Below are 52,320 nucleotides of genomic sequence, written 5' to 3'. Positions count from 1 at the left end.
AATATATTTTTTATTTTTTTATTGCTTTTTATTCGGCTACTTCTCTGGCTTTTTCTAAAAAGTATTTAGCATTACTCACATCGTTATCCTCAATATAAAGCAATGCCAGTTCTATATAGACCTTTAAAGCTTCTTTTCTATTACCCATATTTTGGAGAATGTTTGCCAGCTTTTTATATGTTTCTATGATAGCCTGTTTGTTTCCTAATTTCTTATATACCTCTACTAAAAGATAACTGCCTTTTACTATATATTCCATATCTTTGTTTCTGTAAGATATTTCAAGCCCTTCTTCCAATGAAGAAAGCGCTTCCTTATATAGACCCATTTTTATATAAAGATTTGCCTTTTCAATAAGAGTATGGGACAGTAAATTTTTATCTTCTTTGCGCCTGATCCTTTCAGCTTTATTGAAATATTCCAGTGATTTTTCAAAATCATTTTTTCCCATATAAATTTCTCCAATGTTCGTATAAAGAAACCCCAATAAAGGATTATCATCATCTTTTATTTCTTCGACTAGTCCTTTAAATATTTCTAAAGCCTTATCATATTCTTTCATGTCTCTATAGGAGTTTGCTTCTATTGATTTTGCATATACATAGTGCTCAAAATCTTTTTCTTTATCTAGTACAGATAAACATTTCTCAATATAATCAATTGAAAGCGCTGGTTTGCCAATACATCTGTAACACAAGGCGTTGTTATAACTTGCTTTGATTTTTATTTCAATATCATTCACCTCTTCTGCACATTCTAAAGCCCTTTGAAAATACATTATCGCTTCAGAATACTCTAATAAGGCTACTTTACAAGCTCCCAACATGTTGTAGACGTAGGGCAGTTGTTCCTTTATGTTGTTGAGTAATAATATATCCAGGGCCTGTGGTAATCGATAAAAGCATCCTGATAATGTTGATTTTTATACATCACATCTCCTATTTTTATGTAAGCTAAAGCAGTCACTCTTTTTAACTTGTATTCATCTGCAATTTCAAATATTTCTTTTAGTTTCTCCAAATTTTCTATAGTATTAATCCGACTTAATTTCTGAATACAGTAATACTCCGCCTCTTCTGCAGGGGTCATTAAAAGATAGTCACCATCTATGTTTAAGTCAACGCCAAGTTCTTGAGCTTTTTTATTAAATTTTTCTGCGATGATAGAAGCAGTTTCTCTGCTCATAGTAGTTCGATTGCCTTCAATCATGCTTATAAAACCTCTTGTGATATTTTCAGCCTGCAGCTCTCTTTGCTTCATTTTAAGCATTTTCCTTATTTTTTTGACTCTTTCTCCAGGCGTTAGAAATTCCATAAGCTTCAGTACCTCCTATTGTGAAATAAAAATATCATTTTTAAATTGCCTTTTATCTCATTATAATATCTTCTTCCCTTGATATCAAGGCAATATTCGGCTTTCAAAGACAAAATTAAGTCCCTGTTTCCTACCTTCAAAAACAGGGACTTACATATCCTTAGATAGCATATTAATAAAAAGCATATTCTCTTTTTTTCTTAACAACCAGCATGGCATACTGGAAGGTTACTATAGAAATTATGGCAATCAATACTGTATAGACTACTAGTCCTACAAAACTTCCAATAAAATTACCGCCATTAATTAGGCTCTCAAGTGCTTTTACTCCCCAAGTCATAGGCAATATATTAGAAAAAGCTCGTAGTGAAGCTGGCATGGTACTCCAGGGTATGACTATTCCTGAAAAGAATAAAATAAGATATTCTAGAATAGATGTCGTTGCTCCTACCCGTTTAAAAATCATCCCCAAAGATGCTATGAAAAATCCAAAGGCATAAAGAGTAAGGATTATCAACATACCGATAACTACTACCATCGCAGTTACTCTCCATGATGAGGACATATAGCTTAAGTCAGGCTTAAACACCACATAGAGTATGCCACCAACCACAAGAGTCTGAATCAGAGTAAACAGGCAATGCACAATATTGCGAGCAATCAAAATATGAATAAATGGGGTCTTGGTTATAGATATGCGTTCCAGCGTTCCCAAGTATCGTTCCTCTGCAAGATGACTTGTGGCATCAGATAACGCAGATGGGGTAAAAAGCCACAGCAGTAATCCAACAAAAGCTACTGCCTGCCCACTCTGCGTAAACAAGGAATTTACTGCCCAGTAGAGCCCACTCAAAAAAATAGCAGTTGAAATAAGTCCAACAATATAGTTGAATAAGTATCGCTTTAGGTCAAAGTAAAAGTTAAAAAACTCAGCTTTAATTGCTTTCACTACACTCACCATATAACCTCCTAAAAATCGCCTCAAAATCCGGACTTTTTTTCTCCAAGTTTAACACTTCAAAATCAGGGTCGGAAAAAACCGAATAAAACAATTCCTTTTGACCCAGCCGTAAGGTTGTTTTTAAAGTAACATCCGATAAAATTTCAAATTGAAGTTCGTATTTACGCAACTTTTCCCTTGCTTTTGCAGAATTCCGCAAATATAAAATATATTCTTCTTCTTTGCTCAAGTTTTTAAGGTCCTCAGTTTTACCCTCTAAAATCACTTTTCCCTCTTTGAGCCATAAAACTTTATTAGTAACCTTTTCTACAAAGTCCATTCTATGACTGGCAATTATGACAGTTTTCCCCATCTCTTTTACCCAGCTTTTTATAGATTCAGTGAGTTCGGCAGCAGCAAGCACATCAAGACCGGAAAGAGGTTCATCTAAAAATACCACTTCCGGATCATTTATAAGGCAGGTAGCAATTGCAAGTTTTTTTCTCATTCCTGCTGAATATGTGAATACATACTGGTCCTTAACTTCATACAGATCCAGTTTTTTTAAAAGTTCTTCGCATCTCCTCCTGGCAACAGAAGATGGAACCTGATTAAGATATGCAAAGTAGAGAATATTAGCTTCTCCGGTTAAGTAATGATATACATTTTGCGTGCCTTCCCAGAGAAAAGAAAATCGTCCTATTATTATCTCAGGCTTTTTTAGGAGGGATACTCCTTTGTACAGGATGTCTCCTTGGTCAGGAATTTGCAAAGTTGCAATCTGCTTTATCAAAGTGGTCTTGCCAGCCCCATTTGGCCCCAAAATCCCCAGTACGTCACCACGCTCAACAAAAAAGCTAATATTGTCATTTGCCTTAATCTGATGGCTACCTCTCTTATACACTTTTGTCAAATTTCGCACTTCCAACAGCATAACTTCACTTACTCCTTACTGTTATCTTTTAAACTAGAAACACTTAACTTCTCTATTACTCTTTCATAGATACTTGCTTTTGTCGGCAACCATTTGTAAGTTGCTTCAATGCTATATTTTGAATCCTTTCATACAGCTTCCTCTACTGCTTCTTTCTCATCAATCCCATAATTATACATATAATAGAAATATCCTCTCTTTTCTAATAGCTCATCCAATGTGCCTCTTTCAATGATTTCTCCATCTCTCATTACAAATATTTCATCATACCTTTTAAGTATCTCCGGGTGCAATTTATGGGTTACAGCAAGCACTGTCGCATCTAAATTTATAAGCGTCCTCTCTATATCACTTGCTGTAACTTTATCTAAAGCCGCCGTAGCTTCGTCTATCAGCAGTATTTCCGCTTTCTTGATTAGTGCTCTTGCAATTGCTATCCTCTGTCTCTCTCCTCCTGATAGCTCTACTTCCCCTTCTCCTATTTCTGTGTCAAGTCCTTTAGGGAGTTTTTCAACAACTTGGATCAAACCGGATTGTCTCAAGGCCTCGTTTATCTCCTCTTCACTACATTCACTATACAGACAAATGTTATTCTTTAATGTGTCGCTAAACATAAAGACATTCTGCTGTATAATACTAACTTTCCTGTAATAGGAAGCAGGGTCAAATTCTCTTATATCTATTCCATCAATGAGCACTTGCCCATCATAATCTGTAATGTGATTTAATAGCACTCTAAGTAGCGTGGTCTTTCCACATCCACTTTCTCCAACTAATGTATACTTTTTGCCTTTATCAAGCTTTATGTTTATGTTTGACAAAGCATTCCTCTTACCATCATAAGAAAAGGTTAGGTTCTTGATTTCTATGGAATTTCTAAATTCAAAAGGTTTATCTCCCTGTGAGACTTCCTCTTTGCTTACGTCTATTATTTCTTTTTGGATTTTATCTGCTATTTTTTCAACAGATTTTATCTTTGTAGCATATACAGATGCAGAAATTAAAGGATTCACTATGTAGTTCATAAGCTGTACAGCAGCAATCATAGAACCTACTGTGATGTAGCCTCTTAAAACCAAATATGTGGCTACTAGAATATTCACAAAAAACATTGCAAACCCTGACACAATAGATAAAGCTCCTTGAAATCCTTGAAATGCATCGGATTTATACCCTGCCATTTCTGCATCTTTGTTATCTTTTAATGCCATATTGAGAATTTTATTCTCAATGTTAAAAGCTTTTATTACTTCAAATCCCTGAGCCATCTCTTTTATCCTGGTGGTAAACCTTTCAAGCTTTTTAAGGTACTGCCCCTTTAGTTCCTGATTTATTTTTGTGAAAAACTGAGGCACAATCACTGGAACCCAGCCAAAAATGAAAATGACTATAGTGAGATAAACGTTTATTCGAAGTATCAAATATAAAGACACAACAAATAGTAAAATGTTTTCCATAATGCTAATCAGACTTGTTAAGTAATTATTCTCTATCATCCTCACATCATTGCTAAGTAAAGATATCAATTCTGAACTTGTGATTTTTCTTCTTCTAGAGTTTATGAAGCTTTCTATAATGGATTGTTTGTAGTCTATCAGCACTTTCTTGTTAAAAGCTGCCGAAGCTGCCTTTGACAAGGTTTCAGCTGTAAATACTGCTATTAAAAACCCTACTGAATACCATATTAAAGCAGAAATACTGTAATTTAAATTTCCAACTGATGTGTCAACAATTATTTTAAAAAGTATCGCCTGTAAGGCTTTAAGGGCTGATACAAAAATTATAAGTATAGCGTTTACCAGAATTAAAAACTTATACTTTAAGATGTATTTCTTTATCGTCTCCCTTTATATACCCTCCCTGGAATAAAGTTGCAATATCAAATTAAACTTTCCCTTTTAAATTAAGACAACTCGTTTTTTATACAAGCTGAAGTTGCGCCATATATGTCAGTATCCCAAACAAAAAAGTGAATATCATCAATAAAGCCACAACTTTTTCAATTTTATCCTAACATTCTTATCTCTCTCAGTAAAATAGCAAAAATGTCTATAAATTTTCCTGATATTTCATTTTGGTGAACTTATCCATACTTTCCTCCATTTTTCTCATTTCTTCATATATCGCCAGTGAAAAATTTTAATTTTGTAACTGTAAGTTACAATTTCAACTACAACCCAAATGTAAAAGCCATCTATACTTATATTGACATCTTCTTACACCAAACACTCCATCTCTTTAGAAATTCTATTTAAATCTATCACTTCATCCGCTATATTTAAAAACTCTTGATTATGAGTAACAATTAAAATTATTTTTTCCTTCTTGAGTGCTGTTAACATCGACTTTAATTTCTCAATACTAACAACATCTAAGGCAGACGTGGGCTCATCTAACACTATAATATCGGGATCTTTTAAAAATGCCCTGGCAATTGCTATCTTTAATTTTTCTCCTCCTGAAATATTGCTGGAGGCTTCATTTAGTTTCGTATTTAATCCTTCATGAAATTTATCTATATTTACATTTAAATCTTTTAGCAGTTTATCAATAGTTTTATAATCGTAAACCTCCACCCCATATATTAAGTTATTGATAATTGTGTCATTAACTAATTTTGGTTCCTGTTCTGTGACTCCAATAATTTTCCTTCTTATATAATACATGTCTAGTTCCTTAAAAATATTATCTTTGCTGTAAAATCGTAAATTACTTTGAAATCTTTATTTTGCAATAGAAGGTCAATATAATTACCTGTAATGTAAGGCACTATAATTGACATGAGCCATCCAATGATACTAAAAAACAGAAATACTATCAGGGAGCTTTTGTACTTAAATATGAATTTTTTAACAAAGTTAAATATTTTCATATTGATCAACTCTCTTGAATTTTTTAGAAATTACTTCTCTTTTTTAAAGATTTAATTAATTCAACTGTCTCTTGCTTCAATATTTCTGCTCTTACTTCTGGATAGCCAGCATTTGTATCTGGAACGTCTAATTCTATGTCCGGTTTTACACCTTCTATAAAAAATGAACCCCCGTCTCGGTTTAAAATTGTGCCGGTTTCAAATATCACAATCAATCCACTGTTGGGAAGTCTCATATATGAGGGAAGTGAACCATGGCCTAAAGTACTTCTTCCCACTAATGTAGCAAAACCTGTTTCTTTACAAAACATGGCAAATTCTGTGGCTGCAGAACCAGTCGCTCTGTCTATTATTAGAAATATCTTCCCTTTGAAATTTACATATTCATTTGATTTGAACAACTTTTCTATATACTTTTCATCTTGTTTAGATACATCTTCTTTAAATTCAAAGATTGTAAAATCTTCTTTCATCTCTCTGAAAGTTTATCGTATACAAGACTCTTTCTGAATTTATCTTCGTCATAAAATATTCCATATCTCCCGAAAATTTTTTTCGTATAATTCCCCTTTCGCGATAACAAATAAAAATATGTACTTTTATCATTAGAATTTTCTAAATATTCTAACCCCATTTCTCCTATCAGTGGAGCTACTATAGCATCTATCCAGTATTCTGAGGAACCTCCTACATTTCCACTAATGTCTATAATTAAATAAGGATAATCTTTGATAGTTTTTAAAAAGTTGTATATTTCTTTTTTCTCTTCCCGATAATTTTTACTGTTCTGATCTTTATCTATCAAAAAAGAATTAACTCTTAAATACGTTATTTTATCCTCTTCTAAAATTTCTGTTTTTATATTTTTCTGTCCTCTCCTTGTTTGAACAAAAAGGCTACTATTATAATTGTGATTTACACTTCCTAGCAATTTACTCCATTTTTCATAATTTTTCTTGGAATCTTTAAATATTTTTATAAAAGGCTTTATTTGAACAGAATCTCTTATCGCTTCATCTTCGATTAACTTTAAAAAATAATTAAAATAGCTAGGACTTGCTACATAAAGGTGCCCATCATGCAATTTCCCCAAAATTTTATTTAATTTATTATAAAACTCAATATTATTCCTTGTATTTCTTATCTCTTTTATAAATTCTTCCTTATGGGCTAGCCAGTCGTAGCCGTACATCTTTTTTACTTCATAAAAAATGTGCGTAATTGTCTTTTAAAAATGTTATACATATACTCAAAATCTTCTATCTTTTCTTTCTCTGTTAAATCTTTTAATTCCTTTGATGCAAATAGAGTGTTTGAAGTATATATAGCGGTAAAAAATCCTGTTGAAAATATCAGAATCAATAAAAATATCAAAGTAATCATAGAAATTGACAGTTTCTTACTCAACAGTATCACTCCTTTTTTCCTTATTTAATGCCTTTTTCCTCATTTTCTAATTCTAACGATTTAATTACTTGCAGTATTTTTTGTTTTAGCTCCTCATCTTTTTCAAATGGGTCTTTAGGAATCATTTTTATTTCTATATCTGGTATAGTCCCTGTTTCAAAATATGAAGTACCATCTTGATTTATAATCATTTCTCCGTCAAATCTCACAATTAGCCCGCTGTTAGGAAGGCGCATCATCTCTGGCATAAACCGACTTCCATCTCCCGTAGTTCTCTCACCTATTAATGTAGCAAGACCTGTTTTTTTACAAAATTTTGCAAAGTCATTTGCTGCTGAATAAGTCGCTCTGCTAATTACCAAAAATATCTTACCATTAAAACCAACAGGCTCTATATCTTTAAGATATTTTCAAAATCTTTTATCGTATGCTTCATAGTCAGATAATATCTAAAACTCTTTTTTACTTCCATCGGGAGCAAGTTATACATAGGAAGTTTATCTATTGTATTGTTTTTTAAATCCGGTACAAAATTTTCAAGGATTTCAACAACATAGTCACCGCCTCTTACAAGAAAAATTTCTTCTATCGATAAGTTTTCTACTCCTTTTAACTTATCTCTTAAGGGACCTATTATAGCTTCTAACCAATATTGACCATTACCTCCTTTATTATCGCTAATATCTATGAAAAGATATTGGTAATCTTTTATGCTTTTCAAAAAATCGTATATCATCTCTCTTTCTTTTCTGTATTCCTCTCCTTCTTTGTGATAATCAATTAAAAAAGAGTAGATTTTCAAATAAGCAACTTTTCCAGGTACTAAAATTTCTGTCACCACGTTTTCTGTTTTTCTTTTTCGAGAAAAGTAATCTTCTAGTTTACTCTCTTCATGTGCATTTTTAAAGATCTTCTCCCACATTTTATAGGAGCTTTCCGATTTTCTAAGTATATCTTCATAAGGTTTTAAATTCCCTGACTCCAACAGATATTTATAATGCCCTGGATCTAAAACATGTGTATGTCCATCATGTAATTTTAATAGAATATCATTCAATGCATAATAAAATTCCAAATTATTTTTCGTCTTCTTTATCTTTTCTTTAAATTCTTCCTTATGCTCTAGCCAGTCGTAACCATACATCTTTTTTACTTCATAAAAATGCGCATAATTGTCTTTTAGAATGTCGTACATATATTCAAAGTCTTCTATTTTCTGCTTTTCTGTAAGTTCCCTTGGCTGATACAAATTAGGCTGTGTATTCAAAAAAATATGTGTACCGAAGAATACGATTGCTAAAAATATCAAAGTAAGCATTAAAATAAGTAACCTTCTGCTCAAGAATATATCCTCCTTTCACTTATAATTTTTAAAAGTAGCGATGCATCTAAAACTTAAAAGTTCCAGATGCATCGCTATCAACACAACAATTTACTTTTTACTTTCTTACTTCATAATAGGGTTCCAATTTTACAGGACGGCATACCTGTCCCCAACAATATGGACCCCAGCACACACAGGGACCTACTCCTAATTCTTCACAACGTATTGTGAAACAAGAACAAGGTGCTATAGGAAAAATATCACTAGGGAACACATTGCCAATTTCTTTATTATACCCTTCTATCAAATATTCCATGTTCTTTTACCTCCCTTCTTTTCATCTTTTATATAGAATGTGCGCACATTCTAATCAAGATTAATCCCCTAAAACATCATGCTTTAAACCTTTTCCTGTTTTTTCTCTAATAGCTCTTTTGCTATATCCTTCAAATACTCTTCTAAAACATATTTATAATCTCCACATCTTTCTGGCATTCTTTCTATTCTCCTCCTTGGACACCCTCCCATACAAATTGGCAGTAGTTTGCAATCAATACACATTTCGTCCATCGTAGGATCATAAAGAAGATACTCCATATACTTATCAATGTTTAAAGAAACTAAGACTTGTCGTCCAATATATTCCCTACTTTATACTCTTCCATCCCTATATCAGACCAGCACTTATATATGTATCCTTCCGGGTCTATCACCATTGAATTTACCCTGTCTGCTCCACAAAAATTGTATCTTAAATAGGGGTACTTATGCATTAAATTATTTAAAAAACCTCTTTCTTTTAACACTTTTTCAAACATATAAGTAACCTTAGAATATTCATGCATAGATAGGCATTTATTTGGTACATAACAAGCATTTGTAGGTTCTACATATCCCAAATAAACGCTAAGTCTATTTTTTAATCCTCTTATTTCTAACTCATCTAATATCTCATTAACTCTGCTTACGTTTTCTTTGTCTACGTTTATCCTCAAAGAAACATTTGGCATTATATCAATATTTTCTTCTATGTTAGTTAGTATCTTTTCAAAAGTTCCCTGCCCACTTTTTAAAGGACGTCTCTTTTATCGTGTACATCCTGAGGACCGTCTAATGTTATTTGTATAAATGATAATCGCAGGTTCTTAAATTGTTCCACTTGCTCCTGTTCTTGAATTATAAGCTACTATTTTCTCCGGTTCTTCAGGAAAGTCAAAGAAAAAGTTATATCTAGACGGTTTCATTTTCTCTCTCCCCTTAAAGAATTTTTATGTAACTTTTTACATAAAAGTTTTAAAATGTGCCTTCAGCCTGCTTGAAATCTATTCTTGCTTTGCATCTTTTTACTTATCTACAACCAGACAATGCCAATCTATTATATCCTTTTCTCCCATTGGTCCTATACTTTCGACACTTCCCATCACACTAAAACACCATGAATGCAGTAAAAGAGTAACTATGGAAAAAATAATTAATAATTTTTTTCTTCATGTCTCTCTCTACTCCCTTTACTTTTCCTTTTCTTACCTATATAATATATGGTAAATTAAACAATTTCAACCCGAATTGATTCTGGGTGGTGTGTAAAAAATGGATGGATTCTATTATGATTTAGAGGCTTTTGGAAATGAATTAAAAAAATGGAAGTTAGAATTTTAATGAATATGGCTATTATACTAAGAGAAAAAGAATCATATGAAAAATGTATAGAAATGCTCCTTTTCTGCTTAGAAGCACTGGAGAAAGACAATGTAGAAGAAAGGGTTAGGGTATATTACAATCTCTCCTATACGTATCACCTGGCTTCCATATATGATAAGGCGCTTTACTACGCAGAAGAAGGTATTAAAACTTGTGCAGAAAACAAGACTTTAAATGGCTTGGCACTTTTATACTTTAGAAAAGGAATTGCCGAATTTAAGCTTAATAGAGAAAATTACATGGACTCTCTTTTAAAGGCTTTATATCTTTTAGAAATATGTGGTCATGAAAAATTAAAGAAAATGGTGATAGAAAGTTGCAGGAAAATTTATAATATAGAGCTGACCACATAATAGCAAATCTTAGCAAAAAACGTTCAGTGATGATTTTCTCATGTATAATAGGAACAGGCAAGGTTGTATGTCCTATGCTGACTACTAGCTCTGTTTGGTTCATCTTAGTGTGATATAATAAATAAAGATTAAAAATATTTATTAATAAGGTGAGGGTTAATAACAATGAGAGATTTGAGTAGTATTAGTAAAGAATTAGAAAAATTGAAATCATATTTGTCTGATAACCCCAATATAATTGCTTTCTACCTTTTTGGATCTTATGGCACAGAATATCAAAACCAAAACAGTGATATTGATTTTGCAGTTTTATACAACAAAAATGTCTTATTGGAGGAAGAACTTACATTAGAAGTTAAAATAAGTGAAATATTCAAAAGAGATGACATTGATATAATAAACTTAAATAAAGCTCCTTTAAACCTTCAACACCACGTCATTTATACTGGAGAATTATTATATTGCAGTAATTATGTAAAATTATCAGATTTTAAAGAAAAAGTTTTTAAATACTATGGAGATTATGGCATTACCCTCAAATTCTTTTATGATGATTATTTGGAAGGACTGGTTAAAAAATGACTATCGATAAAGATAAGATAATAAAAAAAATAAATGTGATCAAAAAAGCTTTAACAAATTTAAGCGAACTTGCCAAACTTACAGATAATGAATTTTCATCAGATTTTAAATATTATGACTCTGCAAAATACAATTTACAAATTGTAATAGAAGCAATGATCGACATTGGTAATCACATTATATCAAGACTAAATTATGAACCCCCAAAAACATATGCTGATACATTCGAAATTCTCACTAAACACAATATATTACCTTATGACTCGGCCAATACATATAAACTTATGGCAAAATTTCGCAATAGAATTGTTCATTTTTACGACGATATAAGTAATCTGGAAGTATATAACATCATACAAAATAATCTGCGTGACTTTGAAAATTTTTTGAAGTATATTTCTATTTTCTTGAAAAATTTTGAGTAACTCTTACCCTTTTATATTTTATTCCCTGCTGTCAGACACCACTGAAAGTATAGCTTTTGTAATTTTTTATAACCACAATAGGCGTTTGTTGTTCTGAGTTACCTGAAGGGTTGTCCAAAAAAAGCTTTTCTACGTATGTAGTTTTAGGCCCCAAAGACCCCGACAAAGTTTGCGACATGATAAAAGAAAAAACAGGAGTGGATGCTGTAATAATTGATGCAAATGATTTACATAAAGCTGACTGCGTTGGCGCCTCAAAAGGAGTAGATAAGAAGTAGACATAGAAGTATTAAAAGGAAGAAAAATAACAATAAATCCTGGTTTTAGTAAAAAAACTAAAAACCCTACAGGACTCTTAATGCACATTCCAATAATGGGCAAAAAAGTTAAATTTTCTGCTGAGTAATTGCTGAGCAGAAAGCAAAATAACCTGGGAAAAAGACCCTCAAGAGAAAAATTTAAAAGATTTGGATTGTAAAATTCTAATCAGCCTTTACACTGAAGTGTCTTCTAAAAAAGAAAGTGGATTTAAGGTATACTGCGAGGAACAAAAAGAAACTTCTCTAAAGCTTGCTAAACATATAAACAAAGCAATGGAAGAAAAATTGTAACTTCCAAGCTTGGGAATTTTTCAAAAAAAATTTGAGTACAAAAGAAGTATCATTCCTGTGGGTATTGTGCCAGCAATGGAAGATGTTGGGATAGACGATGCTCATTTGAGGGATGTAGATTACATAGAAAAAGTAGCTCAGGCCGTGTTTAATGGCTTAATAAGATTTTATTAAAAGCAGGTAAAAAACAGGGCTACAGCACTACCTGTACCCTGTTTTTTAGGTTGATAAAATTTTCTCCCACATTGCAAGTATAGGCATAAACTTCTACGCCTTTCATAACAGCTTCTCTTAAAAATTGTCCAAATTGAGGGTCCTGTTCGTCATTTGGAGTAAAGTATTTGATGTCATCCATTTGAATTAAAAAAACAACTGCCGCCCTCATTCCTTCTTCTTTGACTTTTATGAGCTCCTTTAAATGCTTTCTACCTCTTTCTGTGGGGGCATCAGGAAATTTTGCAATACCTTCTACTTCCAAAGTTACTCCTTTGACTTCAACATAACATATCTCTTTTCCTTTTGTAAGTTTTATATCAAATTTACTGTTGCCAAAAGTTTTCTCTTTTTCTACAATGTCATAACCTTTAAATTCATCGATAAGTCCCATTTTTATGCTTTCTAAAACTACTTTATTAGGCACTTGTGAATCAATAGATATAAGTCTTTTCCCCTTATAAGCAAAAGCCAACTCGTAGGGCGTTTTTCTGCCTTGCCTATCTCTTACTTCAAGGATAACCTCTGCTCCCGGAACAAATATCTCTTTACACCTTCCCGTATTAGGCACATGTACTAAAGTCTTTTCTCCGCTATTTAACTCTACATAAGCTTCAAATCTATTGATTCTCTTTATGAATTTCCCGTAAACAATTGGATTTGTAATCACCATTTTAAAAACCTCATACTAAATCTTTTTCAGTAATTTCTGCAAAACTTGTAGGGGTTTCCCATAATCTCAATTTATAAAGATGATAGTTATCTCCTTTAAACAGAGGCTCCAATTCTTTCCATATCCACAAAAGAATATTTTCACAAGTAGTGTTAAATCCTAAAACTTCATTTAAATACTTATGGTCAAGCTTTTTTACAACTTTCTCATTTACTATTTCTTTAAGCTTCACAAAATCTATTACCATTCCTTCTCCGTCAGGCTTCCCCTCAACTGTAACTTCCAGCTTATAGGTATGGCCGTGAAGCTCCTCACACTTCCCATTGTAATTTACAAGATTGTGGGCACTGTCAAAAGTAAAAATTTTTGTCACTTTCATTTTTTACACCCCATTGTACCAATTCTCTTTATAAAGCTTAACTCCTTCTTTATCAGGACACTTCTCAATTAAATCCTTGATATACACATCCCCTCTTTTTATAAAAGGGTTTATATCTGAAAGAGGAATCAAGACAAAAGCTCTCTCCCACATTCTCGGATGAGGAATAGTCAGCACTTCATCCTTCAATTCAATATCATCGTACAACAGTATGTCAATATCAATAGTCCTTGGACCCCACCTTATGAGTCTTTCTCTTTTTAACTTTTTTTCAATTTCATTTACAACTTTTAGTAAGTTATAAGGCTTAATGTTTGTCTCGACTTTAACTGCAATATTTAAAAACATATCCTGGTTTAAATATCCTACAGGTTTTGTTTCATAAATAGGAGAAAGCTTCTTTAAAATTATGCCTTCCCAGTGTTCTAACTCAAAAACGGCTCTTTTTAAATTTTCTTCCCTATCTCCTAAATTAGAACCTAAAGATAAATATACTTTACTCATCTTCTCACCATCGCATCAGTCATTTTAGCAACTCTTACCATCTGCTTTACATCGTGAACACGTACAATATCAACCCCTTTTACAATCCCAACAGCAACTGTTGCAGCAGTCCCTTCCAATCTATCCTCTACATCTAAGTTTAAAACTTTTCCAATCATTGATTTTCTTGAAGTGCCTAAAAGTACAGGAAGTCCTAAAACTTTTAATTCTTCCAATCGATTCATGACCTCAAGATTATGATCTAAAGTTTTTCCAAAACTATCCCTGGGTCTACTACCATTTGAGATTTATCAATTCCTGCTTTTTCTCCTATTTCTATGCTTTTTTGTAAAAATTTTACTATATCCTTAACAACATCTTCATATTCTGCTACATTGCTGTTATGCATCATTATTACGCCTGCATGGTATTTTGCAACTACTTCCGCCATTTGGGGGTCCCTTTGAAGTCCCCATACATCATTTACTATGTGAGCACCTGCTTCTAAAGCTCGAAGCGCCACATTCGATTTCATAGTATCCACAGATATAATAACATTTGAAATTTTTGAAAGCTTTTCAATGATAGGTATAACTCTTCTCATTTCTTCTTCTTCATCCACTGGAGTATATCCCGGCCTTGTAGACTCTCCACCTACATCTATTATGTCAGCTCCTTCTTCTATCATTTGAAGAGCTCTTTCTAAGCCTTTTTCGAAAGTATTATATTTTCCCCCATCTGAAAAAGAATCAGGAGTCATATTTAATATTCCCATTATGTAAGTTCTTTTTCCAATCTCCAAGCTTTTATCCCTACACCTAAATAGCATAGTTTACCTCCCTTATTTTTTAGAATTGATTAAAGACATGACTTCTGCTCGAGACTTTTGATCTGTTCTGAATATTCCTCTCAAAGCAGAAGTAACAGTCTTGGACCTGGTTTTTTGACACCTCTCATTGTCATGCACAGATGCTCCGCCTCAATGACAACAGCAACACCTAAAGGATTCACAGCCTCCATTATGGTATCTGCAATTTCACTTGTCAACCTCTCTTGAAGCTGTGGCCTTTTTGCCAAAATATCTACTATTCGAGCTAATTTGGAAAGGCCTAAAATTCTACCCTTTCTAGGCAAATACGCTACATGGGCAACTCCTATAAAAGGCAAGAGATGGTGTTCGCACATAGAATAAAGGGGAATATCTTTTACAAGTATTATTTCTTGATGTTCATCCTCTTGAAAAATCTTTATAACGTCTTTTACATTCGTATGAAGCCCAGCAAAAATTTCCTCATACATCCTTGCAACCCTATCAGGAGTCTCAAGGAGCCCCTCCCTATCCGGGTTTTCACCTATGGCTTCAAGTATGTCTCTTACCGCTTTTTTAATTTTTTCTTTATCTATCATATACGATACCCCTTTGTCTAGAAAATTGACAACTATATTATATTATTTTTATCTCCAAAAAGCCAGTCTTCACAAAAAAGTTAAAAAGCAGTCTTTCGACTGCTTTTTTAGTCATTTTTAGGCTTCATTGTAGGGAATAATATTACATCTCTTATAGAATAAGCATCTGTCATAAACATCACAAGTCTATCCACACCTATTCCCAATCCTCCAGTCGGTGGCATACCAACCTCAAGAGCATTTATAAAGTCCTCATCCATCATATGGCTTCTTCGTCACCGGCTTCCCTCTGCTTTAATTGTTCTAAAAATCTCTCTTTTTGGTCTATAGGGTCATTTAATTCAGAAAAAGCATTAGCCACTTCTCTTCCGTAAATAAAAGCTTCAAATCGAGAAGTAAACTCTGGATTGTCGTGTTTTCTCTTAGCTAAAGGAGAAATCTCTACAGGATAATCCATGACAAAAGTTGGCTGTATCAAATGCTGTTCTATTAGCTCATCAAAGACAAGTGCTATTACTTCTCCCTTTTTCATTCCTTCTTTTGTCTCAAGGTTTAATTTCTTCGCTATCTCTATTGCCTCTTCATCTGTCTTCACTTCATTAAAGTCTACCCCGACATATTCTTTTATGGCATCCACCATAGTAATTCTTTTCCAAGGAGGTGTCAAATCTATTTCTGTTCCTTGATAAACTATTTTCGTAGTACCGTTAACCTTTTGGGCCACATAGGCAAATAATTGTTCTGTCAGTTCCATCATACCGTAATAATCCGTATAGGCTTCATAAAGCTCTAAAAGAGTAAATTCCGGATTGTGCCTTATATCCATTCCTTCATTTCTAAAAACTCTGCCCATCTCATATACTTTTTCAAGGCCACCCACAATAAGCCTCTTTAAGTGAAGCTCTAAAGCAATTCGCAAGTACATATCAATATCTAAAGCATTGTGATGAGTAATAAAAGGTCGTGCTGCAGCCCCACCCGCAATAGTATGAAGAATAGGAGTCTCCACCTCTAAAAATCCTCTATCGTCAAGAAACTCTCTTATCGCCTTTATTATTTTTGTCCTCTTTAAAAATACCTCTTTTACTTCGGGATTTATTATTAAATCCGTATATCTCTGTCTATAACGCAAATCAGGGTCTTTTAAACCGTGCCATTTCTCTGGAAGTATTTGAAGAGATTTAGACAAAAGTTTAAAATCTGTCACACGAATAGTTATTTCTCCAGTTTTAGATTTAAATACCTCGCCTGTAAAACCTATTATATCTCCAATGTCTAAGATTTTAAAAATTTCATAATTCTTTTCTCCCACTGTATCATACTTGACATAAATCTGGATTCTTCCCTCTCTGTCTTGAATGTCTGCAAAAGAAGCCTTGCCATGGGTCCTTTTAGACATAATTCGCCCTGCAAGAGTTACTACTTTGCCTTCAAAATTCTCATAATCGTTTTTAATATCAGAAGATACATTTGTCCTTTCATATTTATCGATACCATAAGGTTCTATTCCCATACTTTTTAGAATATTTAATTTTTCTCTTCTTATTCGCAAAAGTTCATTGAGCTCTTCAGTGTTGTTCCAAATGTTTTCATTTGAATTAGACATATTATACCTCCATCACCCTTTATTTGCGTATTTCTAATATTTTTAAGTTGATGATTCCGGCAGGAACTTCAACAGAGACAACATCTCCTACTTTTTTGCCTAATAAGCCTTTCCTATGGGGGATTCGTCAGATATTTTGTTGTTCATTGGATCTGCTTCTGCTGAACCTACAATTGTATACTCCACTTCTTCATTATAGGATTCATCATACACTTTTACGGTACATCCAATGCTAACCTGGTCAAGCTTTATGTCTTCTTCGTCGATAACCTTTGCATTTTTAAGCATGGCTTCTAACGTTGCTATTCTTCCTTCTATAAACGCTTGTTCATTTTTTGCTTCGTCATATTCTGAGTTTTCACTTAAATCTCCAAATGCCCTCGCTTGTTTTATCTTTTCTGCTACTTCAGCTCTTTTGACTGTCTTTAAATATTCTAATTCTTCCTCTAACTTTTTGAGTCCTTCATAAGTTAAAATTACAGGCTTGCTCATAGACGATTCTCCTTTTTATAAAATATTGAAAATTGTATTTTATTCATATGTGGCAATAATAAAATTTATGTTAATATTAATACACAAGCACTGCAAAGCAGTGCTTGTGTAATTTTCCATGAGGATTATTATAAATCAGTTAACAAATAAAGTCAAGTCTAAATTATGCAAAATTCCATTCTTGTAATCTCTTTTTAGCGTTTTTTCTCACAGATTCTATCTTTTCCATTGTAACCTCTCGCTCAAAACTTCTAAATCCCGCTAATTTAAACCCATGCTTTTTAGCAAGTTTTGATATCTCATCCACTTGTTCTACAGTTAAATCACGTCCCAAAGAATAATTCTCAATTCGTCCTTCCATAGCAAGAATCATCGTCTCTGCCATACATGCATAACTTGTTTTGGGTGGAAAACCAAAGTTAAAGTGGAAGTCTACATCACCAGGCACCTCTACTACTCCCCCTTCTATAACTAAAACATCATCTCTTTTATCCGCAACCTCCTTTGACACATCTCTAGGCCTTGCAACATCGCAAACAACAGCCCCAGGTTTTAGATATTCAGGCTTTATCACCGTATCTACTGCACTTGTAACAGTAATTATTATATCTGCGTCTTCTAAGGCTTCTTTAACATCTGAAGTGATATGAGCAGACATGCCCGTTTTTGTTAATAGATAGTCTCTAAAATTTTGCAATTTTTCTTTATTTCGTGCTACAAGTGTCATGTACTTTGCATCTTTAGATAAAATCTCTGCACAGACTTTGCCTATTGAGCCTGTCGCTCCTATTACAACGACATGAGAATCTCTTACATCTTTACCCATCATCTCTGCTGCTTTTACCGCTCCTTCTATTGCTGTAGCGACTGTATAACTGTTGCCGGTAGTTACAGCAATGTTTGAATTTTTAGCAATTGTTATCCCTGCATCTCCTACAACAGAGGTCATAGCCCCCAAGCCTACAATTTCAGCTCCTAAATCTTCTGCAATTTTTACCGCTTTTATTATTTTATTTAAAACATAAGTCTCAGGCAATTTTAACATTTGTTCAGAGGTCAAAGGAACCGCTACAAACCAACCTTCTGTCTCAGCATATTTGCTTTTAACCCCTGTTATTTCGGAAACTTTCATAGGTGGAAGAAGTCTTGTAAAACCTTCCACAACTCTTCTAGGAAATTTCTCCATTATTTTAAACTTGCGGCTTACATCTTCGTACTCTATAGGATGTATTATAAAACCAAATTTATGCATATTTATTACCTCCCTATTTTTGTAAATATTCTATTCTTGGTTCAAAACCTATTTTATCCAAAAGTTGGTCGTAATCTTGTGGTGTCATTTCTTCTTGTTTTTTACCAGCTATTGCCACAAGAACTCCTTCCATCACATTTGTTCCAAAAGACCTACCATTTATGTTGGGGGTAGTAGTAATTAATAGTTCCACCCCCTCTCTCTCATCATTTCCACATCTTCCTGTGTAACTGTGTTAGTCACAATTATCTTCCTATCTAGTCTTTCAGGCATGTACTTTTTAATAAACAAGTAATCCCCAGCAATTATATCTGCTTCTTTGTAAAATTTTTCGTATTTTTTGCTATCTATGGTGAGTTGTTTTTCTCCAGTAGGTATATCATTTCAAACGGAAGTCTTGCCACAATTGGAACAATAACTAGAGAAAGGGCATATAAAAACCTTAAAGAGTGGAGAGGAATAGGAATACCTAAAGCAAATATCAAATCCCCTATAATAAGCTTTGCTCCCAATTCAGAAAAAGCTTGAGCCATTCCAAATCTATCCATAGCACTTACAATAAGCACTTTTTTGTCTTTCAAATCGACTATACCTTTTTCTTGTATGTATTTTATTACTTTTCTTTCAAGAGTATTTTTAAGTCCTGAGCCGTCTACAATCGGAGTAATTCTTGCGGCCTTCTTTAAAGGCAAAGCATCTTTTATTACATACCTTTTTTTACCTGCTGAAAGGTATAAATCTATCCCTCCCATTCCAAAAGCGTCAACTTTCCCGTCTAGCTCTTTAATAAGTTCAATAGCTTTTTTTAAATCCCCATCAGTTCCTATTCTTTCTATAACGAATTTTTCTCCTAAAATCTCTGCTTCTGCCGTTTTATTTCTTGTAGAAGAACCTATACTTATGCTTACCACCTTTTTCATATTTTCACCCTTTCAAAGAACTTAAGACTTCTTTCACTATTTGTGGGTCAACATATACATCTTCTGTCAAAGGAGAATGTCCAATATTTATAGTTATGATATCTCTGTCAAATATAGCCTCTACCAACTGGCTCCTTTTGTCTGAACCTAAAAAAATTATCACGTCGTGAGATTGAATTTTAGCAATTAAATCCATTACCATGTTAAAAAGCTCCACACCACTCATATTTTCAGCCAAGTTCAATCTCTCTTTTTCAGACAAAAGAAGTGTAAAATTAATTCCCCACTCTCTAAAAAGCATCTCCAACTCTTCTTTATTCTTTATAGGAAAACCTACTACAGCAATACTTCCTCCTTTTCTAACCTCACCTAAACTTTCTAGTCTAGAAACAAAACTTCTGTCAACTTTGAAACGTGAAGCAACCTCTTGCTGTGAAAACCCATTTTGTCTCATTTCAATCATTTTATCTATTATGCCGTGCAATTTCTCTAAATTTATAGTCTTATCACCAATTTTAATGAATTTCATTTATTTACAACCCCCAGTGTGCACATTTTGTGCTCACATTAATTACAATTTTAATACTTTTTTAAAAAAATTTCAATACCAAAAAGAAAAATAATCCAGATAAAATACTTTTCTGGATTTATTGTCCCCAAAATTTTTCAATTGGTTTTAATAAAGACTGAATTATTTTATTAGTAGGGGTAATTTGTATATTTAAAAGGTAGAGCAAATTTAATATGTAGCCGACAATCAAAAAGGCAAAAAACACAATAACTTCTTTAATCTTTTTTTGTCTTACAAGACCTGGTACTTCAGCCAATGACATAATCACAAAAATCAATGTTAGAACAAGTATTTTAATCATAAAATCACCTCGGATATATAGGTTTAGAAGTTAAACCTGTCCTTCTTACAATTGATTTCACTGTCACATTAAATTTCACCTCAGGATAAATTTTATCCCAGTCTTTTTCAACTTCTTTCCATAGTTTAGGATTCCTTTGGTGCAAAATATTGATAAATCCTACTACATCCGCATTATACTTCTTTTGAAGTACAAAAAGCGCGTGTTCTATCTCTTGTTTTATTTTTCCATTTATTAAAAGTTGAAGCTTTTCAAGATTTTTAGGCTCTGTCAAATCATATTTGCTGTCTTGCTCATTCATATGGGTTTCTATATTAACTTTTATATCAAAAGAAATGTCTTTGCCTTTTTTCACTTTAGGAATAATATCAGTATGGGCTTTAGTAACTACAAAAGAAATATGTGCTTTTTCTCTTTTTAATCCTTTGTCTAAAGTCAATGTACTTCTTTTCAATTTATTCTTTAATATCATTACAGCTTTTGTATCTTGCTCCTCTAAAAATCCCACTAACTTGTCTTTATTAAAGACTGCAGACCCTACCATCTTCAGTCCTGTCGCTTTGCCATCTTTCTTTACTATTTCCAGTCGCCCTGCTATAGGCGCTTTTTTGGGAATCTCCAACGTCTCAATAAACTCATTTAGATCACATACATACGAAGAAGAAGTATTTTGTTGGTTTTGTATCATTCCCAACACTTCTCTATAAGGATATCTTTCAAGCTGCTCACTACTTGGCAAATCAAAGAGTTCTTGTAAGTTTCCTCCAGTTACAACTAATATATAAGCTGTCCTCCTAAACTCAGGATTTCTTGTCATAAAATCTAAAGTTTTGTATATCCCCGAACGTGCAAAGTTTTCATCTAAAAATATTATTTCGTTATATTGCAGAAAAAGAAACCTTGGCAATTTATTATTCAAGTTAGCAAAAGCCTTTGCAAAATCTACACCACTGGCTTGAAAAACAGCATAGGGCTTACCAATAGCACTACCTCCTCCCAAGCCTCCTCCACCTCCACCACCTCCTGCTGCCATAAGACCCGGTTTTAAAATTTGCACAATGAGATGTATCATGTCATCTTTCCCTTTTTCAATACCTAAACCTTGTACAAAAGCTAATTGATTTATTTCTCTTTTATCCCAACATCCTGCAAGTAAAATGGCAACCACCAAAATTAATATTACAAATCTCTTCATCTTATCCTCTTTTATCCTCCTGCCTCACAATATTTTTCCTTTGGATAGTTTTGGGCCTTAATATCTTCGCCCACCAAGGTATTCTCATTAATACATCGCTTAATTCTTGTGTCCTACTTGGAGTCAAAGGTGAAAGGTATGGTACTCCAAAAGACTCCAATGAGGCCATGTGGACGAGTATCATCATCACCACCATTATTATCCCAAAAAAGCCTAAAGTTCCTGCTGCAATCATTATGATAAATCTCAAAAGTCTAAAAGTTATCGCAACGTTATAAGCAGGAATTGAAAAGGAAGCTATTCCTGTCATTGCAACTACAATCACCATTGCAGGAGACACGAGTCCTGCTTGAACAGCTGCTTGCCCAACTACCAAACCGCCTACTATACTTACTGCTTGTCCCACTTGCATAGGAAGTCTTATACCCGCCTCCCTTAAAATTTCAAAGGTTATTTCCATGAATAATGCCTCCAAAAGTGCTGGAAAAGGTACTCCTTCCCTTTGAGCAGCAATAGAAATAGCCAGTTGCGTCGGTATCATTTCTTGATGAAAAGTAGTTTCTGCAATGTATATAGAGGGAAACAAAAGAGCAATCACCATTGCAACAATTCTCAAAATTCTAAGAGCTGATGACAAGAAATACCTCTCATAATAATCTTCGGCAGCCTGAAAAAATTGTACAAATACTGCAGGAACAGTAAGTGCAAAAGGCGAACCATCAACTAATATTGCCACTTTCCCTTCTAAAATTTCTGCAGTCACCTTGTCTGGCTTTTCAGAATGAGCTATTTGTGGAAAAGGAGAAAAAGGATTATCTTCTATAAATTCTTCTAAATAGCCGCTATCAATAACCCCATCAATTTGAACTTTTTTAAGTCGTTTTTTAACTTCTTGTACCACTGTATCATCAGCAATGCTTTTTACATAGGCAATAGATACATCTGTTTTAGAATACTTTCCAATTTTTATGTTTTCAATTACAAAATCAGGGTGTTTTATTCTCCTTCTTAGCATAGAAGTATTTATTCTTAAAGTCTCCACAAAAGATTCTTTAGGACCTCTTACATAGGATTCTGTAGTAGACTCAGCTATATTTCTCCCTTCCCATCCTTTTGTAGAGATAATTAAGGCTTTTTCCACTCCATCAATTAAAAGTATTGTCTCTCCAGAAAGTAAGTCGTCTATTATATCTCCAATTTTATCTTTTACATTTACTTCTGAAATTGTTATAAAACATTCATTTATATAATTAAAGAGTTGGTCATTAGTATATATGATTTTATTCAGCTTTCTTGTCTCTATCATTATTGGCTCTAAAATATCTCGAGTAATTAACAACTTATCTACCATTCCATCTACATACACTAAAAAAGCTTTAACTTTTTTATCTCCTATGCTAATTTGCCTAAAAACTATGTCATTATTCCCTTTTAAAAACACTTGAAATATATATATATTTTCTTCTAATTCTTTGCTAAGAGTCATATATTGATAATTTTCTTTTACATACTGCGGATCAGGCAACTTATGGGGCATTTTAAACACCTCCAGATATTATTATTTCAAGTTTTTTTAGAATATTATGTTGGCTTTAGACAAATAATAAAAAAAAACACATTTAGGAGTCGGATATGTTTAAAGGAACAGGACAATATGAAAAGACTTCAGAGAAGAAAATTTCTACAAAACAACTGATATTTTTATTAGTTACAATCGTCCTATCAACGGCAGACGTCTTTTTGCCTTCTTTTGTAGCATTAGTCGCAAAACAAGACTCTTGGATATCTGTGGTGATATCTTTTTTCACCTCTAGCATTGTCTTTGTTTTTTATTATAAACTGGCAATGACCTTTAAAAAAGAAATGCTATTTTCCTACGTAGATAAAATAACAGGAAAATTTATAGGAAAAATAATAGCTTCGCTTTATTTGTTATTTATCTTACACGGTATCTCTTTAGTAATGAGAGAATTAATAGAGATTATGATCAATGCTTTTATGCCTCATACTCCTCCAATAATTTTTTATGTAGTCTTGATAATATCAGTAATGTACACTATATCAAAAGGTTTTTTAGCAATTGTTAGATTAAATGAACTTTTATTTCCATTTGGAATGTTCCTTGTGGCATTTGTTACTATTTTGAATCTTCCAAAAATTAAAATGACAAATTTTCTCCCAATACTTGAAAACGGGATAAAACCTCCCCTAATAGGCTCATTCCTCATTACCGCTTACATGCTTGAAACGGTAATAATACTTTTTATATTTCCTTATATCTCTAAAAAAGAAAAGGCTTTAAAAGGCGGAATAATAAGCCTTGGAATATTAGTTCTTAACATGATGTTGGGAGTTTTAGCAATAGGAGTTTTTGGTGCAAAAACTGCATCAAACTTTCAATTTACAGCTTTGGAAATGGTGAGAAATATAAGAATTAGCGATTACATACAGCGGTTTGATTCATTAGTAATGGCAATGTGGTTAATGGGAATTTATCTTAAAATTGTAATATTTACTTATCTCTTTGCAAAAGGATTAGCTGAAACAATAAAAACTCCAGACTATCGCTTTATTCTATTACCTCTTGCTACTTTGTTAATCCCATTAGCAGAAAATGTATCTGAAAATTTAGATGGATTGTACACTTACATACAAAGATGTTTCCCTTTTGAAGCCTTTTGGTTTGAATTATTTTTCCCTATAGTTCTTTATATCATTGCAAAAATCAGAAAAATAAAATGAGAGGAATCAGTCAACATTCCTCTCATAGATTATTCTTAAACCTTCTAAAGTGAGCATATCATTTACTGTGTTTATAGTTTTTGACTCTTCTGCAATCATCCTTGCAAAACCACCTGTTGCTACAACATAAGCGTTTGGCGCAAATTCTTCTTTCATTCTGCCCACAATATAATCCACCATTCCAACATGTCCGTATATAATGCCTGACTGCATACTAGCTACTGTATTTTTGCAAATAACAGTAGGCGGTTTTACAAGCTCAATTTTAGGTAGTTTAGCAGTCCTTTGAAAAAGCGCATCGGCAGATATTGCCAATCCAGGAGCAATTATTCCCCCTAAATATTCACAATTTTTAGAAATTGCACAAAAAGTAGTAGCTGTGCCGAAATCAATTACTATGACTGGTCCTCCGTAAATTTCATAGGCAGCAACAGCATTTACAATCCTATCTGCTCCTACTTCTTTGGGGTTATCGTACTTTATATTTATGCCTGTTTTTATCCCTGGACCCACAATCAAAGGCTTGGTATTACAATACTTTATAGTCATTGCTTCAAGTGTGTGCATAATAGGAGGTACAACAGAAGAAATTATTACAGCATCTACATCTTTTAGCTTGAAACCATTGTATTCAAATAACTGATTTATCAACAACCCGTATTCATCAGAGGTTTTGCTTTTATCAGTGGATATTCTAAAAGAATGTAGAAGCTTTTTCCCTTTATAAATGCCCATTACAATGTTAGTATTCCCTACATCAAAGGCTAAAAGCAAAATCATCACCTTCTTAAAATTAAGCAGACAAATGAACTGCTTTTAATTTTTATTTACCATGCATTTTTTTCAAAGGCTTTACTATTATTGTTGTTAATATTACAGCCACAATAATTTCAAATACACCATTTTTTAAAGCTACAAATAATGCAACCTTAAACGGCAGATATTTAAGAAGCACTGCCAGTCCCAAAACTCCGATGGTATTTGTCAACGTCCCTGCAGCTGCTGCAATACCAATATTTTTAGTCAACTTATAAAAATAATGTGCTACCACCCCTATAAAAACCCTGGGCAATATTGCAATTACAGGGTCAGCAAAAAGAGGAGTGTTTTGCCTTATGAAGCTGGTCAATCCAAAAATCAAGCCTATAAAGGCTCCTACAATAGGTCCTTCTAATACTCCTCCTATAATTGCCGGTATATGCATTGTAGTAGCATTAGCAATGCCTAAAGGGATGTATCCTAAAACGCTGGTAGATAAAACCATGGATATCGCAGCCAGCATTCCTGCTACAGTTATCTGTCTCAAAGAAATTTTTGCTACTTTCCTTTCTCTAGTCACTTTAATTTGCACTTTCCTCACCTCCGTTCCGGTTCCTTTACAGGATACCGTTCCGAACGCTTAACAATATTAAATTTTTATTAATTGTCAGGTTCGAAGACGATACCTGCAACTTAATTTTACCAAATAAAGCCTCACTCATCAATAAATTTTTAGTCCATAGTCACAAGCATATCCCCTGTGTTTACAGAAGAACCTTTAGAAACATGTATGCTCACTATAACCCCTTCATCAGGTGCCATTATCTCATTTTCCATTTTCATAGCCTCCAAAATCACTACAACATCTCCCCTCTTTACCCTGTCGCCTTCCTTAACTTTCACATCAAGAATAGTACCTGGCATAGGAGCAGAAATTACTTTAGAACCTTTTGGTATAGAAGAAGCTTCTGCTTTCGAAACCGGTTGTGAAATCTCTTGAGTTTGTGTTAATTTAGGTTGTGAAAGAATTGCCGTTTGAGTTATCTTAGGAGTTTCCTCTTTATCTTTTATCTCTTCCACTTCAACCTCATACACTTTCCCATTTACAGTGACTTTGAATTTTTTCACAAAAATTCCTCCCTCAATTTAATCTTGTCCTTATTTGCTCCAATCGTCCTACTTTAGACCAAACGGAAGCAGTATCTGGAAGTCTCAGTATGGATTTTACGTAAAAAGTGCTGGTATCAGCTTGTAAATACAAAGCTACTGCCGCTGTAATTGCAGCAACAAGCTCAGTTTCCTCTTCGTTTTTTTCATATTTGTCTGTTCTTTTTTCTTTTTTTACTTTCTCTTCTTCTTTGTTATTTTCATTATTAAACGTTCTTTTCAAAAAATCTAAAAAATCCATAAAAACACCACCCTATAGAGGTATATTACCGTGTTTTTTAGGAGGGCGACTCTCCCTTTTGCTTGATAACATGTCAAAAGCTGATATGAGTCTTGGCCTTGTTTCCGAAGGAAAAATTACATCATCTACATAGCCGCGGGCTGCTGCTCTGTACGGATTTGCAAAATTATTCCTGTACTCATTTATCTTTTGTTGCCTCACTTCTGCAGGATTTTCTGCCTCGCTGATTTCATTTTTAAAGACAATGTTTGCTGCCCCTTCTGGACCCATCACCGCAATCTCTGCCGTAGGCCATGCAAATACTATGTCAGCTCCCAAATCCTTGCTGCACATAGCAAGATAAGCTCCCCCGTAAGCTTTTCTTACAATCAAAGTAATTTTAGGAACAGTTGCTTCAGAATAAGCGTAAAGCATTTTTGCCCCATGTCTTATTATCCCACCATATTCTTGATTTGTCCCTGGCAAAAATCCAGGCACGTCCACTATGCTAAGTATAGGTATATTAAAAGCATCACAAAAGCGAATAAATCTAGCCGCTTTATAGGAAGCATTTATGTCAAGTACTCCTGCTAATACTCTTGGCTGATTAGCCACAATTCCTATAGTCTTTCCATTAAGTCTTGCAAAAGCTGTAATAATATTTTCTGCGTACATCTCTTGTGATTCTAAAAATTCCCCATTGTCAACTATTTCCTTTATTAACTCTTTCATGTCATAAGGTTTATTGGGATTATCTGGTATTATTTCCATAAGTTTTTGGGAAATTCTATTGGGGTCATCTCCAGTTTGGTATTGTGGTGGGTCTTCTAAATTGTTAGAAGGTAAATAACTTAACAAATTCCTCACCATTTTGAGAACTTCTTCATCATTTGGACCTCTGAAATGGGCAACGCCACTTACTCTACAGTGAGTTATTGAACCTCCTAGCTCTTCAAGAGTCACTTCTTCTCCAGTTACAGCCTTTATGACTTGTGGACCAGTTATAAACATTTGACTGGTTTTATCCACCATAAAAATAAAATCTGTTAATGCGGGCGAATACACGGCACCTCCAGCACTTGGCCCCATTATTACTGATATCTGCGGTATGACACCGGAAGCTAAAGTGTTTCTGTAAAATATGTTACCATAACCAGAAAGCGCATCAACACCTTCCTGTATGCGAGCACCTCCCGAATCGTTAAGCCCTATTATAGGCGCTCCCATTTTCATCGCCATATCCATAACTTTTGTTATCTTTTTAGCATGGTACTCCCCTAATGACCCTCCTAGTACAGTGAAATCCTGCGCATACACATAAACTAATCTGCCATCTATTGTACCATAGCCAGTTACAACTCCTTCTCCAGGATATTTTTGCTTCTCAAGTCCAAAGTCATAACAGCGATGCTCTACAAAAGGGTCTATTTCTACAAAGCTATCCTTATCAAGAAGCTTATGTATCCTTTCCCTTGCAGTTAGTTTACCCTTTTCATGCTGAACAGCTATTCTCTTAGCTCCCCCACCTTCTAAAACTTTCTCTTTTCTTCTTTTTAGCTCTTCTATCATATCATGAACACTCATATAACTCCTCCTTAAACTTTACTATATCAACTAGCAGCAGTTATTATTAGTACCTACTAAAATAATATACCACATACTTTCCAAATACACAATAAATTTAATCCCTTAATCTCTACCCTAGAAAAAGTTATAAACTTTTCTTTCCACTCTGGAAACTTAGATAAAACTTCATATATAATCTGCAAAATTTTATGCAGGTTTCAAAATTTTTCCTTATTAAAAAGCGGCAAAAGAGAATATCTCTTTGCCGCCTATTTAGACATTTCCTCAATAATGTCTGTTAATTCTTCTATAATTTCATTAAGCCCAAAATAACCTTTTTGCATTTTAAGTTTCGCCAAAAGCTTTTTATATTGTTTTAATGTTCCCATTATAATAATATCAGATTTTTCAACGCTCATATTGACACAACCTCTCGCTACAGCTGTTTCTCCTCCTATCGCTAGCATCTCCTGCTTTATTATGTTAGCAGCAGCTGGATGCACATCAAATAATTTGACAACTCTAAAAACAGCTTTTGGCGCCATAATATCTATAGAAACTTCTTCAGCCTTTATTTGACTAAGTTCTTTTTTTGCCTGTGATAAATTTTGTATATCCAATATTTCTCTTTTCATTTATCCTCCCTCAAAACAGCCCTGTTATTTTTCCATTTTTATCAATGTCTATATTTTCTGCAGCAGGATGTTTTGGAAGTCCTGGCATTGTCATTATATCTCCTGTCAGCGCTACAATAAAACCCGCACCCTTTGAAACCCTCAATTCTCTTACCGTTATCTTAAATCCTTTTGGACGGCCTAATAGTTTAGGATCATCTGAAAGTGAATATTGAGTCTTTGCGATAGTTATAGGCATCTTATCTAATCCCAATCTTTCAATATTAGCAATATCTTTTAAAGCCGAAGCTGTATACTCTACTCCATCCGCTCCATATATTTCTGTGGCAATCTTGTGTAATTTATCTTTGATTGGTAAATTCTCATCATACAAAACGCGAAAGTCAGAAGGCATGCTACAAGCTTTAACAACTTTTTCAGCTAACTCTATCCCACCTTCTCCTCCTTTTTCCCAAACATCTGCTACCGCCATATCTACACCTATATTTTCGCAAGCCTTTCTTACTTCGTCAATTTCTCTCTCTGTATCAAAGATAAACCTGTTAAGTGCTACAACAACTGGCACTCCAAATTTTCTTACATTTTCAACTTGCTTTTCAAGATTTTCAATTCCCTTTCTCACTGCTTCAACATTTTCTTTTTGCAAATCTTCTTTTTTTACACCACCATGCATTTTTAAGGCACGCACAGTTGCAACAACAACAGCAGCATTGGGTTTTAATCTTCCTAAGCGAGCCTTTATATCAAAGAATTTTTCAGCCCCTAAATCCGCACCAAATCCCGCCTCTGTTACAAGATAATCTGCCAATTTCAAACCATATTTAGTAGCAATTAAGCTATTACATCCATGAGCAATATTTGCAAAAGGTCCTCCATGTACAAATGCTGGAACGTTTTCAATAGTTTGCACTAAATTAGGTTTTATAGCATCTTTTAATAGGACTGCCATAGCTCCATCAGCTTTTAAATCTCTTGCAGTTACTGGATTACCATTTTTATCATAAGCCACTATTATATCACCAATTCTTCTTTTTAAATCCATCAAATCTTGCGCTAAACACAAAATCGCCATTACTTCTGAAGCTACTGTTATTATAAATCCGTCTTGCCGCGGATATCCATTTGTCTTTCCTCCAAGTCCTACTATTACTTCTCTTAAAGCCCTATCATTCATGTCCATAGCCCGTTTCCATGTAATAGTCCTTATGTCAATATTGAGTTCATTACCATGGTAAATATGATTGTCTATCATCGTAGCCAATAAATTATGAGCAGCAGTAATCGCATGTAAATCTCCCGTAAAGTGCAAATTTATGTCCTCCATAGGTACAACTTGAGAATACCCTCCCCCAGCTGCTCCGCCCTTTATTCCCATACAAGGTCCTAACGAAGGCTCTCTTAAAGCTATCATAGCTTTTTTACCTATTTTAGCAAGAGCCTGGCCTAATCCTACCGTAAGTGTAGTCTTACCCTCGCCTGCAGGGGTGGGAGTTATAGATGTGACAAGAATAAGCTTACCATCTTTTCTATTTTTTATCTTTTCCCATAAAGCAGGAGAAACTTTTGCTTTATACTTTCCGTAGTATTCTAAATAGTCTTCATCAATGTCTAACTTTTTTGCAACCTCTCTTATATGTAACATTTTCGCTTCTTGAGCTATTTCAATATCAGACTTCATAAAATTTCCCCTCCAGCTTTTACTTTTATCTTTCACCTAAAATTATTTTTACGAGTGTACCTTTGCCTTTTTTACTAAAAATTTTAATATCCCCGTTGTACAGCTCCACAATACTTTTGCAAATAGCAAGTCCTAGTCCTGTTCCTTCTTTTTTAGTTGTAAACAAAGGCTCAGTAACTTTTTTTAAATATTTTTTCTCTATACCGCCTCCATTATCGACAACTCTTATTACCACTTTCTTTTTAAGAGGGTAATATCTTGTATCTAATATTATTTTACCATTCTCTCCAATAGCATGAAGCGAGTTTTGAACTACATTTAAAATAAGCTGCTTCAGATGATTTTTATCCATTTTTATAGGAGGAATATCGCCAAGCCTCTTTTCTATTTTTATTTTTTTGTGTACAGTCTCTGCTTCAAAAAGAAGTAAATATTGGTTTATAACTCCATTAATGTCTATTTCAGTTTCTCCTTTTTCTTCACTGTTTCTTACTATACCAAGGTAATTTTTTATTAAAACTAATATCCTATCCACTTCGTCTAAAATAGTTTCATAATAAGTAGAACTTCTTTATGTTTGGCTTGTAAAAGTTGTATAAAACCTTTTACAGAAGTTAAAGAATTTTTTATCTCATGAATGGTTGTGGCAGCAAATTCACCAGCAATTGTGTATTTTTCAGTTTGCTCAATTAACTTCTGATATTTTAAATCTTCTGTTATATCCTTCACAATGATAGTTTTCCAATGACCACCGTTTAACTTTCCGTATTTTAGTAAAAGCACTCTTTCATCACAATTTCCCTTTGAGGAAATTACAATTTTTTCTCCGTTAATTAAATTATTTTCTGAAGCATCCGGTTTGTATTTTCTCAAAAAGTCCGTAAACTTCGCATTTATGAATTTCGTATATTTAACACCAAATAATTCACATGCTCTGTTATTCACGTAGACCACGTTAAACTTATTATCAACTATCACAACACCCTCTTCTGTCATATCCATTATGTCTGTTGAATGTTTGAAAAAATCAATATAATCGCCGGGTTTTTCTTTCTGATAGCTTCGAAGTTTAACAAATCCTAAAAAAGCTATTTTATCTCCCACACTGTTAGCTATAGGACTAAATTTTATGCTAAAAGACATTTTTAAATTGTATTTTGCCGTAAGCTCTATAATAAGCCCATCTTCATAAGGTCCTATTTCTTTGTATTTCAATATGTGATAAAAAAATGATCATAATCATCTACATCATCAACAGTATAACCTAATGTTTCAAGGAGTCTTTTATTTATATGAATTACCTTACCATTTAAATCTTTTAAGACAAAAAAATCGTGTGCATTATTTAAAAGGTTGCATATCCACTGCAAGGAATTTTTATCTGTAGCAAAAGTTTTGTTCGCTTTCATGATTGTCCCCCTTTGTCTCCCTCATCTTTCGTTCAAAACCCTTAGGCCCACTAATATAATTAGACATTAAAGTAGAAAAATCCTCCTTCTTATCAATAATTTTTTTATTGTTAACTAAAAATTTTTAAAAAAATAATGTATAAGCCCAAAGACTTATACATTATTTGGTATTTTATGCAAACTGCACCCCCTCTATATCCTCACCGTTAAATACTTTTTCAAACTCTTCTCCATTAAGTTTTTCTCTTTCAATAAGAGCTTTTGCCACTCTATGGAGCTTTTCAATATTTCCCTTTAAGAGTGATTCCGCTCTTTTATAGGCTTCTTCAATTATTCTCTTTATCTCTCTGTCAATTTCTGCAGCTACTTCTTCACTGTAATTTCTCGTTCTTCCTAAATCACGCCCTAAAAACACTTCTTCACTTTTAGTGCCAAAGGTCATAGGCCCTAATCTATCACTCATGCCATACTCTGTAACCATCTTTCTTGCAATACTTGTAGCCCTCTCGATGTCATTTTGTGCACCCGTACTTATATCATTTAACACCAAGCTTTCTGCCACGCGTCCACCTAAAAGATGAACTATTTCATCCACCATTTCAGATTTTGACATGTAATATTTATCTTCTTCAGGAAGAAGCATAGTATATCCTCCCGCTCTGCCTCTTGGAATTATGGTAACCTCATGAACAGGAGGAGTATTTGGCAAAAGTTTCGCAACAACAGCATGACCAGCTTCGTGGTATGCCACCAATTTTTTGTCTTTTTCGGACATGATCCTGCTTCTCTTTTCAGGTCCTGCTATTACTCTCGTTATAGCCTCTTCCAGCTCCGCCATAGTTATCTGCTTAAGCCCTCTCCTTGCTGCTAAAAGCGCTGCTTCATTCATAAGATTTTCCAGGTCAGCCCCAGTAAAGCCAGGGGTTCTTCTTGCCAATACCTGTAATGACACATCTGGAGCTAAAGGCTTATTTCTAGCATGTATTTTCAAAATTTCTTCTCTTCCTTTTATATCAGGAATACCTACAGTAATGTGTCTATCAAATCTTCCTGGTCGCAGTAGTGCAGGATCTAATATATCTGGCCTGTTTGTTGCAGCAATAACAATTATGCCTTCATTTACACTGAAACCATCCATTTCAACTAACAACTGATTTAGTGTTTGCTCTCTCTCATCATGTCCACCGCCTAAACCTGCACCCCTTTGCCTTCCTACTGCATCTATTTCATCAATAAAAACAATACAAGGTGCATTCTTTTTGGCTTGTTCAAATAAATCTCTTACCCTTGCAGCACCTACCCCAACAAACATCTCTACAAAATCAGAACCGCTTATGCTAAAAAACGGTACTCCCGCTTCTCCTGCCACAGCTTTTGCAAGCAGAGTTTTACCAGTACCTGGAGGTCCTACCAAAAGAACTCCTTTTGGTATCCTGGCTCCAAGGTCAAGAAATTTTTTGGGATATTTTAAAAATTCAACAATTTCCTGCAACTCTTCCTTTTCTTCATCTGCTCCCGCCACGTCATTAAAAGTCACTCTTTTATCCTTATCAGTAACCATCCTTGCTCTGCTCTTTCCAAAAGACATAACCTTGCTTCCTCCCCCGCCTTGTGCCTGTTGCATAAAAATATACCACAATATAATGAAAATTACGATTAAAAAGAGGGAAGGAAGCATTTGAACCCACCATGGCGGGCCTACCTGCGGTTCACTTTTGAAGTCCAGTTTCCCTTGTAAAATATAGGGATTAACAAAGTTCATAAAGTTTGTTACATCTGGCACACGGCTTTTAAACTCGGTGCCATTTTTCAATACCCCTTTGACATCATTACCCACAAGGGTAATGCTTTTTACTTGGTTGGCATTAATATATTTTATTAGCTGTCCATAATCAATATCGGTTATTGATTCGGCGCTTTGAGAATATAATTGTACCATTGCGTAAATAGCTATAAATATTAATAAATAGAGAACTATGCTTCTAATTATTTTGTTATTATCCTTCAAATAAAGCCCCTCCTTCCAACAAGTCCAACTACCTTTAATCTATAATATCATCTCTCCTTTAAAAAACCAAATTATTTGTATAGCTCCGGCTTAAAACCCTATAAAGGGAAGGTTCCTGTATTTTTCATCGAAATCTAATCCATACCCTACTACAAATTTGTCAGGAATTTTAAAGCCACAATAATCTACTTTGACATCTGCCTCTCTTCTTTCAGGTTTATCTAAAATAGTGCATATTTTTAAACTTCTGGGCTTTCTTCCTAATAAAGTCTCTCTTAAATAAGAAAGCGTCAAACCACTATCTATAATATCTTCCACTATGAGCACATCTTTGCCTTCAATGTTTATGTCGTGGTCTTTAATTATTTTTACTATTCCAGAAGACCGAGTAGAAGAACCATAACTGGAAACAGCCATAAAATCTATTGATAAAGGTAAATCTATCGCTCGAGACAAATCCGCCATAAACATTATTGCCCCTTTCAAAACCCCAAGAAGAACAAGGTCTTTCCCTTGGTAGTCTTTTGTAATCATTCGTCCTAACTCTTTTACTTTTTCTTTTAATTGTTGTTCCGTAATTAAAATCTCCTGTATATCTTGTGTTATACTCGACATAAAGTTAACCTCCTTTTTTATTTTCTTCTTTGGTATATTCTATAACAAGGACTTTTTTTGTGTTTTTATCTACTTTAAACTTATCACTCATTCTATACCCTACCACCCATACGATTTCATTGCCTATGGCCAATAAAGGAATGCTATTTCTTATTTCGCGGGGTATTTTCTCGTCAACGAAAAATTCTTTTAGTTTTTTACTTCCCCCCATATTAAGAGGGGAAAAAACATCACCTGCTTGCCTATTTCTAATTACTACATCTTTCTGTATTTTATCATAGTCAAAAAATTTTGTGTATTTCCCTATATCAAGTTTTTTTACTTCTTCAATCCCTAAAACAGTAGTTTTAAATTGACCAATGCCATCTATATTAGTGATTCCGGGAATATTTAATTTTGCCCAAAAAGTCTTGACCTCTTTTTGTTTTACTTTTCTCATTATAAGATTATTATAGCTTTTTAAAGCCCCAATTTCAAAGGGCAAATTAATTTTTGAGGAAGTTGGTTTGTCTAAAAGGCTTAAAACATCCTCTACATGGATGTATTCTAGTCCATAAATATCTCCTTTTAATTTTTGGTACATAAGTCTTACTAAGCGCCGCTGTATAGCGGGGTGCTGTACCCTCAGTTTTTCTATATCAGCAAAAATTTCCTCTTGATTAAAATAACAAACCTCATTAAAAATCTTTTCACACTCTTTTTCTAAATAATCATTCTCCTCTAAAATAATTTTTGCCATCCTATAGATATTTTTTATTATATCCACTTCAAAAGTTTCATTTATAAAGGGAATTAATTTAAGCCTTACTTTATTTCTTTTATATAAATCCTCATAATTTGTAAAATCAAGTGCTGGTTTTAAGCCTTTTTCTTTAAGGTATATCTCTATTTCTTTTCTTTCTATTTCAATTAGAGGCCTTATTATATTCCCATTTACCGGTTTTATTCCAATGAGGCCTGTCATTCCAGCACCCCTTATTAAATTTAAAAAAACCGTTTCCACTACATCATTTTTATTATGAGCTACTGCTATTTTATTACCCTTAACTTCTTTTAATACTTCCTCAAAAGCCTGATACCTCACATATCGTCCAGCCTCTTCTTCCGAATATCCCATTTCTTTGGCTATTTTTTTTACATCCTTTTCAAATAAAAAATGGGAGTTTCAATTTGCGGCATATATTTTCAACAAATTGCGCGTCCCTTCGAGCCTCTTCTCCTCTTATCATATGGTTTACATGTACTACATACAATTTAAGATTAAATAAATCTTTTAAATTGTATAAAATATCCAGCATACATAAAGAATCGGGTCCGCCGGAAACTCCCATTACAATTTTATCATTTTCCTTAATCATTTTATATCTTTTAACTGTTGAAATAACCTTATCAATCATTTCTTAACCCCTTAAGCGATATATACTTAAGTTATATAATGATTATATAACATCTTAATTTTTAAATCAAACCTCTTTTTCAAAAAAGAACTAACTTTCCTCTACATCAGATAATTACAGATACAAAAACCCTTCCACAAAGCCTTTCCCTAAATCACCTCGATATATTGTCTCCACATTGTGGAAGGGTTATTCCATTCTATTAACTTTTATACTTTTTCCATATCTTTGAAACCAAAATTGTCATATCGTCTTTAGGCGTATTATCACACAATTCCAAACATTTTTTTATCAACGCTTCTGCCATATCCTGAGGATTTTTCGTGTCAATTTCACTGATTAACCTTGAAAATTCTATTTCTTTATCTTTTTCAAAACACTCCAACACTCCATCAGTAACCAAAATCACAAAATCTCCATTTTTTAATTTTCTTTCATGGATATCTGCTTCGATATCTTCCAAAATTCCAATGGGTAAAGAACTGGATTCTATAATTTCCACCTCATTTCCCCTTTTTATAAAAGTAGCGCAAGAACCAATCTTGATAAATTCTGTCTCTCCGGTAAATTTATCCAAAAACATTATATCCACGGTAGAAAACATTTCTTCTGCAGACCGTAAAGCCAAAATAGAATTTAACGTTTGAATAACTAAATGTTTATCAAATCCTGCTTCAATAAATTTTTCTAGCAAAGAAATGGTAGTACTGCTCTCTGCAGCCGCTTTATATCCAATCCCCATTCCATCGCTTAAAGCTACCATGTATTTTCCATCTTCTAAGTCCATAAAAGAATAAGTATCTCCAGAAATCTTGTTTTTTGACTTGCTAACTCTGCTTATACCTGTCAAAACTTGTAAACTTTCTGCTTTTGTAAAGGTAACTACACACCTTCCATTGTGGTCTATTGCACATAACCTACTTTTTCTCTCATATCTTTCCCCCATAATTTCAGACACAATTGGAGCAATCTTTTTGTCACATTCCTTCGCAATACATGCCCTTTTGTATATTTTTACGTTAATATTTCCATCTCCCGCGTCATAAATTAATACATCCTCTACGGGTATACCCTTTTTATCCAATTCCACCATCATTATTTGTTCTAATTCGTCTTTAAAAGTGACATTCATGCTAATATCACTGGCCATATTAGATATTGCATCAGCAATTCCTTTCAACTGAGTAGCAATAAGACCTTTAGCGTCTTTTAGCCTTTCTCTCCATTGCATGCTTATTTTGTAAATACCCAAATAATATTTAGTCGTACTTATAAGCTCAGAAAATCTTATACATTTTCTATAAATTTTATTGTCTTCAATGCTACTATTTTTTTCAAGATGTTCTATTAATTCAAACAGGCTTTTATAAGTATTGTAAAATTCCTTGTCCCAACAAGATTTATACATAACACATTGAGTGCAAGCTTTATTGGCAATTTCCTCAAACAAATAAGAAATATCTTTGTGGTCTAGTATCTTTTCATTTACCTGTTTAAAACTTTTAGAGAGCTCTTCAAATACTTGAGAATACTCCTTTAATTTGTCTGTCACTACCTCTTTTAATTTTTCATTGTAATTTCTATTGTTTAATTTTTTATTGCCTTTTACTATTTCCTCTACTTTTACTATGTATTTCTTAGGAAGCGCTGCAAACATTAAAGAAGCTAAAACAATATCATAAGGATTTATAAGCATATCTATACTTGAAGTTACATAAAATGTAATAATAAAAATGGCAGTCAAAAAGCCTATAATAACTCCAATTCTATGCAATTTTTTAAACTGCCAGCCAACAAGCCTGCAAATCCAAAAAGTCCTATGGAGACTGGCATTTGAAAAAAGATAAGCTCCCAATAAGTCCTATAGTCGTGCCGATACTTGCTCCTACTCCCACCCCACCTATGTAAGAAGCTAAAAGTATTATAAATATCCCTAATATCCCATTGAGAGTAAATTTCCACACATTCAAATGATTCATTCCTAGAATAAATAGCCCTATAAATATACTCAAAGATATCAACTCTTCATTGGAAACAATTTTTCTGTTTATATTCAAAATAAATGAAACAGCGTGGTTAAAAATAAAAACCATTAACATTGCAGTAATAGACTCATATAAACTCATTATAATGTCAAAAAGCAAAAAGTCGTATATATAGCTGAAGATAAGGCCTGCACTAAAAAGTGAAATAAAAGTTATCAAAGAGGCCTTAATAATATTTTGAGATTTAACTTTTAAAAGCCCCTCCACTAAAAAAACCAAAATAAGGGCTAAAAGGTATTTAAAACTATTGACATCGGGCAAAGTCAATATCCCCAACCATACTCCTATTCCACTTAAAAAATATCGCTTTTTATACATTAAAAGAGTTGCAAAAAAAGCAATGCCGAAAGGCAAAAGACTATTGAAAATAACAGCTCGCGCTATAAAAAAGCTTATAACTGACAATAATATAATTTGTTGAATATTTTTATAAAGATTTCTTGGTGTATTTTCTGTCAAGGGAGTTTTTATAACTCTTTTATAAGGTAAAATATTTATATTTTGCATAAAAAACCACCACCTCTTGTTTTTTCTAAATTATACCATTAAGGTGATGGTTTTATTTGTTAATTTTTGATATGTTTGTAATTTTTCTTTCGACATAAAAAATAATATCGCATCCCAATGCGACATTTTATTTCTCAAAATATAAATGGTGACCCCGACGGGATTCGAACCCGTGTTGCCGCCGTGAAAGGGCGGTGTCTTAACCACTTGACCACGGGGCCACAAAGGACATTATCTATTTTATCATATTTTTATGTCTTGTCAACGATAAATTTTTCCTTAATATTTGTCACTTTTTGGATATAAAAATATCTGTCCTCTCTCCCTGTTTTATTTCTCCTATTAAAGCATATTCGACTTCTAAATACTTTGCAATATCTTCAATGCTTATATTTGCTTCATGATGGCTTCCTCTTTCTTTATGCCTTTCAGCGACAACTTTCTTCCCATATTCGTTTAATTCGGATATAAGAATACTACCGCCTTTTTTACAGACCCTCACCATCTCATCCAGTACCTTTTTATAATCCCTCATGTGATGCATAGCATTGTATGTAGCCACAACATCAAAAGTTTCATCTAAAAATGGAAGATTGTGAGCATCTCCATGAAGTAGCAAGATATTTTCCAAAGTTGCACTTTCCTTCAAAAGGCCTTCTGCTCTTTTTAAAGCCTCTTTACTTTCATCCAAAGACACAACTTGATATCCGTATTCAGCCAAAGCCGCTGCCATTCGTCCCCGTCCTGTACCAATATCAAGAGCTTTTCCATTTCCTCTGCCCAACATTTCCATAGCTTCTTTTATATCTCTCTCCATAGTTTCACCTCAAAAACTTTTTATATTTATTATCTCTCTTTTTGTACTTTAATAAAACGCAAAAACATGCTATACTAATTAAAGTACTAATAAAATCACTCCTCTATAATAAATGCGGTATTTTTATACCGCATCCTTTTTGGACTAATATATGCCCCCGTATGGTATAGGTTACGTTAAAAGTATATCACATTCTCTATGTAATGTAAATACAGAATTTCAGTGTGTTTCTTCTGAAGAAATAATCGGTTGAGACACTTTTCCAAAATAATTTGTCCCCCATACTCCTATCAATATCATAATAGCTCCTATTATATGATACCAATAAAAAGCTTCACGTCTTATGGTGATCCCCGCTATTACCGAAATTACTGTGGTCAAATTTGCAAAAACTGAAGCTTGAGATGCAGGCAATTTTGAAAGAGCGTAATTGTTTAAAAAATACGCTACAACAGAAGATAAAACACCTAGATATAGCACAGGAATAAGTACTCTGTAATCAGTTAAATCCCTGAAATAGTCAGAAATAGGATAGCCTTTTGCTAATCTATCAATTAAATTTAAAAAATTGAAAGAAATTGCGGCAAACCACATCATGACAAAGGTTATCTCAATAGGTGAAAATTCTAAAGAAGACTTTCTTGCTAAAATACTGTAAAAAGCTGCAGATAAGACTGCTCCTAAAAGATATACAAAACCTATAATTGACGTATTACGGCTTTCAACACCTGTCATAAAAATTATAAAAGCAACTCCTGTAACAGACAAAAGAATAAAGAAAAGCTGATACAAAGAAGGCCTTTCCTTTAAAAATACCGCCGCCAAAGCGGTAACAGCAACAGGAATTAAAGCTATCATCAAACCAGAAAGAGAAGAGGATGTATATTTTACACCATATGTTTCAAATATAAAATACACAACAGGCTCTGATAGAGACAATAAAAACAATGGCCACAGATTTTTCCCTCTATAATTAAGTTTAATAATTCCAAATACCCACAAAAGAGTAATCATAAATGCTGCAAGTAAAAAACGATAGGCTATAAGCTCCATAGGAGAAGCTACATCAAGCCCCATAGAGGTAAACATAAAAGAAAATCCAAAAATTGATGCCATTCCTATTCCTGCTAAATAAGGATAATAACTCTTTATCCTCTCCAAATTTAACACCCCCGCACCTTTTTAAAAACACCGATATAATTATATAGCACTTTCCACAAAAAATAAAATCCAGACGAAGGGGACGGTTCTTTTCATCTGAAAAATTCAGACAAGAGGAACCGTCCCCTTCGTCTGAAAAGTTTTTGTCACAAAATTGGCTTTAGATGTGTTATTATTAGTGAAAAGACATAGGGGAGGTGTTCAAAATAGAGGAAAGTTTCAAAGATATCTTTGAAAAATATTATCCAAAAGTTTTAAATCAAATTTCTTGGATGATAAAAGACGAATTCAAAGCGGAAGACATTACTCAAGAAGTTTTTATAAAGTATTTTAAAAATCCTCCCCGTCACAATGAAAATATAGGAGGTTGGTTATCCAAAGTGGCAATAAATCATGCCTTAAATTATATCCGCAGTGAAAAAAACACAAAAACAAGAGAACTGGAAGTTTTTAAAAACACGCAAGAGGAATTTTTTGAAGACCCTGAAGAAATAGCAATTAAAAGGTTTGAAAGAGCTAAAGTGAAAGAAGTTCTCCTAAAAATGAGTAAAAGAGATATGATGTGTCTAATACTTAAACATTCAGGATATAGTTACGAAGAAATAGCAATATCATTGGGAATTAAGAAAACCTCCGTCGGCACAACCATAGCAAGAGCACAAAAAAAGTTTAAAGAATTATATGAAAAGGAGGTGTAAGTATGTGCTACGATGAAGGAACACTCCAAGCATATCTAGACAGTGAACTGGATGAAATCACTGCAAAAAATGTAGAAGAACATTTAAAAACTTGCGATGTATGTAGAGAAAAACTTGAACAACTAAAATCCATAAATGAATTCACTTCAAAAGCTTTAAAAGCAAGCAATATAGATTTAAATGAAGCTTGGGCTACTCTAAATGAAAAATTGAGTAAAAATAATAATAAAGGAGGAATGTTTGCCATGTTTACAAAGTACAAAAAGGCTATTGCCGCCTTAGTCGTAGTGGCATTTGTAGTTTCCTCAATGCTTTTCCCGCCCCTTAAAAATGCAGAGGCTAAAATTCTAAATTTATTGAGACTTAACAAAATGCAGATTATAACTATTACACCTGATGACATTACACAAATTCAAAATGAGTTCTATAATAGAAACATAAAGAACATTGACTTAAAAGAATATGGTGAAATATTAAGGTCTGGAAGTTATGAAGGATATGAAGTTTCAATAAATGAAATTGACAAACTAAAGTCCGATGTAGATTATAAATTTAAGCTGCCAACTGACGAAAATTTTGAAATTAACCATATATATGTATCAAAGGGTGATGGATTAGAGTTTAAACTTAATGTTGACAAAATAAATGAATTAATTAAAACATTTGGCGGCACACATCTTTTCCCTAAAGAGCTCAACAATAAGCCTATTACAATAAATGTTGGCACATCTATAAATATTGATATAAAAGAAAAAAAGGATAATAATGATACAGAAAATATCAAAAAAAGTATTTATCTTACCATAAATAAAACTCCTGAGATTGTAGTACCAGAAGGGGCAAATATAGATAAGGTAATTGATGCCTTGGCTAACCTCCCATTTTTGCCCGACAATTTAAAAAAACAAATTGCAAGTGTAACTGACTGGAAGGAGACATTACCTATACCAATGGATGAATCTACAAATGTTAAAGAAATAAATATAAGAGGAAATACAGCTATTATTCTAACAAATAAATATTCTCCAAATATGGCATCTATAGCATGGAATGAAAACGGAGTAATGTATAGTCTATCAATCTATGGACCTATGAACCATCTACAGACAAACAAACAATAAATGATGAATTAATAACACAGCAAAATATAAATACATTAATCCAAATCGCAAACTCAATGAGGTGATCAAATGGTTTTAGAAACACAAAATCTCACAAAACAGTTTAATGGAAAAGGCGGATTTAAAGAAGTCACTCTCTCTGTAGAAAAGGGGCAAGTTTTTGGATTCTTAGGTCCAAATGGTGCTGGAAAAAGCACTTTTGTAAAAACAATGGTGGGGCTTTTACACCCCACCTCTGGTTTTGCTTGGATTTTAGGGAAACCCATAGGTACTGTAGAATTCAGAGAAAAAGTAGGATTTTACCTGAAAATTTTAGATACCACGACTGGATGACAGGAAAAGAGCTTTTGAGCTTCCATGCTGAGCTTTATAAAATAAAAAATCCAGGCAAAAAAATTGATGAACTTTTAGAATTGGTAAAATTGAAAGGTCATGAAAGTAAACTTATCAAAAATTACAGCAAAGGAATGCAACAGAGAATTGGCATTGCAATAGCCCTTTTAAATGACCCCGAAATAGTATTTTTAGACGAACCTACCTCAGCTCTTGACCCTGTAGGGCGAATTGACGTAAGAGAAATCATAAAAGAATTAAAATCGCAAGGCAAAACTGTTTTTCTAAACAGCCACCTTTTAAGTGAAGTGGAAATGGTATGCGATGAAGTAGCCATAATAAACCATGGCCGAATAATAGCCGAAGGAAAACTGGAAGAGCTATTAAAAGAACACACCCATGTAGAAATGATTGTATCAGACTATACTTCAGAGTTGATTGAAAAAATTTCTCGCTTATCAAAAGAATTTCAATTTAAAGAAGGTAAGCTCTCTTTTAAAGTAGAAGACAGAGAAAAAATACCAGTTATAGCTAAAATGGTAATAGAAGCCGGTGCCAAGTTATATCAATTAAATACTCAAACTTCTTCATTGGAAGACTTATTCATAAACTTAATTGGAAAGGATGAGGTGTCGTGATAACTATAATAAAATATACCTTTAAAGAGATGCTAAAAAACGGGCTTTTCTATTAGTCTCTATTTTGTCCCTCCTCTACCTTTCCATATATGCTTTTGGCTTAAGTAAAATATTTGAGCGTCCCAACGATTCTATATATGACATCATCTTTCAATCAGAAATTTTGTCTGCCGGTCTATTTTTCGCAAATTTCATAGTGGCTTTTCTTGTAGTTTTGACATCAGTAAATGCTATATCAGGAGAAATAGAAAATGGCACCATATACGCCGTTTTATCGAAACCTATAAAAAGATATGAACTGGTGTTGGGAAAATTTATAGGCTTAGGCGCTATGATTGTAATATACAGCTCCATCATGTTTTTGTCTGTAGTAGGTTTAAACATCTTTATGGGGTCTAAAATAACCTTTGAAGCAAGCAATATTTTAAGAGGACTTTTTTTCTTCGACTTAGGACCGATTGTATTTTTAGCCCTTATAATAGCTTCCAGCTCAATTTTTTCGACTGTAAACACAGGAATAATCTCTATTATGGCTTATGGAATTGCCCTCGTCGGAGGTGTGCTTGAACAAATAGGCGCAGCAATGCAACAAAGTCAAGTCGGTGCCTTTGGCTTAAAAAGCGGAGAAAGTCTTATAAATGCAGGGATACTTACAAGTCTCATCCTTCCTACAGATGTCATATATAGAAAAATGACTGCAGAGCTTTTGACACAAAGTAGTGGGATAAGTTTTATGACACAAGGACTCTTTGGGGGCATGTCTCAACCCAGTATTTACATGTTCATATACATCTTTTTCTACGTGGTATTTCTCCTCTATTACGGTGCAAAGCGCTTTTCACAAAGAGACTTATAAAGGCGGTCACACACCGCCTTTTAACTTTTTAAACCCTTCCAAACAATACCCAAGACTAAACCATTGACAGTTACTGCATATCTTTTCCATTTTTTCTTCAGTCATTTTCTCTTTAATTCTATTTGTGACTTCCCTATAGCTCAATATCTCCCCTGGCCTTATATCTAAAACTTCTAAAACTGCCCTATCTTTTCCTTTTACACTTCCTGGATACTCTTCCTCTGTACATTCTCCATTTACATTGTTTGGACACATGCTGCAAATGTTATCCACACTATCCACAGCTTTTATCAACATATCATGTTCATTATTCAATTTTCTAATAATTTCATCCATATTTTTAACAAATTTTTCATCATAACCAAGCCCTCTAAAACCTAATATACATAAAAAATGATGTCCTCTTATCTCCATTTCAATCTCTCCTCATCCCAGGATTACAACAATAATTATACTGCTAATTTGAACTGTAACCTAAGAAAGAAAAGAAATTTACATCCCTCAGTTTATCACAATAATAGTCATAATTCTTCAATTATCGAAAATAATACATTTAAAGGAGTGATTGTATGACTAAAAAACCAAAAAAACCTCACAAAGTGCCAATAGAAAATCATAAGACTGCTTCCTGGGCAAATATACAAAATGTAAAAGAAGAATCAAATGTGCTATCCCAAGTGAAAATGAAGTAATAAATGCAAAAGAATGGGTAGAAGAAAACAAAAAATAACAATTCCGGGCATACGCCGGAATCGTTATTCTGCCAGCTTTCTATATCTTTCGTATCTCTCTTTTGCAGTATCTTCTGCCTTCTGATAAAGTTTTTCCGCAATGTGAGGAAATACGTTTTTAAGTGAGGAATATCGTATCTCCCCCTCAATAAATTCTCTGAAAGATTTTGTCGGCTCTTTAGAATCAAGTACAAATGGATTTTTGCCTTCTTTTTTAAGCTCTGGATTAAATCTATAAAGGTGCCAGTAACCAGACTCCACTGCTTTTTTCTCCTCCATTATACTTGTCCCCATGCCTGACTTTATGCCATGGTTTATACAAGGAGCGTATGCTATTATAAGTGAAGGCCCTTTGTATTTTTCTGCCTCCACAAAAGCCTTTATCGTCTGGTTCATATTTGCTCCCATCGCAATTTGTGCCACATACACGTATCCATAGCTCATAGCCATCAAACCTAAATCTTTCTTGCTTGTCCTCTTACCTGCTGCCGCAAATTTTGCAACTGCCCCTAATGGCGTAGATTTTGAGGATTGCCCTCCCGTATTGGAATACACCTCTGTGTCAAGCACTAGTACATTTACATCTTCTCCTGATGCTATAACATGGTCAAGCCCTCCAAAGCCAATGTCATACGCCCATCCATCTCCCCCTATTATCCACTGAGATTTTTTTACAAGAAAATCTTTTTTGTCAAGTATCTCTTTTATTATCTCATTCTCTGTATACCCGCCTCTATTTATAATATCCAAAATCTTTTTAGAAGCAATTTTAGATTTATCTCCATCCTCCATCCCATCAATCCACTCTTGGAATGCAGCTTTTAATTCATCGTCAATAGGGATATTTATAGCTTCTTTCATCAAATCTCTAAGCCTTTCCCTTATCTGCTTATTTGCTAAAAACATGCCGTAGCCAAATTCGGCATTGTCCTCAAAAAGTGAGTTAGCCCACGCAGGCCCTTTTCCCTCTTTATTAGTAGTATAAGGAATAGAGGGTGCACTTGCCCCATAAATAGATGAGCAGCCTGTGGCATTTGCTATCATCATCCTATCTCCAAAAAGCTGTGTCAAAAGCTTTATGTAAGGAGTCTCACCACAGCCAGGGCATGCGCCACTGAATTCAAACAGAGGCTTTGCAAATTGACTGCCTTTTAGAGTCGTCTTATCTACTAAATTATCTTTGACATCAAGAGTTACAGCATACTCCCAATTTCTCGCTTCTTTTTCTATTTGTTCTTCAGCGGGTTTCATTATAAGAGCTTTTGTAGGTGCTGGACAAACATCTGCACAATTGCCGCATCCTGTACAGTCTAAAGGACTTACCTGTATTCTATACCAAAGCCCTTCTAATCCTCTTCCTATTGCTTTTTTCAGTTTAAAAGTTGGAGGCGCTTTTTTCATTTCTTCCACTGTTAATAAAAATGGCCGTATTACTGCATGGGGGCAAACATAAGAGCACTGGTTACACTGTATACAGTTGTCTATTTGCCATTCGGGTATCAATACTGCAATTCCTCTCTTTTCATAGGCAGTCGTGCCAGTAGGAAATGTTCCATCTTCCATTCCTACAAAAGCACTTACAGGAAGCAGGTCTCCTTCATTTCTTTCCATAGGCCTTTGTATATTTTTAACAAAATCAGGCTCTGGATTTACAATTTTTTGCCCTTCTTTTGCGTTTTTCCACTCCTCAGGCACTTCTACTTTTACAAGAGCTTCTACGCTTCTGTCCACCGCTTTTAAATTCATATCCACTATATCCTGACCCTTTTTGCCATAGGCCTTCTGTATAGAATCTTTTAAATACTCAACTGCTTCTTCAAAAGGTATTATATTTATAAGTTTAAAAAACACTGTCTGCATTATCATGTTTATTCTGCCACCCAAACCTGCTTCTTGGGCAATTGATATGGCATCTATTGTATAAAAATTGATATCGTTTTTAGCTATATATCTTTTCATTGAAGCAGGTAACTTCTCCTCCAGCTCCTCTTTACTCCAAGGACAATTTAATACAAAAGTCCCACCATGTTTAAGTCCTTTTAAAACATCATAATTGTAAATAAAAGACTTATTGTGACAAGCGATGTAATCAGCATGATTTACCAAATAAGAAGATTTAATCGGCTTTTTACCAAACCTCAAATGGGAAATAGTGGTGCCTCCTGATTTTTTGCTGTCATACTGAAAATATGCCTGCACATACAAGTCTGTGTTGTCCCCAATTATTTTAATAGCCGATTTATTCGCACCAACTGTGCCGTCAGAACCTAATCCCCAAAACTTGCAACTTACTGTACCTTCAGGAGTTGTCTCCACAAATTCACTCTCTTCTAATGAAGTATAAGTCACATCGTCTAAAATTCCTATTGTAAAACGATCTTTTGGATAGTCTTTCTTTAAATTTTCATATACAGCAATAATTTGAGAAGGAGTAGTATCTTTTGAGCCAAGGCCATACCTTCCTCCTACTATTACAGGCTTTTTATCTTTATCGTAAAAGGCTTTTACCACATCAAGATATAGCGGTTCACCTATAGAACCAGGTTCCTTTGTTCTGTCCAACACAGCGATTTTCTTTACTGTACTAGGAAGAACATTAAAAAAATGCTTCTCTGAAAAAGGCCTGTAAAGATGTACTTTAATTAAGCCTACTTTTTCACGTTTTTTCATCAAATAATCAATCGTCTCTTCTACTGTGTCACACACCGACCCCATCGCAACAATTATGTACTCTGCATCCTTTGCTCCATAATAATCAAAGGGATGATATTCCCTTCCAGTCAATTCTTTAAATTTTTTCATGTAATCTTCACTATTTCGGGAACTTTTTCATAAAATTTATTAGCTACCTCTCTTCCTTGAAAGTATATATCAGGATTTTGAGCAGTACCCCTTACAACAGGGTGTTCTGGATTAAGTGCCCTATCTCTAAACTCTTTTACTGCTTTTAAGTCCAAAAGCTTTGCAATATCCTCGTATACCACCACTTCTATCTTCTGCATTTCGTGAGAGGTTCTAAAACCATCGAAAAATGCAAAAAAGGTACTCTCGATTTTATCGCGCAAAGATGTGCTATAAAACCCATATCCATAGCTTCTTGGACATTTGAAGAAGAAAGAAGTGCAAAACCTGTTTGTCTTACTGCCATCACATCCTGATGGTCACCAAATATAGAAAGTGCATGGGCAGAAATAGCACGGGCACTTACATGAAAAACTCCCGGCAAAAGCTCTCCTGCTATTTTATACATGTCTGGTATCATTAAAAGAAGTCCTTGTGATGCGGTATATGTGGTTGTCAAAGCGCCTGCAGTTAAAGAACCATGGACAGCACCTGCAGCACCTGCTTCTGACTGCATTTCAACAACCTTCACGGGTTGTCCAAATATGTTCTTTTTGCCGTGGGCAGCCCATTCATCAACATTTTCTGCCATCGGAGAAGAAGGCGTAATAGGGTAAATTGCTGCAACCTCAGTAAAAGCATAAGAGGCATAGGCAGCAGCTGTATTTCCGTCCATTGTCCTCATTGACCTTTTCATATGTTTCCTCCTCATCAATTCTGAACTTGCATTCATATACTCAAATATATTATTTGACAAAAAAGTATTATCATTCATTTTAAAGAAAATGTAATTCTTAAAATTTTTTTGTAATAGTTGAATATAATTTAAAAATTTACTTCTTTAGGGTCATTTTTTAATTCTTGAAATTAGTAGTAGGCAGTATAAATATAGGTTTTGGAAACTTCGTCTTTTAAGGTATTAGTCCTGCAACTTAAACAAGAATATTTCTATAGTTTGATTATACCTGACTACAACAGAAAAGATAAAAAGATTCAATATCAAAATAAGCCAATACTCCTCTTTGTTAATTCTTATCCTCCCTTTAAAAGAATATAATACAAAGTTACCAACAAAAAAGAGCCCATACAACTTAGTACAGGCTCTTTCACTTATCTATAATCTCCTAAAAGTCTTATATAATCCTCTAAAGTTCCATCCTCTAAACATGTTTCAATAATCTTTTTACCAAGAGGATCAAGTTCAGGAACTAAGAATTGCTTTAATTCTCTTTTAAAGAATTCATTTAGCATCTCTGCACCTTTGTCATATCCCTCATCCCCTACTTCGGGCTGCTTGTTCACTTGCAGTAATTCACGAGGAATAAAGCTTCCGTTTATTTTTAATGTATTTAAAGCATAACCTAAGAGACTACTTCTCGCTGGTGTAATTTGGTCTGGCCTGAATCTCACGCTTCCTCTTCTTGCAAGATATTCACGAGCTATCCATTCGGGCATAAATCCTACTTTCCACACCCCTATATATTGGTTTGGAACGAGAATGTATCGAGTACCCGGTGTATTTATAATCTGCTGCAATAAAAGATTAGCGTGAATTACTCTTTTACCCGTTGCAAAAGGCCAATAAGAGCCTACACCTTCGCTTTCCAGTCCACTGGTTCCTACTATACTTGGATTAGCGTGACCTCTCGGTGCAACTAATCTCCACAGCCAAGCAAGAGCAGGAGGCAGCAAGTGTAGCATGCCTATTATACCGTAGGAAGGTTTTTCTTTTGAAGAGGGGGGAGTCCTCACGCCAAAACTCCTCACATCCACTTCTACCGCTTCATCAACTACATTTGGCATAAACCTTCTTGGCATAATTACACGAGGATTGGGACAAGGTTTGCCAGGCGCATCCATAACATGTTCCCATATAAGACAAGTGGATTTAGGTACACCATCTATATTTAAAAAGATTAGAGGTTCTTTAGGATAGATACATAACTTTTCAAAATGAGGGTCCGTTCCATACTCATTCATATGATCTACACGTATAAACCAACCTTTTTCTGCATCTTTTATAACCAACTTTTTGCCTTGCTGCAATTTGGGATGACATAAGGCCATATCGTCAGTCACAGGCTGCAACTCACAAGCCTCTTTCAACTCTACATATATTTCATCCCCTGTTACTAAATTGCGTCCTACCTTTATAGAACCATCCGGTTCTCTATGAATCTGTTCCAACATTTCACTTTTTCCGCCACCGCTAGCACCCTCATGCATAATAGTCAATATATTATCATAAGGAGTAATTATTCTTACTGCAGAAGCATGAGCAGTAATCCACCCTTCTTTTTCTCCCATTGTTAAAAGTACTCCATATATTCCCTTTTTTGCACTCGGTCCAGGATACAAGTTATACGAAAAAAGTTCATGAAGATTTTCTAATCGGTTGTGCACAACCACTTGCTTCCCATTAAAATGAGTATGCCTAAAGGGAGGAGCTAAATATACTATTGCTTTCGGAGTAAAACCTTCCGGTATTTCCTTTTTAGGTATAAATCCTTGGATATCTGCAAGAGCTGTAGCAAAAAATCCAGCATTATCAGGTGCCAATAAAAGCGAAGGATAACCGTATTCTTCACCGCCGGACATAAAAGGCATAACAATTAGATTCTGAGCTTTTAACCATTCCAAAGTTTTCTGTCTTAACTCGCCAAAATCATACCCATATCTTTCCATAAATCTTGGCTTATCTGTCTCCCCATTATCGGCAACGACGAGACAGTCTGGCTCTCTTCTTCTCATATAAGGCTCAGGATAATTAACTGCTAATCCATTTTTGCACCTTGCCACAGTCGCTTCTAATACTTTTCCTTTGCCTGGAACATCATAAAAAACTTCAAAAAAGTCATTATTTCCTCCAACAGAAATTTCAAGAAGATGTTGTCTACTTTCTGGAATTGTTATTTTATGAGATTTTTTTAATATCTCCTCTATTTCTTTTGGTAGTCTCATTTTATTTATAGCTTCCATCGTTTCCTTCTCAATAATGGGAGAAAAGTCCAACTTATACCACCTCACAATAATAAGTATAAGAATATTATACAAAAAATTTTAGTGAGTTGCAATTTGAATAATAAAATCTGCAAAATAATTTTTAGTATGTATCTCTATTCCGAACTTTTTATTATAATATCGCTTTTTTTACACACATACTTTTTGTAATCTTTTACATTAATGAAATTTTTAAATCGCATTCTTGCAATTTTGATTAGTAATAGGTGATAAAAATAAAAGCACTCCTAATGGAACGCTTTTACTGATTCTCCGCAGCCCGCCTTTCTAGACCTTTTAATTTCAATATATAATTCATTTCAAAAACTGCCGCTTCTATTAATTTATCTATTTCTTCATCTGTCAACTTATTGCCAATCACTTTCTTTAATAAATTAAAAACTTCTGCTTTCTTATCTGGTCCTTTGCCAGGCCCTACTTGTTGTTCTACTGCTTGCACAAAAGTTTTTGCAATTTCGTAATATCTTTTTATTTTTTCCATGCCAATTTTAGTATTTAAATAATCGATCAAATATCCAAGCACGACCATTATAACAAGTTGAACACCAGCAGTCAAAATTGTCATAATCAAATCTCTCATTTTGTTCCCTCCAATATTTTTATTATAACAGAAGCAAATTCACCCCATGTGACAAAACTTTTAGGGTCATAATGTTTATTTATAATTCCTTTCATCTGCAATTTTTCAATATCATCTACTTGTTTGTAATCTGTACCTTGCAATAATTTCATTAAACCAACTGCAATTGCTTCAGCAAAAACTTCAGGTTTTTGTAAAAGCAAATCTAAATTTTGTGGATTCGACATAAAAGCTGTTTCAACTAGTATCGCAGGCATTACAGTACGCTTCAGTACATAAAAACTTTCATATTTTACTCCTCTATTTGTTGTTTTTAACATTTCTACTATTTCATTTTGTACATATTGGGCTAAATTTCGTCCTGCTAAACTTCTGGGATACGCGTAAGTTTCCGTACCATTTGCGGAAGGAACTGTAAAGCTATTACAATGAATAGAAATAAAATAATCTGCTTTGTTCTTATTAGCAATATTACACCTTTGTTGCAAATCTACAGTTTCATCTTTATTTCTTGTCATGACCACGCTTATATTTTTGTCCAATAAAATCTCCCTTAATTTTAAAGCAATACCTAGATTTATATCTTTTTCTTTATAATTTCCAACCACTACTCCCGGGTCTTTCCCTCCGTGACCTGGATCAATAGCTATGAGCATTTCACTCACCACCATTAAAATAAATTTTGTAAATTTTTCTATCATAATCATATAATATGTAAAGAAAATCATCAAGTTTATATAAGTTTATAAAACTTTTTGCTTTCGCTGATTATTTTTATTAAACTATTTTTGAGATAATCCTTTTGAAATAATTTTCTTAA

At 33.9% G+C, this 52,320-nt stretch carries 43 protein-coding genes, 1 tRNA gene and 13 pseudogenes; 11 read left to right on the top strand and 46 right to left on the bottom strand.

Annotated elements, in window-relative coordinates; translation table 11 throughout:
- Window positions 1-28 precede the first annotated feature (28 nt).
- The 12 genes and pseudogenes from JCM7501_RS15865 to JCM7501_RS14590 all read right to left on the bottom strand — a co-directional run bounded on the left by JCM7501_RS15865 (window position 29) and on the right by JCM7501_RS14590 (window position 9,801).
- Window positions 29-1,314, bottom strand: a pseudogene (locus tag JCM7501_RS15865) (tetratricopeptide repeat protein).
- A 172-nt stretch (window positions 1,315-1,486) separates the two neighbouring features.
- Window positions 1,487-2,275 carry an ABC transporter permease gene (locus JCM7501_RS07000; protein WP_028992576.1) on the bottom strand — a complete coding sequence of 263 codons (789 nt, stop codon included), beginning with the start codon at window positions 2,273-2,275 and terminating at the stop codon, window positions 1,487-1,489.
- Window positions 2,250-3,158 carry an ABC transporter ATP-binding protein gene (locus tag JCM7501_RS06995; RefSeq protein ID WP_256201249.1) on the bottom strand — a complete coding sequence of 303 codons (909 nt, stop codon included), beginning with the start codon at window positions 3,156-3,158 and terminating at the stop codon, window positions 2,250-2,252. Before JCM7501_RS06995 ends, JCM7501_RS07000 begins: the two co-directional genes overlap by 26 nt.
- A 158-nt stretch (window positions 3,159-3,316) precedes the next feature.
- The gene (locus JCM7501_RS06990) at window positions 3,317-5,026 is read right to left on the bottom strand and encodes an ABC transporter ATP-binding protein (RefSeq protein ID WP_054644828.1); all 1,710 of its coding nucleotides are present in this window, start codon (window positions 5,024-5,026) and stop codon (window positions 3,317-3,319) included.
- 378 nt (window positions 5,027-5,404) lie between these two features.
- Window positions 5,405-5,854 carry an ATP-binding cassette domain-containing protein gene (locus tag JCM7501_RS06985; RefSeq protein ID WP_245599059.1) on the bottom strand — a complete coding sequence of 150 codons (450 nt, stop codon included), beginning with the start codon at window positions 5,852-5,854 and terminating at the stop codon, window positions 5,405-5,407.
- Window positions 5,855-6,083: 229 nt separating this feature from the next.
- Window positions 6,084-6,533, bottom strand: a complete 450-nt coding sequence (locus JCM7501_RS14610) for a S41 family peptidase (protein ID WP_256201244.1) — start codon at window positions 6,531-6,533, stop codon at window positions 6,084-6,086.
- The gene (locus tag JCM7501_RS14605) at window positions 6,530-7,252 is read right to left on the bottom strand and encodes a S41 family peptidase (protein WP_256201243.1); all 723 of its coding nucleotides are present in this window, start codon (window positions 7,250-7,252) and stop codon (window positions 6,530-6,532) included. Before JCM7501_RS14605 ends, JCM7501_RS14610 begins: the two co-directional genes overlap by 4 nt.
- 5 nt (window positions 7,253-7,257) lie before the next feature.
- Window positions 7,258-7,467, bottom strand: a complete 210-nt coding sequence (locus JCM7501_RS14600) for a hypothetical protein (RefSeq protein ID WP_256201242.1) — start codon at window positions 7,465-7,467, stop codon at window positions 7,258-7,260.
- A gap of 20 nt (window positions 7,468-7,487) precedes the next feature.
- Window positions 7,488-7,829, bottom strand: a complete 342-nt coding sequence (locus JCM7501_RS14595; protein ID WP_256201241.1) for a S41 family peptidase — start codon at window positions 7,827-7,829, stop codon at window positions 7,488-7,490.
- A 29-nt stretch (window positions 7,830-7,858) separates the two neighbouring features.
- Window positions 7,859-8,809: a S41 family peptidase gene (locus tag JCM7501_RS06975; RefSeq protein ID WP_256201240.1), complete on the bottom strand. Its 951-nt coding sequence runs from the start codon at window positions 8,807-8,809 to the stop codon at window positions 7,859-7,861.
- A gap of 97 nt (window positions 8,810-8,906) precedes the next feature.
- On the bottom strand, window positions 8,907-9,107 hold the full coding sequence (locus JCM7501_RS06970) for a hypothetical protein (RefSeq protein ID WP_028992063.1): 201 nt from the start codon (window positions 9,105-9,107) through the stop codon (window positions 8,907-8,909).
- A gap of 304 nt (window positions 9,108-9,411) precedes the next feature.
- Window positions 9,412-9,801: an SPASM domain-containing protein gene (locus tag JCM7501_RS14590; RefSeq protein ID WP_256201239.1), complete on the bottom strand. Its 390-nt coding sequence runs from the start codon at window positions 9,799-9,801 to the stop codon at window positions 9,412-9,414.
- A 630-nt stretch (window positions 9,802-10,431) separates the two neighbouring features.
- On the opposite strand from JCM7501_RS14590, the gene JCM7501_RS06960 reads away from it, so the two are divergent.
- The 4 genes from JCM7501_RS06960 to JCM7501_RS12655 all read left to right on the top strand — a co-directional run bounded on the left by JCM7501_RS06960 (window position 10,432) and on the right by JCM7501_RS12655 (window position 12,130).
- A complete protein-coding gene (locus JCM7501_RS06960) occupies window positions 10,432-10,845 on the top strand; it encodes a tetratricopeptide repeat protein (protein ID WP_028992064.1) in 414 nt (137 codons plus the stop codon).
- 165 nt (window positions 10,846-11,010) lie between these two features.
- The gene (gene mntA / locus JCM7501_RS06955) at window positions 11,011-11,427 is read left to right on the top strand and encodes a type VII toxin-antitoxin system MntA family adenylyltransferase antitoxin (protein WP_028992065.1); all 417 of its coding nucleotides are present in this window, start codon (window positions 11,011-11,013) and stop codon (window positions 11,425-11,427) included.
- Complete coding sequence (hepT, locus tag JCM7501_RS06950) at window positions 11,424-11,852, top strand: type VII toxin-antitoxin system HepT family RNase toxin (protein WP_028992066.1); 429 nt, start codon at window positions 11,424-11,426, stop codon at window positions 11,850-11,852. Before mntA ends, hepT begins: the two co-directional genes overlap by 4 nt.
- A 110-nt stretch (window positions 11,853-11,962) precedes the next feature.
- Complete coding sequence (locus JCM7501_RS12655; RefSeq protein WP_245599062.1) at window positions 11,963-12,130, top strand: coenzyme F420-0:L-glutamate ligase; 168 nt, start codon at window positions 11,963-11,965, stop codon at window positions 12,128-12,130.
- Between the two features lie 526 nt (window positions 12,131-12,656).
- On the opposite strand, the gene sfsA is transcribed toward JCM7501_RS12655, so the two are convergent.
- The 13 genes and pseudogenes from sfsA to JCM7501_RS06880 form a co-directional block, all read right to left on the bottom strand.
- Window positions 12,657-13,349 (bottom strand): DNA/RNA nuclease SfsA, encoded by a 693-nt coding sequence (sfsA, locus tag JCM7501_RS06940; protein WP_028992067.1) that lies wholly within the window; start codon window positions 13,347-13,349, stop codon window positions 12,657-12,659.
- A 10-nt stretch (window positions 13,350-13,359) separates the two neighbouring features.
- The gene (queD, locus tag JCM7501_RS06935) at window positions 13,360-13,728 is read right to left on the bottom strand and encodes a 6-carboxytetrahydropterin synthase QueD (RefSeq protein ID WP_028992068.1); all 369 of its coding nucleotides are present in this window, start codon (window positions 13,726-13,728) and stop codon (window positions 13,360-13,362) included.
- A gap of 3 nt (window positions 13,729-13,731) precedes the next feature.
- The gene (gene folK, locus JCM7501_RS06930; RefSeq protein WP_012995969.1) at window positions 13,732-14,232 is read right to left on the bottom strand and encodes a 2-amino-4-hydroxy-6-hydroxymethyldihydropteridine diphosphokinase; all 501 of its coding nucleotides are present in this window, start codon (window positions 14,230-14,232) and stop codon (window positions 13,732-13,734) included.
- A pseudogene (folP, locus tag JCM7501_RS06925) lies at window positions 14,229-15,040 on the bottom strand (dihydropteroate synthase). The gene folK and the pseudogene folP overlap by 4 nt, the downstream one beginning before the upstream one ends.
- A 12-nt stretch (window positions 15,041-15,052) precedes the next feature.
- Window positions 15,053-15,618: pseudogene (gene folE, locus JCM7501_RS06920) on the bottom strand (GTP cyclohydrolase I FolE).
- A gap of 107 nt (window positions 15,619-15,725) precedes the next feature.
- A pseudogene (lysS, locus tag JCM7501_RS06915) lies at window positions 15,726-17,224 on the bottom strand (lysine--tRNA ligase).
- A gap of 19 nt (window positions 17,225-17,243) precedes the next feature.
- Window positions 17,244-17,716, bottom strand: a pseudogene (greA, locus tag JCM7501_RS06910) (transcription elongation factor GreA).
- A gap of 163 nt (window positions 17,717-17,879) precedes the next feature.
- Window positions 17,880-18,968 carry an NAD(P)H-binding protein gene (locus tag JCM7501_RS06905; RefSeq protein WP_028992071.1) on the bottom strand — a complete coding sequence of 363 codons (1,089 nt, stop codon included), beginning with the start codon at window positions 18,966-18,968 and terminating at the stop codon, window positions 17,880-17,882.
- Between the two features lie 13 nt (window positions 18,969-18,981).
- Window positions 18,982-19,888 (bottom strand): annotated as a pseudogene (locus JCM7501_RS06900) (quinate 5-dehydrogenase).
- Window positions 19,889-19,892: 4 nt separating this feature from the next.
- Window positions 19,893-20,417 (bottom strand): hypothetical protein, encoded by a 525-nt coding sequence (locus JCM7501_RS06895; protein ID WP_013150855.1) that lies wholly within the window; start codon window positions 20,415-20,417, stop codon window positions 19,893-19,895.
- Between the two features lie 118 nt (window positions 20,418-20,535).
- A complete protein-coding gene (locus tag JCM7501_RS06890; protein ID WP_028992073.1) occupies window positions 20,536-20,760 on the bottom strand; it encodes a hypothetical protein in 225 nt (74 codons plus the stop codon).
- A gap of 4 nt (window positions 20,761-20,764) precedes the next feature.
- Window positions 20,765-21,955, bottom strand: a complete 1,191-nt coding sequence (locus tag JCM7501_RS06885; RefSeq protein WP_028992074.1) for a Ger(x)C family spore germination protein — start codon at window positions 21,953-21,955, stop codon at window positions 20,765-20,767.
- 1 nt (window position 21,956) lies between these two features.
- Window positions 21,957-23,492: a spore germination protein gene (locus JCM7501_RS06880; RefSeq protein WP_028992075.1), complete on the bottom strand. Its 1,536-nt coding sequence runs from the start codon at window positions 23,490-23,492 to the stop codon at window positions 21,957-21,959.
- A 95-nt stretch (window positions 23,493-23,587) separates the two neighbouring features.
- Between JCM7501_RS06880 and JCM7501_RS06875 the strand changes: the two genes are divergently transcribed.
- A complete protein-coding gene (locus tag JCM7501_RS06875) occupies window positions 23,588-24,697 on the top strand; it encodes a GerAB/ArcD/ProY family transporter (protein WP_028992076.1) in 1,110 nt (369 codons plus the stop codon).
- 6 nt (window positions 24,698-24,703) lie between these two features.
- Here the strand turns inward: JCM7501_RS06875 and JCM7501_RS06870 are convergent, their stop codons facing one another.
- From JCM7501_RS06870 to JCM7501_RS06800, 15 genes and pseudogenes are all read right to left on the bottom strand, one after another.
- On the bottom strand, window positions 24,704-25,471 hold the full coding sequence (locus tag JCM7501_RS06870) for a type III pantothenate kinase (RefSeq protein WP_028992077.1): 768 nt from the start codon (window positions 25,469-25,471) through the stop codon (window positions 24,704-24,706).
- Window positions 25,472-25,520: 49 nt separating this feature from the next.
- Window positions 25,521-26,048 (bottom strand): ECF transporter S component, encoded by a 528-nt coding sequence (locus JCM7501_RS06865; protein ID WP_028992078.1) that lies wholly within the window; start codon window positions 26,046-26,048, stop codon window positions 25,521-25,523.
- 140 nt (window positions 26,049-26,188) lie between these two features.
- Window positions 26,189-26,584, bottom strand: coding sequence for a DUF2118 domain-containing protein (locus JCM7501_RS06860; protein WP_028992079.1), 396 nt, complete (start codon window positions 26,582-26,584; stop codon window positions 26,189-26,191).
- A 13-nt stretch (window positions 26,585-26,597) separates the two neighbouring features.
- Window positions 26,598-26,864, bottom strand: a complete 267-nt coding sequence (locus JCM7501_RS06855) for an OadG family transporter subunit (RefSeq protein WP_028992080.1) — start codon at window positions 26,862-26,864, stop codon at window positions 26,598-26,600.
- 12 nt (window positions 26,865-26,876) lie between these two features.
- Complete coding sequence (locus tag JCM7501_RS06850; RefSeq protein WP_028992081.1) at window positions 26,877-28,427, bottom strand: acyl-CoA carboxylase subunit beta; 1,551 nt, start codon at window positions 28,425-28,427, stop codon at window positions 26,877-26,879.
- A 251-nt stretch (window positions 28,428-28,678) separates the two neighbouring features.
- The gene (locus JCM7501_RS06845; protein WP_012995986.1) at window positions 28,679-29,044 is read right to left on the bottom strand and encodes a hypothetical protein; all 366 of its coding nucleotides are present in this window, start codon (window positions 29,042-29,044) and stop codon (window positions 28,679-28,681) included.
- A gap of 10 nt (window positions 29,045-29,054) precedes the next feature.
- Window positions 29,055-30,722: a formate--tetrahydrofolate ligase gene (locus tag JCM7501_RS06840; RefSeq protein WP_028992082.1), complete on the bottom strand. Its 1,668-nt coding sequence runs from the start codon at window positions 30,720-30,722 to the stop codon at window positions 29,055-29,057.
- Window positions 30,723-30,747: 25 nt separating this feature from the next.
- Window positions 30,748-32,131: pseudogene (locus tag JCM7501_RS15860) on the bottom strand (ATP-binding protein).
- 172 nt (window positions 32,132-32,303) lie between these two features.
- Window positions 32,304-34,139, bottom strand: coding sequence for an ATP-dependent zinc metalloprotease FtsH (gene ftsH / locus JCM7501_RS06830; protein WP_028992084.1), 1,836 nt, complete (start codon window positions 34,137-34,139; stop codon window positions 32,304-32,306).
- 71 nt (window positions 34,140-34,210) lie between these two features.
- Window positions 34,211-34,754: pseudogene (hpt, locus tag JCM7501_RS06825) on the bottom strand (hypoxanthine phosphoribosyltransferase).
- A gap of 4 nt (window positions 34,755-34,758) precedes the next feature.
- A pseudogene (gene tilS, locus JCM7501_RS06820) lies at window positions 34,759-36,151 on the bottom strand (tRNA lysidine(34) synthetase TilS).
- A gap of 202 nt (window positions 36,152-36,353) precedes the next feature.
- A pseudogene (spoIIE, locus tag JCM7501_RS06815) lies at window positions 36,354-38,703 on the bottom strand (stage II sporulation protein E).
- Between the two features lie 146 nt (window positions 38,704-38,849).
- A tRNA-Glu gene (locus JCM7501_RS06810) sits at window positions 38,850-38,924 on the bottom strand.
- Window positions 38,925-38,992: 68 nt separating this feature from the next.
- Window positions 38,993-39,520 (bottom strand): class I SAM-dependent methyltransferase, encoded by a 528-nt coding sequence (locus JCM7501_RS06805; RefSeq protein WP_012995993.1) that lies wholly within the window; start codon window positions 39,518-39,520, stop codon window positions 38,993-38,995.
- Window positions 39,521-39,739: 219 nt separating this feature from the next.
- Window positions 39,740-40,681, bottom strand: coding sequence for a DMT family transporter (locus tag JCM7501_RS06800; protein ID WP_004400981.1), 942 nt, complete (start codon window positions 40,679-40,681; stop codon window positions 39,740-39,742).
- A gap of 197 nt (window positions 40,682-40,878) precedes the next feature.
- On the opposite strand from JCM7501_RS06800, the gene JCM7501_RS06795 reads away from it, so the two are divergent.
- The 4 genes and pseudogenes from JCM7501_RS06795 to JCM7501_RS06780 all read left to right on the top strand — a co-directional run bounded on the left by JCM7501_RS06795 (window position 40,879) and on the right by JCM7501_RS06780 (window position 44,327).
- Window positions 40,879-41,379 carry an RNA polymerase sigma factor SigX gene (locus JCM7501_RS06795; protein WP_003870725.1) on the top strand — a complete coding sequence of 167 codons (501 nt, stop codon included), beginning with the start codon at window positions 40,879-40,881 and terminating at the stop codon, window positions 41,377-41,379.
- Window positions 41,380-41,381: 2 nt separating this feature from the next.
- Window positions 41,382-42,500: a DUF2275 domain-containing protein gene (locus tag JCM7501_RS06790; protein WP_256201234.1), complete on the top strand. Its 1,119-nt coding sequence runs from the start codon at window positions 41,382-41,384 to the stop codon at window positions 42,498-42,500.
- Window positions 42,501-42,569: 69 nt separating this feature from the next.
- Window positions 42,570-43,471: pseudogene (locus JCM7501_RS06785) on the top strand (ABC transporter ATP-binding protein).
- Window positions 43,468-44,327, top strand: a pseudogene (locus JCM7501_RS06780) (ABC transporter permease). The pseudogenes JCM7501_RS06785 and JCM7501_RS06780 overlap by 4 nt, the downstream one beginning before the upstream one ends.
- A 6-nt stretch (window positions 44,328-44,333) precedes the next feature.
- On the opposite strand, the gene JCM7501_RS06775 reads toward JCM7501_RS06780, so the two are convergent.
- Entirely contained in the window at window positions 44,334-44,741 is a 408-nt protein-coding gene (locus JCM7501_RS06775; RefSeq protein ID WP_004400988.1) for a DUF1284 domain-containing protein, read from the bottom strand.
- Between the two features lie 155 nt (window positions 44,742-44,896).
- On the opposite strand from JCM7501_RS06775, the gene JCM7501_RS12650 reads away from it, so the two are divergent.
- On the top strand, window positions 44,897-45,019 hold the full coding sequence (locus JCM7501_RS12650; RefSeq protein WP_256201232.1) for a CDIF630_02480 family spore surface protein: 123 nt from the start codon (window positions 44,897-44,899) through the stop codon (window positions 45,017-45,019).
- The gene (locus JCM7501_RS16620; RefSeq protein ID WP_457921090.1) at window positions 44,998-45,057 is read left to right on the top strand and encodes a CDIF630_02480 family spore surface protein; all 60 of its coding nucleotides are present in this window, start codon (window positions 44,998-45,000) and stop codon (window positions 45,055-45,057) included. Before JCM7501_RS12650 ends, JCM7501_RS16620 begins: the two co-directional genes overlap by 22 nt.
- Window positions 45,058-45,082: 25 nt before the next feature.
- On the opposite strand, the gene nifJ is transcribed toward JCM7501_RS16620, so the two are convergent.
- The 5 genes and pseudogenes from nifJ to JCM7501_RS06755 form a co-directional block, all read right to left on the bottom strand.
- On the bottom strand, window positions 45,083-47,860 hold the full coding sequence (gene nifJ, locus JCM7501_RS06770) for a pyruvate:ferredoxin (flavodoxin) oxidoreductase (RefSeq protein ID WP_256201231.1): 2,778 nt from the start codon (window positions 47,858-47,860) through the stop codon (window positions 45,083-45,085).
- Window positions 47,857-48,491: pseudogene (locus JCM7501_RS16615) on the bottom strand (hypothetical protein). Before JCM7501_RS16615 ends, nifJ begins: the two are co-directional and overlap by 4 nt.
- A gap of 518 nt (window positions 48,492-49,009) precedes the next feature.
- Window positions 49,010-50,911, bottom strand: coding sequence for a DUF4914 family protein (locus JCM7501_RS06765; RefSeq protein WP_081723123.1), 1,902 nt, complete (start codon window positions 50,909-50,911; stop codon window positions 49,010-49,012).
- Window positions 50,912-51,161: 250 nt separating this feature from the next.
- Window positions 51,162-51,500 (bottom strand): phage holin, encoded by a 339-nt coding sequence (locus JCM7501_RS06760; protein WP_012995996.1) that lies wholly within the window; start codon window positions 51,498-51,500, stop codon window positions 51,162-51,164.
- Window positions 51,497-52,156 carry an N-acetylmuramoyl-L-alanine amidase family protein gene (locus JCM7501_RS06755; protein WP_028992088.1) on the bottom strand — a complete coding sequence of 220 codons (660 nt, stop codon included), beginning with the start codon at window positions 52,154-52,156 and terminating at the stop codon, window positions 51,497-51,499. Before JCM7501_RS06755 ends, JCM7501_RS06760 begins: the two co-directional genes overlap by 4 nt.
- Window positions 52,157-52,320: the final 164 nt, after the last annotated feature.

The sequence above is a fragment of the Thermoanaerobacter thermocopriae JCM 7501 genome (assembly GCF_001310975.1).
GTDB lineage: Bacteria > Bacillota > Thermoanaerobacteria > Thermoanaerobacterales > Thermoanaerobacteraceae > Thermoanaerobacter > Thermoanaerobacter thermocopriae.
The sequence above is the reverse complement of the archived record's forward strand: the minus strand, read 5'-3'. Positions and strand labels throughout refer to the sequence as shown.

Excerpts from the sequence above, each read along its gene's own strand:
- nifJ (WP_256201231.1), bottom strand. The coding sequence starts at position 47,860 with ATGAAAAAATTTAAAGAATTGACTGGAAGGGAATATCATCCCTTTGAT.
- JCM7501_RS06790 (WP_256201234.1), top strand. The coding sequence starts at position 41,382 with ATGTGCTACGATGAAGGAACACTCCAAGCATATCTAGACAGTGAACTG.
- JCM7501_RS06850 (WP_028992081.1), bottom strand. The coding sequence starts at position 28,427 with ATGAGTGTTCATGATATGATAGAAGAGCTAAAAAGAAGAAAAGAGAAA.
- JCM7501_RS06845 (WP_012995986.1), bottom strand. The coding sequence starts at position 29,044 with ATGAAAAGAGAAATATTGGATATACAAAATTTATCACAGGCAAAAAAA.
- JCM7501_RS06985 (WP_245599059.1), bottom strand. The coding sequence starts at position 5,854 with ATGTATTATATAAGAAGGAAAATTATTGGAGTCACAGAACAGGAACCA.
- folK (WP_012995969.1), bottom strand. The coding sequence starts at position 14,232 with ATGAGTAAAGTATATTTATCTTTAGGTTCTAATTTAGGAGATAGGGAA.
- JCM7501_RS06840 (WP_028992082.1), bottom strand. The coding sequence starts at position 30,722 with ATGAAGTCTGATATTGAAATAGCTCAAGAAGCGAAAATGTTACATATA.
- sfsA (WP_028992067.1), bottom strand. The coding sequence starts at position 13,349 with ATGGTGATTACAAATCCAATTGTTTACGGGAAATTCATAAAGAGAATC.
- JCM7501_RS14610 (WP_256201244.1), bottom strand. The coding sequence starts at position 6,533 with ATGAAAGAAGATTTTACAATCTTTGAATTTAAAGAAGATGTATCTAAA.
- JCM7501_RS06885 (WP_028992074.1), bottom strand. The coding sequence starts at position 21,955 with ATGAAGAGATTTGTAATATTAATTTTGGTGGTTGCCATTTTACTTGCA.
- JCM7501_RS12650 (WP_256201232.1), top strand. The coding sequence starts at position 44,897 with ATGACTAAAAAACCAAAAAAACCTCACAAAGTGCCAATAGAAAATCAT.
- JCM7501_RS06760 (WP_012995996.1), bottom strand. The coding sequence starts at position 51,500 with ATGAGAGATTTGATTATGACAATTTTGACTGCTGGTGTTCAACTTGTT.
- JCM7501_RS06875 (WP_028992076.1), top strand. The coding sequence starts at position 23,588 with ATGTTTAAAGGAACAGGACAATATGAAAAGACTTCAGAGAAGAAAATT.
- mntA (WP_028992065.1), top strand. The coding sequence starts at position 11,011 with ATGAGAGATTTGAGTAGTATTAGTAAAGAATTAGAAAAATTGAAATCA.
- JCM7501_RS06775 (WP_004400988.1), bottom strand. The coding sequence starts at position 44,741 with ATGGAGATAAGAGGACATCATTTTTTATGTATATTAGGTTTTAGAGGG.
- JCM7501_RS06890 (WP_028992073.1), bottom strand. The coding sequence starts at position 20,760 with ATGATTAAAATACTTGTTCTAACATTGATTTTTGTGATTATGTCATTG.
- JCM7501_RS14605 (WP_256201243.1), bottom strand. The coding sequence starts at position 7,252 with ATGTACGGCTACGACTGGCTAGCCCATAAGGAAGAATTTATAAAAGAG.
- JCM7501_RS07000 (WP_028992576.1), bottom strand. The coding sequence starts at position 2,275 with ATGGTGAGTGTAGTGAAAGCAATTAAAGCTGAGTTTTTTAACTTTTAC.
- JCM7501_RS06960 (WP_028992064.1), top strand. The coding sequence starts at position 10,432 with ATGGAAGTTAGAATTTTAATGAATATGGCTATTATACTAAGAGAAAAA.
- queD (WP_028992068.1), bottom strand. The coding sequence starts at position 13,728 with ATGAAAGTGACAAAAATTTTTACTTTTGACAGTGCCCACAATCTTGTA.
- JCM7501_RS14590 (WP_256201239.1), bottom strand. The coding sequence starts at position 9,801 with ATGCCAAATGTTTCTTTGAGGATAAACGTAGACAAAGAAAACGTAAGC.
- hepT (WP_028992066.1), top strand. The coding sequence starts at position 11,424 with ATGACTATCGATAAAGATAAGATAATAAAAAAAATAAATGTGATCAAA.
- JCM7501_RS06880 (WP_028992075.1), bottom strand. The coding sequence starts at position 23,492 with ATGCCCCATAAGTTGCCTGATCCGCAGTATGTAAAAGAAAATTATCAA.
- JCM7501_RS06905 (WP_028992071.1), bottom strand. The coding sequence starts at position 18,968 with ATGCATAAATTTGGTTTTATAATACATCCTATAGAGTACGAAGATGTA.
- JCM7501_RS06970 (WP_028992063.1), bottom strand. The coding sequence starts at position 9,107 with ATGGAATATTTGATAGAAGGGTATAATAAAGAAATTGGCAATGTGTTC.
- JCM7501_RS06755 (WP_028992088.1), bottom strand. The coding sequence starts at position 52,156 with ATGCTCATAGCTATTGATCCAGGTCACGGAGGGAAAGACCCGGGAGTA.
- JCM7501_RS06805 (WP_012995993.1), bottom strand. The coding sequence starts at position 39,520 with ATGGAGAGAGATATAAAAGAAGCTATGGAAATGTTGGGCAGAGGAAAT.
- JCM7501_RS06895 (WP_013150855.1), bottom strand. The coding sequence starts at position 20,417 with ATGAAATTCATTAAAATTGGTGATAAGACTATAAATTTAGAGAAATTG.
- JCM7501_RS06855 (WP_028992080.1), bottom strand. The coding sequence starts at position 26,864 with ATGGATTTTTTAGATTTTTTGAAAAGAACGTTTAATAATGAAAATAAC.